The organism is Caballeronia sp. GAFFF2 (assembly GCF_023631485.1).
Lineage (GTDB): Bacteria > Pseudomonadota > Gammaproteobacteria > Burkholderiales > Burkholderiaceae > Caballeronia.
Window position 1 is genome coordinate 1 of sequence record NZ_JALQDA010000015.1, and the last position, 57,671, is coordinate 57,671.

Sequence of the window (57,671 nt, forward strand, 5' to 3'; positions counted from 1 at the left end):
CAACGTCGCGGCCTTGATGGACGCGTTGTCGTGTTCCGCAATTACCAGAATCGTCATCAGATCACCTTCGCTTCGTTCTGCAACTTCCCGACCAGCGTCTTGACATCGGGCACCACCACACCCGCCGAACGCTTGGGCGGCTCGACGACCTTCAGCGTCTTCAGTCGCGGCGCGACATCCACGCCGAGGTCGGCCGGCTTCACGACCGTCAGCGGCTTCTTCTTCGCCTTCATGATGTTGGGCAGCGTCACATAACGCGGCTCGTTCAAGCGCAGGTCGGTGGTGATGACAGCGGGCAGCGTCAACGACAGCGTTTCCGCGCCGCCGTCGACTTCGCGCGACACGGTGGCTTTGCCGTCGGCCACGACGACCTTCGATGCAAACGTCGCTTGCGGCAAGCCTGCCAGCGCGGCGAGCATCTGTCCGGTCTGGTTCGAGTCGTCGTCGATTGCTTGTTTGCCGAGGATGACGAGTTCGGGCTTTTCCTGATCGACCAATGCCTTGAGCAGTTTGGCGACGGCAAGCGGCTGCAACTCATCCGCGGACTCGACGAGAATGGCGCGATCCGCGCCGATTGCAAGCGCCGTGCGCAGCGTTTCCTGGCATTGCGTGACGCCGCACGACACGGCGATCACTTCGGTTGCCACGCCCGCTTCTTTCAGACGCACCGCCTCTTCCACGGCGATCTCGTCGAACGGGTTCATGGACATCTTCACGTTGGCGATATCGACACCCGTGTTGTCCGACTTCACCCGGACCTTCACGTTGTAGTCGACCACGCGCTTGACTGGCACCAGAATTTTCATCCACACGCTCCAAAAGGGTCTCTCCGCGCTGGCGGAGGAAGCTTGTTCTTCCGATTCCTTGCGGATTCGGCGATCGATTGAGTCAACCCAGCCTCACATTATACGAGCGCTGCGTGTGCGCTTCCCCCGCCGAAACGGGTGGGCGAGGCGACGCGCGATCGGCATACGCCGAATAATATCGAACGACCGTTCTATTCACTATCCCAAAAAACCCGCAGCCCGCTTTTCGCTGGGTTACCAAGCGGCAATCACCGCGCCCGAGTATTTGCCGGCGATGAACTGCTTCACTTCCGGCGAGTGATACGCGGCCACCAGCTTCGCAACCCAAGGCTTGTCCTTGTCCACCGCGCGAATGGCGATGATGTTGGCGTACGGACCATGCGGATCTTCGATCGCGATGGCATCCGCGTTCGGCTTGAGACCCGCTTCCATCGCGAAGTTCGTGTTGATCGCGGCGGCGTCCACGTCGGCGAGCGAGCGCGGAATCTGCGCGGCATCGAGTTCGACGATCTTCAGCTTCTTCGGATTTTCGACGATATCGATGGGCGTCGCCTTCAATCCGGCATCGGCGCGTAGCTTGAGTAAGCCTTGCTTTTGCAGCAGCAGCAATGCGCGGCCGCCGTTGGTAGGATCGTTCGGAACCGCAACGCGCGCGCCGTTCTGCAACTCGCCAAGCGACTTGATCTTCTTCGAGTAGATGCCCATGGGGAACGTCACCGTGTCGGCGACCTTGATGAGCTTGTAGCCGCGATCCTTCACCTGTGCATCGAGATACGGCAAGTGCTGATAGCTGTTCGCGTCGAGGTCGCCCGCGGACAATGCGGCGTTCGGCTGCACATAGTCCGAGAACTCGATGACCGTGATCTTCAGGCCGTTCTTCGCCGCGACCTGCTTCACGACATCCATGATCTGCGCGTGCGGCCCGCCCGTCACACCGACCTTGATCGCGTCTTCGGCATGCGCGACGCCGCTGACCAGCATGACCGCGGACAACGCGGCGGCGAACTTCAGAATGAATCGACGTTGCATGAACTGACCTTTCGTTATGAGGTTGATGCGAACTTCACTTGTGACTGAGACGGCGCACGAGCCAGTCGCCGAACGACTGAACGAGCTGCACGAACACGATGAGGATGATGACCACCGTGAGCATCACTTCGGGCAAGAAGCGCTGATAACCGTAGCGGATGCCGAGGTCGCCCAGCCCGCCGCCGCCGATTGCACCGGCCATCGCCGAATAACCGACAAGCGAAACGAACGTGATGGTCAGCCCCGCCACCACGCCCGGCAACGATTCCGGCAGCAGCACCTTGAAGACGATCTGTCGCGTGGTCGCGCCCATGGCCTGAGCGGCTTCGATGAGCCCGCGATCCACCTCGCGCAACGCGGTTTCGACGAGCCGCGCGATGAACGGCGCGGCCGCGATGGTCAGCGGCACGACAGCCGCCGCCGTACCGATGGACGAGCCCACGACGAGCCGCGTAAAGGGAATGACCGCGACGAGCAGAATGATGAACGGCGTCGAGCGCACGGCATTGACGATGCCGCCGAGCACGCGATTCACGGCGAGGTTGGGCAGCACGCCGTCGCGATCCGTCAGATACAGGAGCACGCCGAGCGGAAGCCCAAGCGCCGCGCCGATCAGCCCGGAGATGCCGACCATGATCAGCGTCTCCCAGAACGACTGCACGAACATGTCGAACATTTCACTCAACATGGGAAAGCTCCTCCACCACGACGCCTTGCGAGCGCAAATAAGTAATCGCCTCGGCGACCTTCACCGGCTGACCGCCCGCGAGCACCGCGAGCGAGCCGAACGCCTGGCCCTGAATCTCGTCGATCTGGCCATGCAGGATATTGAAGTCGAGCTCATAGCGGCGGATGGTCTCGGAGAGAATGGGCTGATCGACGCCCGAGCCCGTGAACGCGAGCCGCAGCAAATGGCCGCTGCCGGTCTTGAGACGCTCGGCCACGCGCACCTTGAGCGCGGGCGGCAACTCGTGCGCGATGACATCGCCGATCAGCGCGCGCGTGACTTCGTGATGCGGTTGCATGAAGACATCGACCACCTTGCCCTCTTCGACCACGCGCCCGGCATCGAGCACGGCGACGCGATCGCACACTTGCTTGATGACGTCCATCTGATGCGTGATGAGCACGATCGTGAGCCCGAGCTCGCGATTGATTTTGCGCAGCAGGTCGAGAATGGAACGCGTGGTTTCGGGATCGAGCGCGGAGGTGGCTTCATCGGAGAGCAGCACTTTTGGCTTGCTCGCAAGCGCGCGCGCGATGCCCACGCGCTGCTTCTGCCCGCCGCTGATTTGCGCGGGATATTTGTCCTTGTGCGTGGTGAGGCCGACGAGTTCGAGCAGCGGCAACACCACGGCCTCGATCTCCGCGCGCTTGTTGCCCGCGAGTTCGAGCGGCAGCGCCACGTTGTCGAACACCGTGCGCGACGACAGCAGGTTGAAATGCTGAAAGATCATGCCGATGTCACGGCGCGCGGCGCGCAAGTCGTGCTTGCCGAGCGTCATGAGATCGCGGCCATCGACCACGACGCTGCCTTCGCTCGGTCGCGTCAGCAGGTTGATGGTGCGCACCAGCGTGCTCTTACCGGCGCCGCTGCGCCCGATGATGCCGAACACTTCGCCGGCGGGAATCGTCAGATTGACGTTGTGTAGCGCTTCGACCCAGCCTCGTGGGCTCGCGAAACGCTGTGAGAGATTGCGGATTTCGATCATTCGACCAGGACGTGATTCATGCGTGGTCCGGAAAATACAAACGGCGGGAGGCTTTCGCGGACACTGTAGCGTCCGCGCAGCCAGCCGCCGCTCGTTCTAACTTCGTTGCTGTTCAGCCCTAACTTCGTTGCTGTTCAGCCGCAGGATTTTACCGGAGCATCAACATTCTGTTTAATAATGAATTTCGATGATTTAATTACTGAATCGAATTTGCTTGATGCCTGGCCGCAGCCGATCACTTCGAAGCTCACCGCATGCCAACCAACGTCTACTCCACCAGCACCGTCACCACACGCCAGGGCGTCGAACTCTTTCTGCACCGCTGGCAGCCGAAGCCTCCACTGGAGCCGACAGCGCGCATCGCGCTCGTGCATGGCCTTGCCGAACACGCCGGCCGCTACGACGCGCTGGCGCTAGTGCTCAACGCGGCGGGCATCGAACTGTTCGCAATCGATCTGCGGGGTCACGGCAAGTCGTCGGGCGAGCGTGCGTGGGTGCGCGTCTTCACCGACTATCTGCTCGATGCCGAAGTGCTTCTCGAAGCCTGCGCCACGACACCGCCCGCGGACACGCCGCTCTTTCTGATGGGCCACAGCATGGGCGGCGCGATTGCCGCGCTCCATGCCGCCGAACGCGGGAGCGAGAAGAAGTTGGCTGGATTGATTTTGTCGAGCCCGGCATTGCGCATTGGCAGCGGCACGCCGCGCTGGAAGACGACGCTCAACCGCATCGTCGGCACGCTGATGCCGCGCTGGCCCGCGTTCTCGATCGATCCCGCGCTGCTCTCGCGCGCGCCCGGCGTCGTCGAGGCGAACCGGCGCGATCCGCTCGTGCATCACGGTCCGGTTCCGGCTCGCACGGGCGCGCAGATTCTCGCGGCGATGGAGCGCATCGCGGCAAAGCGCGATCTCATCAAGTTGCCGCTTCTGGTGTTTCATGGCACGGCGGATGTCATCTGCGATCCGGCCGGCAGCCGTGAATTCGAAGCCAACGCGGGCTCGACCGACAGCACGCTCGAAATGGTCGACGGCAGCTATCACGAGACGCTCAACGACCTGGACCGCGATCGCGTGATTCGCGCGCTCATCGACTGGACGCTCGTGCGCGCCGACTATGCGCGCACGCATCCGTGACAGGCTAGATTTCGGCCAGCGCTCGCAGATGCGCGACGACGCTGCGCCCGAGCGCCGAGAGGTTGTAGCCGCCTTCGAGACAACTGACGATGCGCCCTTGTGCATGACGCTCGGCCACCGCGCGAATCTTTTCGGTGATCCACGCGTAATCGTCCTCGACGAGTCCCATGTTGCCGAGATCGTCTTCGCGGTGCGCATCGAAGCCCGCCGAGACGAACAGCATCTGCGGCTTGAATTCCTCGAGGCGCGGCAGCCACATCAGGTCGACCACTTCGCGTACTGCCATGCCCTTGGTGCGCGCGGGCAGCGGCACGTTGACCATGTTCGACGCGTGATTGTCCGCGCCCGTGAACGGATAGAACGGATGCTGGAAGAAGCTGCACATCATGACGCGCGAGTCGCCCGTGAACGCAGCTTCGGTGCCGTTGCCGTGATGCACGTCGAAATCGATCACGGCGACGCGCTGCAGACCGTGCACTTCGAGCGCGTGCCGCGCCGCGATGGCCACGTTATTGAAGAGACAAAAGCCCATCGCGCGCGCGGGCTCGGCATGATGACCCGGCGGACGCACGCTGCAAAACGCGTTTTCGTATCGGCCTTCGATGACGGCATCGGTCGCCGCGATCGCCGCGCCCGCCGCACGCAAGGCCGCGCGATACGACTGCGGACACATCGACGTATCCGGGTCGAGTTCGCTTCTGCCATGCTCGGGTGTGCGGCTCTTGATGTAATCGATATGCGACTGCGTGTGCACGCGCGCTAGGTCGGTTTCGCCGGCGAGCGGCGCTTCCTCGCGCTCGACGAGCATGTCGATGCGGCTTGCGATCAGTTGATCTTCAATCGCCTGCAAACGCGCCGGGCATTCGGGATGCCACTCGCCGTTGTCATGCTTGAGGCAGTCGGGGTGGGAGTAAAAGCCGGTGGCCATGATGTCTCGCAGTGCCGTCGGGGTCGGCTCTCGTCTCGTGTTTTTTCGTCATACGCGTATCCCGCACCGCGCATTTGACGTTAAGTTACCACACCGTTCGAAACGGCCGCCTTCTCGCTCTCCACGGCAGTCCGGGCTCCATGCGTCGGTTATACTGCCCCGAGCCGAAGGCAGCCTTGCATGCGTGCACGGCATGTCGCCGGCCGCTGCGTTCCGTTGAGAAACGTTGCGGATCGTTGCACCGTTCAGCAGGCGTCTGACCGTTCGAACATCCGGCTACGCCCCTTATCGCACAACCACGCAGACTATGACTTTTCAGTTCGCCCCGTTCGTCTCTCCTGTCTCGCTCAAGCGCGCCCTTCTCGCCTCGTTCGTTTGCGCGATCGCCACGTTTGGCGGCAACAGCGCGTGGGCGCAGTCGCAGCAACCGCAAACCGCAACGCCGCAAGGACAGGATTTCGAGGAAGAGATCGTTCCGCAGCGCTACGCGAATAACCCGAATGTCGATGCGTTCATCAACGACATGGTCGCGCGCTACGATTTCGACTCCGCCGCGCTGCACGACCTCTTCAATCACGTCAGTTATTCGGCGACGGCAGTCAAGCTAGTGCTGCCTTCGCCCACGCCGTCCGCCAAGAACTGGCGCGCGTATCAGGCGCGCTTCATCGAGCCGGTGCGCATCAACGCAGGCGTGAAATTCTGGCGCGCGAATCAGGCGACGCTGCAGCGCGCCTCCGAGCAGTTCGGAGTGCCGCCGGAAGTGATCGTCGGGATCATCGGCGTGGAGACGATCTACGGCAAATACATGGGCAACTTCCGCGCGCTCGACGCGCTGACCACGCTCACGTTCGACTACCCCAATGTGCCGAATCGCGTGGACCGTCAGGCGACCTTCCGCAAGAATCTCGAAGACCTGCTGGTCTGGACGCGCGACGCGCAAATCGACCCGACCACCGTGCTCGGCTCGTACACGGGCGCGATCGGCATTCCGCAGTTTCTGCCAAGCAGCATCGTGCAATACGCAGTGGATTACGACGGCAACAGCCGTATCGATCTGCGCACGAGTCCGGCGGATGCCATCGGCAGTGTCGCGAATTATCTGAAGCAGAACGGTTGGGAACCCGGGCGCCCGGTGGTGTGGAAAATCGCGGGCGATGTCGGCAGTCAGGGTATCGCGGAAGCGGCCGCGAACGGTCAGCCGGAGCCGCGCTGGTCGCTCGCGCAACTGACGAAAGCGGGCATGATAATCGACCAGCCGGGCCTTAATGTCGATGCCGAAGCCGGCACGCCGCTTACGGTCGTCGATTTGCCCACGCCGGGCCGCGCCACCGAATACACGCTCGGGCTCAGGAACTTCTATGCATTGACGCGCTATAACCGCAGCTTCTTTTATGCGCTCGCGGTGTATCAGCTTGGCGAGGCCGTGAAGGCGCGCATGGCAACAGGCGCGCAGTAAGGGCTTCTCTGGCACCAAGCAAAAACCCCGACGCGCCGGGGTTTTTTCATTGCGGCCGCGGAAGGACTCACGCGGGAAACACGCCTGTAGACAAATAGCGGTCGCCGCGATCGCACACCACGAACACGATGGTCGCGTTCTCGACCTGACGCGCCACGCGCAGCGCGACTTCGCACGCGCCGCCCGACGAAATGCCCGCGAAGATGCCTTCGACCGATGCCAGCCGGCGCGCCATCGCTTCCGACGCTGCCTGACTCACGTTCTCGACGCGATCCACGCGGCTACGATCGAAAATTTTCGGCAGATACGCTTCCGGCCATTTGCGGATGCCCGGAATGCGCGAGCCTTCCTCCGGCTGCGCTCCGACGATCTCGATCTGCTCGTTCTTCTCTTTCAGAAACTGCGACACGCCCATGATCGTGCCCGTGGTGCCCATCGACGAGACGAAGTGCGTGATGCGTCCTTCCGTCTGCTTCCACAGTTCCGGCCCGGTGGTTTCGTAGTGCGCGAGCGGATTGTCCGGATTGGCGAATTGATCGAGGATGATGCCGCGGCCATCGCGCTGCATCTGGTCGGCCAAATCGCGTGCGTATTCCATGCCGCCCGTGACCGGCGTGAGGATGATCTGCGCGCCATACGCGCCCATGCTCTGCCGGCGCTCGATGGACAAGTCCTCCGGCATGATCAGCACCATCTTGTAGCCGCGCACTGCCGCAGCCATGGCAAGCGCGATACCGGTGTTGCCGCTCGTCGATTCGATCAGCGTGTCGCCCGGCTTGATGCGGCCGCGTTCCTCAGCTTTCCTGATCATCGACAGTGCCGGACGGTCTTTCACCGATCCCGCCGGGTTATTGCCTTCCAGCTTGCCGAGAACGACGTTGTTGCGGCTGCGGATTTCATCGTCCACGACGCGGACGAGTTGCACGAGCGGCGTGTTGCCGATCGTGTCTTCGATAGTCATGTAAGCCATAAGCGGACCGGATTCATATCCCGCCGAAAAGGTCACACCGCGTGCGATCTTCGTGGGGATTTGGTATGGGAATCCGTCGATTGTAGCCCAGCGGTCCTTTCCATGTTCTTCACCCCTCTTGCACGGATGGAATGCCGGGCGCATCGGCGTTCATGCAAAAACCCCGCGACGAGACAGACCGCGGGGAGCCCAAACCATCCGAGGCTGAAGGAGCTTTTTTGATGCGAGGAAAGAGCCGCCGGCTATTTCTTGGCGACCACGGGCTTCGCCGCCGTCGATGCCGAGACCGGCGTCGCGTTCACGGAATTGGGCGCTGCCGCTTTCGGCGCCGCGCCAATGCTCAGTCCTTCGGCCTCCAGGCGCGATACGGTCTTGCCGCCCATGCCCTTCACGCGCGAGCCGAGATCGGACGCGTCCTTGAAGGGGCCGTGCGCCTGACGTTCATCGAGGATGGCTTTCGCCTTGGCCGGGCCGATGCCCTTGATGCCGCGCAGGGCGTCGGCGTTGGCGGTGTTGACATCGACCGCCGCGAGCGCGGAACCGATGGAAAAGGTGAGCGCGAGCGCGACGATCGTTGAGAATGCTTGCTTGAACATGACTGAGTCTCCAGAAGAACCGGCCGGCGAACAGTGCCGACCGCGAGACCCAGTGTAGAGAGACTTCGATTGCCTTTATAGCTGGCCGAATAGCCAACGCACGTAGCGATCGACACCCTCTTGCACCGTCAGAAACGGCGCGTCGTAACCGGCCGCGCGCAGATGCGACTGGTCCGCCTGCGTGAAGCATTGATACTTGCCGCGCAGCGCATCCGGGAACGGCACGTATTCGATCAAGCCGCGCTGCACGAGCTCCGCCAGCGAGAGCGCGGCCTCGCCATTCAGTGCGCGCAACGAGTTGACGACCGTCGAGGCGATGTCGTTGAACGGCTGCGCGCGGCCCGTGCCGAGATTGAAGATGCCCGACTTCTCCGGATGATCGAGAAAGTACAGATTCACCTTGACCACGTCTTCGACGGAGACGAAATCGCGCGTCTGCTCGCCTGCGGCATAACCGTTGTATTCGCCAAAGAGCTTGACCTTGCCTTCCGAGCGGAACTGATTGAAATTGTGGAACGCCACGGACGCCATGCGCCCCTTATGCGTTTCGCGCTGACCGTAGACATTGAAGTAGCGAAAGCCGACGATCTGGCTGCCCGCCTTCGGCAACACCTGACGCACGATCTGGTCAAACAGCAGCTTCGAATAACCGTAGACGTTGAGCGGCTTTTCGTATTCGCGCTCTTCGACGAAGCGGCTCGAACCGCCATACGTCGCAGCCGAGGACGCGTAGAGAAACTGCGCGCCCTGTGCGAGACAGATATCCATCACGTCGCGGCTGTAACGGAAGTTGTTCTCCATCATGTAGCGGCCGTCGGTTTCCATCGTGTCCGAACAGGCGCCTTCATGGAACACCGCGCGCACCTGACCGAAGTCGCCGCGCCTGAAGCGCTCGACGAATTCGGTCTTGTCGAGGTAATCGTCTATCTCGCAATCGACGAGATTCTTGAACTTGTCGGCACGCGTGAGGTTGTCCACCGCGATCACGCGATGCTCGCCGCGCTCGTTGAGCGCCTTGACGATATTGCTGCCGATGAAGCCAGCCGCTCCGGTAACGATGAAGGTCATGATGGAGTTGCCCGAGTTGCCCGAAGAGTCAGGCGAAGAGTTCGTTGTAATCGACGGTCGCGGTGCCGAGCTTGCCAACCACGATACCCGCCGCGCGGTTCGCATAAGCCACGGAATCGACGAGCGGCACACCCGCGCCGAGCATGGTCGCGACGGTCGCGATGACGGTGTCGCCCGCGCCCGAGACATCATACACTTCGCGTGCTTCGGCCGAAGTGTGCAGCACCTGGTTCTCGGTGAAGAGTGTCATGCCCTCTTCCGAACGCGTGAGCAAGAGCGCGCTCAGGTCGAGTTCCGCGCGCAGCTTGCTCACGCGCTCGTGCAAATCTTCTTCCGACTTCCACTGCCCGATCACCTCGCGCAACTCCGCGCGATTCGGCGTGATGAGTGTCGCGCCGCGATAGCGGTCCCAGTCGTCGCCTTTTGGGTCGACCAGAACCGGCTTGCCTGCTTGCCGCGCTTCGCTGATCATCTGCGTGACGTGCGTGAGCCCGCCCTTCGCATAGTCCGACATGAGGATGACGTCGTGCTGCGGCAGCAGTTCCGCGAAGCGCGCGAGGCACGCGGCCAGCACTTCGTGATTCGGCGTGTTTTCGAAATCGACACGCAGCAGTTGCTGCTGCCGCGACAGCACGCGCAGCTTGATGGTCGTCAGCAGTTCGGGATCGCGTTCGAGATGGCCCGCGACCCGGCTCTCGCCCAGCAATTCGACGATGCGCTCGCCCGGTTCGTCATGCCCGACCACACACAAGAGGCCAGCCTGCGCGCCGAGCGCCGCCGCATTGCGCGCGACGTTGGCTGCGCCGCCCAAGCGGTCTTCCTTGCGCTGCACGTGCACGACAGGCACGGGCGCTTCCGGCGAGATGCGATTCACGTCGCCGAACCAGTAGCGGTCGAGCATCACGTCGCCCACTACGAGCACGCGCGCCGCCGAAATGCGCGCGCGCGGCACCACCGGAATGTCGGCGGAATCAGCTGCGCTTGCCGTTACTGTCGAGAGCGACATGAGGACGTCCTATTGCGTAGTAATCGATGCCCATCTCGGACATCGCTTCCGGTTCATACAGATTGCGGCCGTCGAAGATCACCGGCATTTTCAACGCGCTCTTCAGATGCGCGAAGTCCGGGCTCTTGAACTCCTTCCATTCGGTCACGATGACGAGCGCATCCGCATCCGTCAGCGCTTCCTGCTGCGAGCGCACGAAGTGCAGACGCCTGATGTCGTCGGGCCGCTCGGCCAGATCGAGCGCGAGTACGCGTTCGGCTTCCTGCAATGCGACGGGATCGTAAGCGCGCACGGTCGCGCCGCGCGCGAGCAGCGCCTCGACGATGCGCCGGCTCGACGCCTCGCGCATGTCGTCGGTATTGGGCTTGAACGCGAGCCCCCACACGGCGAACGTGCGCCCGCGCAGATCCTCGCCCATGCGCCTGACGATCTTGTTGACGAGCACTTCCTTTTGCGCGTCGTTGACTTCCTCGACCGCTTCGAGAATGCGCAGCCGATGGCCGTTCTCACGCGCGGTCTGAACGAGCGCCTGCACATCCTTCGGGAAACACGAGCCGCCGTAGCCGCAGCCCGCATACAAAAAGTGATAGCCGATGCGCGGGTCCGAACCGATCCCGCGTCGCACCGCTTCGATATCCGCGCCGACCATGTCCGCGAGATTCGACAGGTCGTTCATGAAAGAGATGCGCGTGGCCAGCATGGCGTTGGCCGCGTACTTGGTGAACTCGGCGGAATGCACGTCCATGTAAAGCGTGCGCTCGTGATTTCGGTTGAACGGCGCGTAGAGCCGCTTCATCTTCTCGCGCGCGAGCTTGCCGTTCTCGTCGTCGTCGATACCGATCACGATGCGATCCGGCCGCATGAAGTCGTCCACGGCGGCGCCTTCCTTGAGGAACTCCGGATTCGACACGACCGAGAAGCCGTGTTCGTCCGAACCTTCCAGTCCGCGCGCCTTTAGTTCGGCTTCGACCACGTTGCTGACCTGCAGCGCCGTGCCGACTGGCACCGTGGATTTATCGACGATCACCTTGAAGCCGTTCGAATAGCGGCCGATATTGCGCGCCGCCGCGAGCACGTACTGCAAGTCGGCGGAACCATCCTCGTCGGGCGGCGTGCCGACCGCGATGAACTGAATCTCGCCATGCTCGACACTTGCCTGCACGTCGGTGGAAAACTGAATACGACCCGCCGCGCGCGTGCGCCGGAGCATTTCCTGCAAGCCCGGCTCGTGGATCGGCACGCCGCCGTTGTTGAGAATATCGATCTTGCGCGGATCGACATCCACGCAAAACACGTCATTGCCGATTTCGGCGAGACACGCGCCGGTAACCAGACCGACGTAACCCGTGCCGACGATGGTGATTTTCATACGCTTTTAACTGATTCCTGAAATGCCGGTGGCGGAGACGACGCCTCGCGCTCTCGAGCGCGTCCGCCCTCAGGCGGAACTGGTGATCGGCTCCACGCGGCGCGGCGCGTAGGTTTCCCAGCCGCTGCAGCCGGGGCATTGCCAATAAAATAGACGCGCGCGGAAGCCGCAGGTCTGACATGTGTAGCGCGGCAGATTCTTCGTGCGCTGTTTGACGAGCGTGCGCATGAGTTCGAGCTCGCCGCGGCGCGGCTCCTCGGCGGTCGCTTCCTGCGCTTCGAGCAGACGCGTCATGCCCGCGAGGTTCGGCGCGCTTTCCATTTGCTTCCTCGCAAGCGCGTGCGCCGCGTCGAGTCCGCGCAACTCCTGAACATGCTTGTACGCGACATCGAGCAAATCGTTCGATGGATAACGGCTCGCGTAATCGATCAACAAATCGACGCCCTCTTCCTTGCGGCCAAGCGTGCTGTACGCCTTCATCAGCTTTTCGGCGACGAGCGGCAGATACGCTTCGTTCTGCGCCTCCACGCGCTTCCAGCTTTCGATGGCCGTTTCGACATTGCCGGCGGCGGCTTCGACATCGCCCGAGAGAATGGTCGCGCGCACGTTATCCGGATTCGACGCCAGCGCGAGCTTCAACTCGTCGCGCGCGCCTTCCGGATTCTTGCGCTGCAAAGCCTCCTGCGCAAGCTCGCAATGGAAATGCGCGATCTCCATATGCAGCGACGGCGCGCCCATCTTTTCGATGCGCTCGGCGGTCGCGATCGACTTCGGCCAATCTTTTTCGATTTCGTAGATGGTCAGAAGCGCACGTTGCGCGCCGAGCGAGTATTCGCCGGCTTCGAGCGAGCGGAAAGTTTCCTCGGCGCGATCGAGCAGCCCAGCCTTCAGAAAGTCCTGACCGAGTTCATAGAGCGCGTGATCGCGCTCGGCCACGGGAAGATCGGCACGGCTCAAGAGGTTCTGATGCACGCGGATCGCGCGATCGGTTTCGCCGCGCCGCCGAAAAAGGTTGCCGAGCGCAAAGTGCAGTTCGATGGTTTCGGGATCGAGCTTGGCCACCTCGATGAACGCGTCGATCGCCTTGTCGTGTTGCTCGTTGAGCAGGAAATTCAGGCCGCGAAAATACGAGCGCGGCAGGTTCGCATTTTCGGATAGCAGCGTTTTCAGGTCATAGCGGGACGCCATCCAGCCGAGAGCGAAGGCAACGGGAATGACGAGCAGCCACCAGAAGTCTAGATCCATGCGCTTTTGTCGAAGAGTCGGTTAGGTGTCTGCTTTTTAACAACCCTCACGGCGCTCGCCGGGACAGTTGCGAATGATTTCTTTAGATGAGTGGCGGCATGGGCGGCTCTTCCTTCACCACCGGCGTCTCGCGTGCGACACGCAACTCGCGCTTGAGGCGCCCGTTTTCCATGCGCAAACGCAGCATCTTCGGCACAGCCGAAACCAGTCCCGCCAGCAAGCCCACGAGGAAGAATGCAAGGCCGATCAGGATCAACGGCGCTTGCCATTGAAATCCTCCGGGCGCGTTCAGCGTGACGGGGTCGCGATTCGCAAGCGCCAGCACGAGCAGAAGCACGAATACCAGGACACGGATCAGCCAGACGATGAATTTCATGTACGGTTTTCCAGGAGCGGTCGCGCGTGTCAGTGGTTGGCATGATGCCAAGCCCGCGCGGATGATAACCAGGTCAAAGTGACCGGTATTGTAATGGATGCCTTCGCGCGCCAGCACCTGCGGCGCGCCGACCCTCAATTGGAACGCATCGGGCGCGAAAGGGCTATCACCAATCGTTGAAATTGATCAGCAGGCGATGGTCGAGCAAATGCCGCACCCGTAACGTGCCGCTTTAAGGCCGCGCAAGTTCGGCCGGCAATAAAAAAAGCACCCCGCAGGGTGCTTTTCTGGTCGATTGCCTCGTGGCCGGACGCCGCGAACCTGAGATCAAGTTGATCACGGGGACGATGGGCGCCGATCAGAGATCGTCCGCATCGTCGTCATTCGACTCCTTCAGCGGCTCACCCGCACGACCATCCACGCGTTCACGCAACTCCTTGCCCGGCTTGAAGTGCGGCACGAATTTCTCCGGTACCAGCACTTTCTCACCCGACTTTGGATTGCGCCCGACGCGCGACGGACGGCGATTGAGCCCGAAGCTGCCGAAGCCGCGAATTTCGATACGATGACCGTTGGCCAAAGCCTCCGACATCGCATCGAGCATCGTCTTCACCGCGAAATCCGCATCCTTGAGGACAAGTTGCGGAAATCGCGACGCCAACTGGGCGACCAATTCCGATTTGGTCATACTGCAGCAGTACCGTTAAGGCTTAGCTGTTCTGGCCGTCAAGCTTGGCCTTGAGCAGCGCGCCGAGGTTGGTCGTGCCGGTGGCGGCGGCGTTCGAGTCCGAAGTCTGCAGACCACGAATGGCTTCCTGCTGTTCGGCCGAATCCTTCGCCTTGATCGACAGGTTGATGCCACGCGACTTGCGATCGATGTTGATGATCATCGCGTTGACCTTGTCGCCTTCCTTCAGCACGTTGCGAGCATCTTCCACGCGATCTTGCGCGATTTCCGAAGCACGCAGGTAACCTTCGACGTCCGCCGTCAGGGTGATAACCGCACCCTTCGCGTCCACCGACTTCACCGTACCGTCGACGATAGCGCCCTTGTCGTTGATCGCGACAAAGTTGTTGAACGGATCGCCTTCGAGCTGCTTGATGCCGAGCGAAATGCGTTCCTTGTCCACGTCGATGCCCAGAACCACGGCTTCGACTTCGTCGCCCTTCTTGTACTTGCGCACGGCTTCTTCGCCGGTTTCGCTCCACGACAAGTCGGAGAGGTGAACCAGGCCGTCGATGCCGCCCGGCAGACCGATGAACACGCCGAAGTCGGTGATCGACTTGATGGCGCCGCTGATCTTGTCGCCCTTCTTGAAGTTGCGGCTGAAGTCATCCCACGGATTCGGCTTGCATTGCTTCATGCCGAGCGAGATACGGCGGCGGTCTTCGTCGATTTCCAGAACCATGACTTCGACTTCGTCGCCCAGCTGCACGACCTTCGACGGTGCAACGTTCTTGTTCGTCCAGTCCATTTCCGACACGTGAACCAGGCCTTCGATGCCCGATTCCACTTCGACGAATGCGCCGTAGTCGGTGATGTTGGTGACCTTGCCGAACAGGCGCGTGCCCGACGGGTAACGGCGCGAGATGCCTTCCCACGGATCGTCGCCCAGTTGCTTGATGCCGAGCGAAACGCGGTTCTTCTCTTGGTCGAACTTGAGGATCTTGGCGGTGACTTCCTGGCCAACCGACAGAACTTCGCTCGGGTGACGCACACGACGCCATGCGATGTCGGTGATGTGCAGCAGGCCGTCGATACCGCCGAGGTCAACGAACGCGCCGTAGTCGGTGATGTTCTTGACCACGCCTTCCACGATCGCGCCTTCCTTCAGCGTTTCGAGCAGCTTTGCGCGCTCTTCGCCTTGCGTCGCTTCGATGACAGCGCGGCGCGACAGCACGACGTTGTTACGCTTGCGGTCGAGCTTGATGACGCGGAATTCGAGCGTCTTGCCTTCGTACGGCGTCGTGTCCTTGACCGGACGCGTGTCGACCAGCGAACCCGGCAGGAATGCGCGGATGCCGTTGACCATCACGGTCATGCCGCCCTTGACCTTGCCCGTGATTGTGCCGGTCACGAGTTCGTTGTTGTCGAGGGCCTTTTCCAGCGACAGCCACGAAGCCAGACGCTTCGCCTTGTCGCGCGACAGGATGGTGTCGCCATAGCCGTTTTCCAGCGCGTCGATTGCGACGGAAACGAAGTCGCCCGCCTGCACTTCAACCTCGCCCGCGTCGTTCAGGAATTCTTCGAGCGGAATGTAGGCTTCGGACTTGAGACCAGCGTTCACGACCACGAAGTTGTGGTCGACGCGCACGACTTCGGCGGAGATCACTTCGCCGGCGCGCATGTCCTGCTTGGTCAGCGACTCTTCGAACAGAGCCGCGAAAGATTCGGTATTCGGGGTAGAGGTTTGCAGGTCGGACATAAAAATCGATATTTGCACGGCTTTTGCGCGATGGCCTTTGAAGTTTCCGAAGAGCCGGAATACGGCCGGATAAGTGCGCGAGGCGATGCGGGGTTAAGGGGTTGAAACACGCTCCGCCACATGGAAGAGCACCTTGCGTCTACAGCTGACTACTGTTCTTCACAACTCGCTAAAAACGAACCGCTATACACGAACCGCGCTGTACCAACCGATGATTTGTTCCACCGTCTGATCGACCGACAAACCGGAGGTGTCCAGCGTCTTCGCGTCCGCCGCGGCTTTGAGCGGTGCGGTGGCCCGGTTGGAGTCCCGGGCGTCGCGCTCACGCAAATCTCGCAGCAAGTCATCCATATTAGCAGAAAAACCTTTTTGCATCAATTGCTTATGCCGGCGTGCCGCGCGTGCTTCGACGCTTGCGGTCAGAAACACTTTCAACGTGGCATCGGGAAAGATGACGGTGCCCATGTCGCGGCCATCGGCGACCAAGCCCGGACGCTTGCGGAACGCCCGCTGCCGCGCGACGAGCGCCTGCCGCACTTGCGGATGCACGGCGATCGCCGACGCGCGGTTGCCGACTTCCTCGGCGCGAATCTCGCTCGATACATCCACGCCGTCGAGCTGCGCGCAGCCCTCGCGGAAGGTGATGTGAAGCGCGCCGATGAGCTTTGCGAGCGCGGCTGCGTCGTCCGTGTCGATGTCGTAGCTCAGGCTTGCCAAGGCCGTTAGCCGATAAAGCGCGCCGCTGTCGAGCAGGTGGAAGCCGAGCGTGGCCGCGACGAGCGCCGCAACCGTGCCCTTGCCCGAAGCGGTCGGCCCGTCGATGGTGATTACTGGTGTGGGGTCGAATGGACGGGTCGGTTTCATTGCTCTCGGCCTTTCTGGCCCGTTATTACTGCTTTCGTTGAAGTCGAAATGGTCGCGTTTCATATTGCGGCGTTCGTTGGCGTTTGAGTCTTGGGCGTCTCTTTCAGGCGTGGGCGAGCGTCGCGAAGCGATCGAAATAATCGGGGAACGTCTTGTTCACGCACTTCGGATCGTTGATGCGCACCGGCACGCCGCTCAGACTCACGAGCGAAAAACACATGGCCATGCGGTGATCGTCGTAAGTATCGATCGCGGCGTTCGGCGTGAGTTCGGCGGGTGGCGTGACGACGAGATAATCCGCGCCCTCTTCCACCGTCGCGCCGACCTTGCGCAACTCGGTTGCCATCGCGGCGATGCGGTCCGTTTCCTTCACGCGCCAGCTAGCGATATTGCGCAGCGTGGTCGTGCCGTTGGCAAAGAGCGCGGCGACGGCAATGGTCATCGCCGCGTCGGGAATCAGGTTGAAGTCCATGTCGATGGGCGCGAGTTTGCCGTCGTCGGACTCGACGCCGCGCACTTCGATCCAGTCTTCGCCCATCATCACGTTCGCGCCCATGCGATCGAGCGCGTCGGCGAACCCGACATCGCCCTGGATGCTCGCCCGGCCCACGCCTTCCACGCGCACCGGACCGCCGCCGATCGCGCCCGCCGCCAGGAAATACGACGCGGACGATGCATCGCCTTCGACCATGATCGCGCCTGGCGACCGGTAGCCCGCGCCGGCCGGCACGGTAAAGCGCGCCCAGCCGTCGCGCTCGACCTGCACGCCGAAACGCTCCATCAGCCGGATGGTGATGTCGATGTACGGCTTCGAAATCAGCTCGCCTTCGACTTCGATGGTCACCGGCGCGTCACGCCCCTCGATCACCGGAAGGCTCATCAAAAGCGCGGTCAGAAACTGACTCGATACATCGCCGCGTACGCGGATGGGTTGGTCGATGGCGATTTTCGCCGCATGAATCTTGAGCGGCGGGAAGCCCTCGTTGAGCTCGTAGTCGATTTTCGCGCCGATCTGACGCAAGCCATCGACCAGATCGCCGATTGGCCGTTCGTGCATGCGCGGCACGCCATGCACGCGATATTCGCCGCCGTTGACCGCGAGCGCCGCCGTGAGCGGCCGCACCGCCGTGCCCGCGTTGCCGAGAAACAGCTCCGCCTTCTTCGACGGAAACGCGCCGCCCGTGCCGTTCACGATGACGCGTGCGCCGTCGTTTAGAAGCGTAACGCCGAGCGTTTGCAGCGCGGCGAGCATCACGCGTGTGTCGTCGGAATCGAGCAGATTCGTGATCTGCGTTTCGCCGCTCGCGAGCGCGGCGAGCAAAAGCACGCGGTTCGAGATGCTCTTCGAGCCGGGCAGCCGCACCGTGCCGGACGCGCGGGAGAAGGGTCCGAGATCGAGATGTTCCATGGTCTTTCCTTATTTCGCGGCGGGATCGCCGGACGTCTTGATGCTGCCGCGTTCCTGCCATTCTTTTCTGGCGACACGCGAACGCGCGAACGCCGCTTCGAGCGCCGCGCCGTCCGACGCATCGATGGCCGCGCGAAACCGTGCGAGCACGGCGGCGTAATCGTCGAGTTCGGCGAGCAGCGCGGCGCGATTCGCCACGCAGATGTCGCGCCACATTTCCGGACTCGATGCCGCGATGCGCGTGAAATCGCGAAATCCGCCCGCGGCGAAAGAGAACTTCAGCTCGGCGTCGGGCGCTTGCAAAATCTGCTCGACGAGCGCGAACGAGAGCACGTGCGGCAGATGGCTCACCGACGCGAACACGCGATCATGCTGCGTCTCGCTCATGCGATGCACCGCCGCGCCGGTCGCGCGCCACATCGCGGCGATGCGGTCGACATCGGCCGGCGCGTTTTCGGCGAGCGGACAAAGCACGACGTTGCGATCCACGTAAAGGTCGGGCAAGGCGGCATCGACGCCGCTCGATTCGCGCCCGGCGATCGGATGCCCGGGCACGAACTGCGCAAGCTTTACGCCGAGCGCCGCGCGCGCCGCCGCGACGACGTCGCTCTTGGTGCTGCCTGCGTCCGTGACGATGGTCCGCGCTTCGAGCAAGGGCGCGATGCGCGCGAGCAGCGGTTCGGTCTGCGCGACGGGCGCCGCGATCAAGACGAGATCCGCGCCGTGCAACGCGCGTGCGAGCGCCGCGTCGTCGTCGAGCGCGACGGCTTCGTCGATCACGCCGAGTTCGAGCGCGCGTTCGACCGAGCGCAGCGAGCGTCCGACGCCGACCACGCGGCCTTCGATTCCCGCGCGCTCGCGCAACGCGCGCGCAAGCGATCCGCCGATCAGGCCGACGCCGAAAATAACCAGTTTATTGAAAGAGAATGCGTCCACGGAACATCGATAAGTGCGCGCCGTTCGACGCTGGAAAAATCGGCCGCTGCCCAATCGAGCGGCGGCCGGCGAAAACTCGGGTCAACGCGCGCGCGGATAGGACCCGAGAATCTTCAGAAACGCGGCCTTGCGTCCGAGTTCATCGAGCGCGGCGGCGACGAACGCATCGTCGCGATGCCCTTCGATATCGATATAGAAGTAATACTCCCACGTGCCGGCGCGCGCGGGCCGCGATTCGAAGCGCGTCATGGAAACGCCGTGCTTTGCGAGCGGCTCCAGGAGCTTGAACATTGCGCCCGATTCATTGGTCACCGTCACGATGAGCGACGTTTGATCGTGACCGCTCGGCCCCGTCGGTTCGCGACCGATGATCACGAAGCGCGTGCGATTGTGCGGGTCGTCCTGAATCTGCGAATAAACGACGCCCAAGCCGTAATGCGTGGCCGCGCGGTCGCCAGCGATGGCCGCGACGGCCGGGTCGCCCACCGCGATACGCGCCGCTTCCGCGTTGCTCGAAACCGCCTGCCGTTCGAGCTGCGGCGCGTTCGCGGTCAGCCAGTGCTGGCACTGCGCGAGCGCTTGCGGATGCGCATAGACGCGCTTCACGCCTTCGAGCGTGCCGGACGCGGTCAAGAGATTGTGGTGAATCGGCAGCGCGAGTTCGCCGCCAATTAAGAGCGACGTTTCCAGCAGCAAGTCCAGCGTGCGCGACACCGCGCCTTCCGCCGAATTCTCGACCGGCACGACGCCATATTGCGCGGCGCCCGCTTCGACCGAGCGAAACACTTCGTCGATGGACGGACACGCGAGGCCCTCGATCGAATGACCGAAGTATTCGAACATCGCCTGTTCGCTATACGTGCCGACCGGGCCCAGGAACGCTGAACGGATAGTCTGTTCGAGCGCGCGGCTCGCGGCCATGATCTCGCGCCAGATCGCGGCGATGTGCGCGTCGGCGAGCGGGCCGTCGCTCATTTCCTGCAGACGCGCGATGACTTGCAGTTCGCGCTCCGGCCGAAACACGGGCGCGTTGAAATGCTTCTTCACTTCGCCGACTTCGAGCGCGACGGAAGCGCGCTGATTCAAAAGCGCGATGAGTTGCGCGTCGAGCGCGTCGATGCGTTCACGCAGCGGTTTGAGTCTTAAATTGAGATCGTCGTCCATGCGGTGCTTGGGGCAGATGCAGTTAAAGGAGCGATGAGGCTTACGCGCTGGTCCGCTCGAATTCCTTCATGTACTCGACGAGCGCTTTCACGCCCTCGACCGGCACCGCGTTGTAGATCGATGCCCGCATGCCGCCGACGGACTTGTGGCCCTTCAGTTGCAACAGACCGCGCGCCTTGGCGCCGGTCAGGAAATCGGTATTGCGCGATTCGTCGGCGAGGAAGAACGGCACGTTCATGCGCGAGCGCGCGTTCCGGTCGACCTTGTTGACGTAGAAATCGCTGGAATCGATGGTGTCGTAAAGCAACGTCGCCTTTTCGAGATTGCGCGCTTCCATGGCTTCCAGGCCGCCCTGTTTCTTCAGCCACTTGAAGACGAGGCCAGCGACGTAGATCGCGTAAGTGGGCGGCGTGTTGTACATCGAATTGTTCTCCGCGACGATCTTCCACTCGAACGCGGACGGGCAGATCGACAGCGCGCGGTCGAGCAGATCCTCGCGCACGATCACGACCGTCACGCCCGCCATGCCGATGTTCTTCTGCGCGCCGCCGAAGAGCACGCCGTACTTGGCGACGTCCATGGGACGCGAAAGAATGTGCGACGACGCGTCCGCCACGAGCGGAATGTCGCCGAGATCGGGAATTTCGAAGGCCTCGACGCCGTCGATGGTTTCGTTCGTGCACAGATGCACGTAGGCGGGATCGTCCGAAAGCTGCCACTCGCTCAACACAGGCACGCGCGTGAAGCCCTGCTCGGTCTTGCCAGTCGCCGCGAGATGCGGCGTGCAGTACTTCTGCGCTTCCTTGAGCGACTTGGTCGACCATGAACCGGTGACGACGAAATCGGCGGTCTTCTTCGTACCGAGCATGTTCATCGGCACGATGGCGTTTTCGCCAATGCCACCGCCCTGCAGAAACAATATGCGATGCGACGCCGGCACCTTGAGCAATTCCCGCAGATCGGTCAGCGCCGCTTCATGGATCGACGTGAACTCCGCGCCGCGGTGACTCATCTCCATCACGCTCATGCCGCTGCCTTGCCAATCGAGCATTTCATCGGCGGCTTGCTTCAACACTTCTTCTGGCAAGGCGGCCGGGCCGGCGGAGAAATTGAACACGCGCATCTGGAGATCCCGATTTGTCTCGTTCGACAGACGCGGAGCCTGAAACGATGAGCCGAAAAGCTCGTTGTCCGCGCCTAAAAAAGAAATGGCTGCTTGCGCTTGCGCGCAAACAGCCATTATCGCACTGTCCTGAAAACCCGCCAATGCGCGAGCCTTCCAGACTATGCCACCGTGCTTACTTGCCCGGCTTGACGCTTGCCACTTCCTGGTCGGCTTGCGTGCGCGTTGCCTTGATGGCTTGCGGCATGTACTTCTGCATCAAACCATTGACCACGTCGCGACCAACTTGGTCTTGAACCTGAATGAACTTGCGGCCCGTCGTGCTCTTGTAGAACGAGGTCAGGTCCTTGATTTCATCGGTCGTGTAGTACTTCGCGTATGCGTCGTACTGAGCTTTCATCGCGTCTTGACGGAAGCTGTCAGTTGCGAACACCTGCCCTGCCGAGTCAACCAGCTTCGGCACTGCGTTCTTTTGCAGCGTCGGAACGGCAGCTTGCTTCTGCTTGTCGTTCAGCGACTTGTTTTCCGACAGCGCGTCCGACAGGATTGCCGGGACGAGTTGCTTCGACTGCATTTGCGCGCTGTTGCCGATCGCGCCGACCAGCTTCTGCGCGTCGATCGCGTCGAGCAGGTCCTTGATCGCGGCTTGCTTGGCCGGATCAACCGGGGCTGCTGCGGCCGGTGCCGGAGCTGCCGCCTGGTTCGGCGCCTGGTTCTGAAGCGACTGAGCCATCGCGAAAGTCGGCACGAAAGCGGCCAGCAACATCCACTGCTTGAAACGTCCTTGCATCATTACTCCCTGTAAAAAATATCCAGTTCTGCACCGGCGACGAGCCTTCAGATTTTCGACGCTGGCTTCGCACATAACGAAGCACAGCGCCGACAACAGGCCCGAGTCGCGCAGCTTAACCAATTCAGGCTTTCAAAAGCGAATACGAGAAGCTTGCGTCACAAAAAATATCAGGCGTCTTCGCCGTTTTCATCATTTTCTGAGTCGCCCGGCGCGGCGGCGGAGCCGTTCGTGCCGGTGTCGCCTTCGTCGAGTGCTTCAGCTTCTGCTTCCACTTCGGCTTCCGCCTCCGCGATATGCTGCAGTCCCGACAACTTGGTGCCCTCGTCAAGGCTGATGAGTGTAACACCTTGAGTTGCACGCCCCATTTCGCGGATTTCGGACACGCGCGTGCGAATGAGCACGCCCGATGTCGTAATGAGCATGATCTCGCTTTCCGGCTCGACGAGCGTCGCGGCGACCACGCGGCCGTTGCGCTCGGAAGTCTGGATCGCGATCATGCCCTTCGTGCCGCGGCCATGGCGTGTGTATTCGTTGATCGGCGTGCGCTTGCCGTAGCCGTTTTCCGTCGCGGTGAGCACCGACTGGATTTCGTCGCCGGCCACGAGCATGGCGATGACCTGCTGACCGTCTTCCAGTTGCATGCCACGCACGCCGCGCGCTTCGCGGCCCATGGCGCGCACGTCGTTCTCGTCGAAACGTACCGCCTTGCCTGAATCGGAGAACAGCATGACGTCATGCGCGCCGTCGGTAATGGCCGCGCCGATGAGAAAGTCGCCGTCATCCAGACCGACCGCGATGATGCCCTTCTTGAGCGGACGGCTGAACGCTTCGAGCGGCGTCTTCTTGACGGTGCCGAGCGAAGTGGCCATGAAGACGAACTTGTCGGCCGAGAAGTCCTTGATAGGCAGCACGACGTTGATCTTCTCGCCTTCCTGCAGCGGGAACATGTTGACGATTGGCCGGCCGCGCGAATTGCGCGAGCCTTGCGGCACTTCGTAGACCTTGATCCAGTACACGCGACCGCGGTTCGAGAAGCACAGCATGTGATCGTGCGTGTTCGCGATGAAAAGCGTGTCGATCCAGTCGTCTTCCTTCATTTGCGTGGCCTGCTTGCCACGCCCGCCACGCTTTTGCGCGCGATACTCGGAAAGCGGCTGCGACTTCACGTAGCCGGTATGCGACATGGTCACGACCATTTCCTGCGGCGTGATCAGGTCTTCGGTGTTCAGCTCGGTTGCATTCAACTCGATACGCGAACGACGCTCGTCACCGAACTCGGCGCGTACCTGGCCCAGTTCTTCGACGATGATCTGACGGATACGCTCCGGCCGCGCGAGGATGTCGAGCAAGTCGGCGATCTGCGCCATCACGTCGCGATACTCGGCGACGATCTTGTCTTGTTCGAGACCCGTCAGGCGTTGCAGGCGCATCTGCAGAATTTCCTGCGCCTGAACGTCCGACAGCTTGTACAGCCCATCTTCCTGCAGCCCGTAGGCCGGATTCAGTCCTTCCGGACGATACGCAATACGCCCGCCCGTCGCCTCGGTCTCGGTGCGCGTGAGCATTTCGCGCACGAGCGAAGAATCCCACGGACGGTTCATCAACTCTTGCTTCGCCACAGGCGGAGTCGGCGCGGCCTTGATGATCGCGATGAATTCGTCGATATTCGCGAGCGCCACCGCGAGGCCTTCGAGCACGTGTCCGCGATCGCGCGCCTTGCGCAGTTCGTAGACCGTGCGCCGCGTGAGCACTTCCCGCCGATGCGACAGGAAGCATTCCAGCATTTCCTTCAGGTTCAGCAGCTTGGGCTGGCCGTCGACGAGCGCGACCAGATTCATGCCGAAAGTGTCCTGAAGCTGCGTCTGCTTATACAGATTATTCAGAATGACTTCCGGCACTTCTCCGCGCTTGAGTTCGATCACGACACGCATGCCGCTCTTGTCGGACTCGTCGCGAATGTCGGAGATGCCCTCGATCTTTTTCTCGTTGACGAGTTCGGCGATGCGCTCGAGCAGCGTGCGCTTGTTCACCTGATACGGAATCTCGTCGACGATGATGGCCATGCGCTGGCCGCGGTCGATCTCTTCGAAGTGCGTGGTCGCACGCATGACGACGCGACCGCGCCCCGTGCGATAACCGTCGCGCACGCCCGCGACGCCGTAGATGATGCCGGCCGTCGGGAAGTCCGGCGCCGGCACGATCTCGATGAGTTCGTCGACCGTCGCCTCAGGCGTGTTGAGCAGATGCAGACAGGCGTCGACGATTTCGCGCAAATTGTGCGGCGGAATGTTCGTTGCCATGCCGACCGCGATACCGGCTGAGCCGTTGATCAGCAGATTCGGGATGCGCGCCGGAAGTACGAGCGGTTCGCTTTCGCTGCCGTCGTAGTTCGGGCCGAAGTCGACGGTTTCCTTGTCGATGTCGGCCAGCAGTTCGTGACCGATCTTCGCCATGCGGATTTCGGTGTAACGCATGGCGGCGGCGTTGTCGCCGTCGACCGAACCGAAGTTGCCCTGGCCGTCCACCAGCATGTAGCGCAGCGAAAACGGCTGAGCCATGCGAACGATCGTCTCGTACACCGATGCGTCGCCGTGCGGATGGTACTTACCGATCACGTCGCCGACGATACGCGCCGACTTTTTATACGCGCGATTCCAGTCGTTGTTCAGCTCGTGCATGGAATAAAGCGCGCGACGGTGTACGGGCTTCAGTCCATCGCGGACATCGGGAAGCGCTCGCCCGACGATCACGCTCATCGCGTAATCGAGATATGAGCGGCGCATTTCCTCCTCTAGGGAGATTGGCAGAGTCTCTTTGGCGAATTGATCCATTATCCGTGTCTTGAACTGTGCAGCAGCGACACAGCAGCGCGATCCGACGATTCGAAAACATTACCTCGAGTTTCGCCCTCGCCCGCCGGCCGCGCGACCCGCGCCGGCCAGGCGCGTAAGCCATACGCTGCGGCGCTGCGAACGCAGCGCATCCAAAGATTCTAACATGCGCGACATCCGCGTCCGGAGGCTCGGCGTATACATAGTGTATGGGACGCTCAACCGCCGTTCCCGATCTTGAGGAATGAGGGATAGATGCACTTGTTCCAATTACTTACAAAAACCAGGGAACGTTTCACTGATTTCGTCACTTAGGCGGGCTATGATGCCGCCTCGTCGTTTTGCTAAAGCAGTACAAACCCGACGATAAAGATACGCAGATATTGGCTCGCGGGCACATAAAGTGCGCACGTTTCGCGCCTTCCGCGGCCAAGACCGGCTCCTGTCCCTTTCTTGTTGCGCATGCACCACATAAGGTTGCGGGCGCAGAGGGTGCGGGGATATTTTTATCGTTGCAAGGGAACGATATGGCAAAATGCCAACGCACAAAGTTAGACACTGCTCGAAGTCTACACAGCCGCGTTTTGTTCCGTAGGGAATGTTATACTCCGAGCAATGTATGACTTGTCTTTGTCTACAGGCTCGCAGTAAACCTGCGGTAATCTCAATTTCGAGAGGAGAAATATGAATAAACTTTCAAAGCTCGCGTTCATTGCAGCTACCGCAGTTATGGCTGCATCGGCCTCGGCGCAATCGGTGCCGGCCTCGCGACAAGCCGTGAACGACAACTGGGTGAACGGCACGGGCGAGTATGTGTGGATGAACGGCACGAACGAACTCTGCTGGCGCGACGCATTCTGGACCCCGGCCACGGCCAACGCAAAGTGCGATGGCGCTCTGGTCGCAGTCGCGCCGACGCCGCCCGCACCGGTCGCTCCGCCGCCCCCGGTTATCCAAAGCCAGAAGGTCACCTATCAAGCTGACGCTCTGTTCGACTTCGACAAGGCAGTTCTGAAGCCGGCTGGCAAGACCGCGCTTGACGATCTCGCATCGAAGATCGGCGCGCTGAACCTGGAAGTCGTGGTCGCTACCGGCTACACCGACCGCATTGGTTCGGACAAGTACAACGACCGTCTGTCGCTGCGCCGTGCGCAAGCTGTCAAGGCTTACCTGGTCAGCAAGGGCATCGAAGCCAACCGTATCTATACGGAAGGCAAGGGCAAGCGCAACCCGGTCACCACGGGCTGCAACCAGAAGAACCGCAAGCAACTCATCGCCTGCCTCGCACCGGATCGTCGCGTGGAAGTCGAAGTTGTCGGCACGACGCGTCAGCCGCAGTAATTGCGCTGATTGCCGCAGGATCGAACCCCCGCTTCGGCGGGGGTTTTTTTATGCCTGCGGCTTTCGTGAATCTCGGCGAGATGCGCGCATCGAATAAACGCAATAACCGTGGCCCCGGCGCAGGCGGCTTCGACGGCTATGGCACGGAACGAGCGAAGTTGTCGGCGACGCGTCACTTCAGCTTTTTGCCGCCCTTTTCCCGCGCCTATATACTCGATCCTTAACGATTCACGACTTAGAAGGGCAATTGAGAATATGACCAACGTCGATCCCCACGAACTGCAGAAATTTAGCGAGCTTGCGCATCGCTGGTGGGACCCGAACGCCGAGTTCAAACCGCTTCACGAATTGAACCCGGTGCGGCTCGACTGGATCGATGCGCACGCGCATCTGATGAGCAAGCAAGTGCTCGACATCGGCTGCGGCGGCGGCATTCTGTCGGAATCGATGGCGGCGCGTGGCGCGAAAGTCAAGGGCATCGACTTGTCGTCGAGTGCGCTTGGCGTCGCGGATCTGCATAGTCTGGAAAGCGGCGTGGAGGTGGCGTACGAGGAGATCGCAGCCGAAGCGCTGGCCGCGCGCGAACCCGCTTCCTACGACGTCGTGACCTGCATGGAAATGCTCGAGCACGTGCCGAATCCGGCGGGCACCGTTGCCGGGTGCGCCGCGCTGGTCAAACCAGGCGGCTGGGTCTTCTTCTCTACGCTGAATCGCAACGCAAAGGCGTATATGTTCGCCGTGATCGGCGCGGAGTACATCGCGCGCATGTTGCCGCGCGGCACGCATGACTATGCGCGCTTCATCAAGCCGTCCGAACTCGCCACCTTCGCGCGCACGGCGTCGCTCTTGCCGGTCGACATCAAGGGCATCACCTACCGTCCGTTCTCGCGCCACTTCGGGCTGTCTACTGACACGAGCATCAACTACATGATGGCCTGCCGCCGGGAAGCCTGACGCCATGACCCAAGAAGACCAGAACGGTGTTGTCCAGACGACGCCCCTGCCCGACGATCCCACCCCGCTGCCCCAGCGCGCCGCCGACGGCGATTCGCTCGGGCTTTGCCAGGCCGTACTGTTCGATCTCGACGGCACCATCGCCGATACTGCGCCCGATCTCGTCGCGGCCGTCAACAAGATGCGGCACGATCGCGGACTCGAAATGCGCCCCCTCGAAACTCTGCGGCCTTACGCATCGGCGGGTGCGCGCGGGTTGTTGGGCGGCGCGTTCGAGATCAGCCCCGAGCATCCCGATTTCGCGGCGATGCGCGATGAGTTTCTCGCCAACTACGAAGCGGATTTGTGTATCGAAACGACGCTGTTTCCCGGTATCACCGAGTTGCTCGATCAGCTCGATGCACGCGGCGTGCGCTGGGGCATCGTGACGAATAAGGTGACGCGCTTCGCCGAACCGCTCGTCGCCCTGCTCGGACTGGATAAGCGGGCCGGTTGTCTCGTCTGTGGCGATACGACGGCGCATTCGAAGCCGCATCCCGCGCCGCTGCTGCACGCGGCCGAATTACTGGATGTGGCGCCGGAGCGAATCGTCTATGTCGGCGACGACTTGCGCGACGTTCAGGCAGGCTTTGCAGCCGGCATGATCACTGTGGCGGCGGCCTATGGCTATTGCGGCGACGACATTCCGCCGCACCGCTGGCACGCGACTCACGTAGTGGACACGCCAGAAGAACTGCAGCAATTGCTGCGCGACATCGCTTGAAAGTGGCCGCGGTTCGCCTCACATGGCTTTTCATGGGATAATCCCCGTTCTGCTTGGGGGCGACCTGGTTTCGACAGGGGTTGCGAAGCGGTCAGGGCATACCGAGGACCCGTCACCTCGTTAATCAATGGGAAAAACGTAACTGCAAACGACGAAACGTTCGCACTGGCAGCCTAAGGGCCGCCGTCCTCTCACTAACTTACTGACGGGTTAGGGTAGCAATACCACGAGAGGTCATATACGTCAGTTAAGCTTTGTCGGCGTCACGACGCCAAAGTCGAAAATTTAGTGGATCGCTGTAGCGAAGCGTGTTCGTCCGCGTTGCTACGGTTAAATCAAAAGATAGAACTAAGTATGTAGAACTGTTCGTAGAGTGCTTCTGGACGCGGGTTCGATTCCCGCCGCCTCCACCACCCCATTTGAAACCCGCGCATGCGAAAGCACCGCGGGTTTTTTCTTGCCACGGCTCGCCAACCCGCGCGAATAAGCGAATCCGCGAAACCCGTAGGCAAAAAAAAGCCCCGCGCGGGGCGGGGCAAACATCCTTGAGAGACGTAGCTCTGGCAGAGACAACCTCGGCTACGGACGAGAGAATAGTCGGCGGCCAGTACTGTTCGTATCAGAGCGGTCCTAAAACGCTGCTTTACAGCAGTTATCTTGATGCACGTAAGCCCGGCGCAAGGCGATGCCTTTCTGTGCCGCAAGATTGGACGCGTCAGCCCCATTCATGTTCGCTCGGCCACTGACCGATTTCTCGTTCGCACGGCAATCTTCTGCTTTATTCTGTCGACGATCGGCGCGTCGATAAGCGCTTACGGGGAAAGCATGCGCAGAAGCATAGCGAGACGGTGGATCGGCAATCTGATTCTTTCTTTGATGTGGGCGCTATGCGGCGCGCTCCTGCCGGCTGGCGCCCGCGCGGCCCCGCCCGTCGCCGATTGCCACGCGGGCACACTCATCACGGTAGTCGCCCACCTGGACGACGATCTCCTCTTCGTGAATCCCGGCATCAGCGACAAGCTCGACGCCGGCTGGTGCGTGACGACGGTTCACCTGATCGGCGGCGCAAACGGTGCGAAGTTCGATTACGTCGTGCTTCGCGAGACCGGCACGAAGCTCGCCTATGCGCGCATGGCAGGCGTGCCGGACAAATGGCAAGAATCCACAGTGATGCTCGCGGGGAAGCCCGTGCATCAGCTCGTGCTGACGCAACAGCCGCGCGTGAAGCTGCTCGAATTGCGGTTGCCTGGCGGCGGGGTGCGCGGCGGCAAGGTGCCGCTCGGTTTGCTGTGGGATCGCGGGCAGACGCTCAATACCTATCCGCTGCAAGCGGACGGCACCGGTTCGACCACTTACGACCGCGCCGCCCTTTCCGCGACGCTGCGCGCGATCCTATTGCAAGCTACGGAAATCTACACGCTCAATCCGGATACGGTCGCCTTCATGGAGCATCCAGATCACATTCTCGCGGCGCGCATCACGCGTGTGGTTGCGCAGAGCCTGAAGCGCGATGTGCCGATCGGCTATCACGTCACCTATCCGACGGGCGGCTTGCCGAAGAATCTCGACGCCGCGCAAACGCTGCGAAAGCGCGATGTCGTCGGCAGCTATTTCGCGATCGATGGCAACGACGCCGGTCACGTCTTCGGCGAGTACATGTGGGACGGCAACTGGGTCGCGCGCCGCTACTGGAGCATGGCCCATGCGAACGACGCCGGTCCGGAGTTCCAGTTGCGCCCGTTCCAGCTCGTCAACGAATACTCGAACCGCTGCCTGACATCGGCCGGTGCGGATAAGGCACCGACGCTCGCCGCATGCACAGGCGCCGCGACGCAAAACTGGTTCTGGCAACAGTTGCCCGCCGCGCCGGGCGCTAAAAACGATGCGCTCTTCGTGAGCGCGGCGACGCGCGGGTGTATCGCGGAACGGGAAAACGGGCTTGTCGAGGAAAGCTGCAAGCCGGAAAGCGCGGTACAGCACTGGACGCCGTGGGACTTCGGCTTCGTGTACACGCCGCTCGATCACTGTCTCGGCGAGAAAAACGACTTACTGACGGCAAGCCGCTGTTCGATGCTGACGGCGCAGTATCGATGGTCGCCGTCATCGCAAACGGTGTGGACGGACACGCGGCAGGAAGGCGCCCTCTTCGGCGACGTTCGTGGCGAAGGCCGCGACAGCACCGTGTATGTGCAGCGGCGCAAGGACGGGCCCGGCTTCAACGTCTGGGTGGCGGAGATGTCGCGCTTCGACCGGGCGTCGCCGTGGTTTCTGAACGCCGTGCCGTTCGACCCGCAAGCCACCGCGCCGACCTGCAATGCCGATTCGCTTTGCTTCGACAGCGCGCGCTTTCTGTTGGGCGATTTCGATGGCGACGGCCGCGCCGATCTGATGGCGATTACGCCGCGCAACGGCGGCACCGCATTCTGGCTCCTCAAAAGCGCCGGCACGCATTTCGAGGCGCCGCGTCTGTGGTTTCAGACGAGCGCGGCATGGACGCCCGAAATCGCGCAGCAATACGTGGCAGGCGATTTCAACGGCGACGGCCGAGCCGACGTGATGATCGCGCAGAAAAGCAAGGACGCGGGGCTCGACCTCTGGGTGCTGACGTCGGACGGCGCGACGGCGAACGGGCCTGCGCTGTGGTTAAAGGCGAGCCAGTTGAGTCAGAGCGCGCGTTTCATGCCGGCTCGCGTGGCGCAATCGAAGCACGTGGGGCTTCTCGCGATCGAGAATATCGACGGCGCGCTCGCGCTCTCGCAATTCGCGAGTGACGGAAGCGCCTTCGCGCCGAGCTATCGCACGAACGTCTATGCGCAGTTGCGCGCGCCGTTCGCCAAGGTCGTGGCGGGCGATATCGATGGCGACGGCATCGACGATCTGGCCGTGCTCGAACCGCGTGGGGACAGCGCGAGCACGCGCGTCTTCACGATGAAAGGCGGCAAGGCGTTCGGCCCGGCCATCGAGACGACGACGCTCGCCGATACGTCCTACGCGGATTCAATGCCCGCAATCGCGCGCGTCACCGAACACGACGATCACGCCACGCTGGTGCTGTTCAAGCGCGCGAACGCGTTGCTCGGCGAGTTCTATTACACGGGCGGCGCGCCGAGTCTCTACGGCTACGAATTCGATACGGCGTTCAAGCTCGGGCCGGTGAAAATTTGGGGCGAATTGCCAGGGCTGTTTTCCGAGTCGCTGTGGCTCAAGACGCTGGCTTACTGGGGGCAGTGAAAGCGCGTTCGCCGTCACCAAATCAAACGCGCCGACCGGGCAACCGATGCGGCGCGTACTTGTTCAAACAAGCCGACGCTCAACTTAGGCCCACGCGCAAGTTCAGAACGTCCCGCGCGATCGCCAGATACTTGTCCGCCGTGCTCTGCAAGGTCAGGCCGTTGAGCGGGCGCGTCGCGCGCGGCTGATTGAGCGCATCGAGCAAGGCGTGGCCGTAGGCGTCGCTGTCGGCGGTATCGAGTAATTGCACGCCGGGAAAACCACCCGCGAAGGCGAACGATGCAATCGCGCTCGCGACCACCGGAATGCCCGACGCCAGCGCCTCCAGAAAGCCGATGCTATGCGCCTCGAAGCTCGAAGGCATGGCGAACACGCTCGACGCCTTCAGAATCTGCGCGACGTTCATCTGCGGCCCTTCGATCTTCACGCGATCGCCAAGTCCGAGCTTCGCGACCAGATCGACGACCGCCTTGTGATAGTCGAGATTTTCGATGACGCCGCACAGCAGCAGTCGCGCATCCGGCTCGGCGCGCGCGACGCGCGCGAACGCTTCGACCGTCTGCAACTGATTCTTCTCGGGAATGTAGCGGCCCACCTGCACGATCTGCTTGGCGGCCACGGGAATGGACGGTTGCGCGTCGTCGGCGAAACGGGAGACATCGACGCCGTTGGGCACGACGATCATCGAAGGATGCAGCCCGATTTCCTGCACGTAGTTGTCGATATTCTTCTGCGACACGCCAATCACCGCCTTCGCCCGGCTCGACAGCAATCGCTCGGCGCGCAAAAGCGCCCGGTTCGCGAAGTCGTTCGCGCCGGAGTGCATGACCCAGACGATCGGCACCCGCGTCGGCAAGGCGCGAACGTAGAGCGCGGGAATGGTGGCGTGCGCGAAGATGATGTCGGGCTTGAACTGACGGATCGCGCGATGCAAGAACAGCAAGCGTCCGAGCTTGCCAGGGTTTTTCGTCGGGAAAAGGCAGATCACGCCGTGCGAACCGAGTTCCGCGCTGATGTGTTTGAAGTCGTCGTGTTCCGGCATCAGCGATGCGATGCAGACGTCGTGGCCCGATCGCTGATGCCCGATCGCGACGCCTTTGGCAAGCACTTCGGCCCCGGATAGTCGGGGCGCCAGTATGACCTGGAGAATACGCATTTTGCAGTCCCTCGGCTGATCCGAAGTGCGCTCAGTGGCCACACGCTTTGCCCAAAGTATCGTGGTCCCCGTCGCCGCCCGCCGGTTCGCATCATCCGGCGGCCAGCGCACTTCCTGTTTTTTGTGTTTTATGACTAATGAGCCATGCCCACGCAAAACAGCACACGGGAGCACGCCGTCATAAGGTACTCCGGAGGTCATACCAAACGCCCGCCATCACATAGCGTTTTTCAGTCGATGCGTAAGACGTTGAAAGTGCATGTGTGACTGCGCGCACACGTCCTGCCGCGTCGCGTCAGTGCAAAGCGGTTTTGGCACGAAGTAAGAGGAAGATTTTGCTGCAACCGCACACGCTGTTCGGCATTCGGCAATGCGGTCGCAAAAGTGAAACGGCGATCAGTTGGTGCCGTCCTTCGGGCACTTCAGATTGCAGCCGTCCGGGTCGCCGAGGTCGCCGCGACGGCGCATGGGCGAGCTGCCCTTTTGATACTTATCGGTTGGCGCGGAAGCCGCAAACTGCATTTGCGGATGCTCGTTGAGGCGGAACTGGTCTTGCAGCACGCCGCCCGGCACGCCAGGCGAATTCTGGGCAAACGCAACGGGAATCAGATAGAACGCACCGGCGACGAGCGCAGCGGTGGTGGAAGCGAGCAACGAAAGTTTCATGGCGGAATTTCGCGCGGGACAGCCGCGTCTGGAACAGGGTTGAGTCGACAGCAAAGCGTTAGGTTAACCCAATTCACCGCCGCCAGCAGTTTCTTCCGGGCCGCCATCTTCTTACCGTTCGTTTCTCCCGCGCGCGTCGGCGCGTGTCTCAACCGCGCAAACCTTCTTCGATATCGACGAGCGAGCCGCAACGCGCCGGGTCGTAACCTTCCAGATGCGCCACGCTGTCGTTGAACGCGTCGCTGCGTAACACGCGCAATACGGTGGCAAGCCGCGCCTCGTTGAGCCGCGCGCGTTCGCATGCGAAGAAGTAGTCCTCGTCGATGATCGGAATGAAGTCGAGCGCGAAGTGCTGCGCGGCGGGCTGCACGCCAAAGCCCAAGTCGGCCATGCCGCTCGCGACGAACGCGGCGATGGCCGAATGCGTGAGTTCGGTGGTCGCGTAACCGTTGATCTGATCGGGATCGACACCGACGCCGCGCAAGGACAAATCGAGCAGCATGCGCGTGCCCGAGCCCGGCTGACGATTCACGAAGCGCACGTCGCTGCGCGCGAGATCGCGCAGTCCCGTCACGCGCTTTGGGTTGCCCTTCGGCACGAAGAGGCCCTGCGTGCGCCGCGTGAGCCGAATGAGTTGATGCTTGCCCGCATCGAGATAAGGACGATAGCTCTCCGCACACGTCGCGCGAAACGGGCCGATCGGCAGATGAAAGCCCGCCAGTTCGCACTCGCCGCGAGCCAGCGCACTCACGGCTTCGTAACTTTCGCGGTATTTGATGTCCACCGGCACGCGCTGTTCGCCGAGCGCGTGCACGAGCGTCGCGACCGCGTAGCCGTGCGATGCATGAATGCGCACTTGCGCGAGACCACTGGCGAGTTTGCGATTGAGTTCATTGGCGACATCGCTTGCGACGGACTGCAACGGCGTTTCGAGCCGGTCGCCGCAAACGCGCTGCGCACGCAACACGGACTCGCCAAGTTCCGACAAGACCGACCCGCGTCCGCGCGATTTTCGGATCAGCGCGCCACCCAGCCGCGCCTCGATTTCGCGCAACAAACCCCACGCATGCCGATAGGACAAACCCTTAGCGCTCGCGGCATTCGCGATGCTGCCAGTCTGAGAGACGAGCTTCAAAAGCGGCACAACCGCACTCAGGCTGGTCTCCCGGCCATCGGCGTCGCGAAGGATGAGTTCGGCGCGGCATTCGACATCGACCATATGCATTGCCCCTTCCTATTGCCAAGATATATCACGACGCCTATTGTTCTTTTACCTGCTCGGTGCTTACGATTATATGATCGAAATATGCACTAATAAAACATATACCGAGCGTTGGAGGAGCCCCATGACACACACGCAGCCGTTGTCCGCCGCTGCCGCTGAAGACCTCGTGCGCCGCCATGCCGTGCACGACGCCACCTTGATGACCATCCTGCATGCCATCCAGGACGAAACCGGCTTCGTGCCGGAGGAAATCGTCGCGCCGCTGGCGCGCGTCCTGTCGCTGTCGCGTGCGGAGGTTCACGGCACGATCACGTACTACCATCACTTTCGAAGCGCGCCGCCCGCGCGCGTGACCGTGCAGTTGTGCCGCGCGGAAGCGTGCCGCAGCATGGGCACCGAAGCGCTGAAGGATCACATCGAAGGGCATACCGGATGCCGTTTCGACAGCGGTCATGCCGAAGGCACCGAGCTCGAATCGGTGTATTGCCTCGGCCAATGCGCGCTGTCGCCGTCGATGATGATCAACGGCGAGATTCACGCGCGCGTCACGCCGCAGAAGTTCGACCGTCTATACAAGGCAGCGAGCGAACAAAGCCAGAAGACAGAGGTGACGGCATGACGCGCATCTACGTTCCCTGCGATTCCGCCGCGCTCGCATTGGGCGCGGACGGCATCGCGAAGGCCATCGAAAGCGAAGCGGACAAGCGCGGCATCGACGTGCAGATCGTGCGCAACGGTTCGCGCGGCCTCTTCTATCTCGAACCGCTCGTCGAAGTGGAAACGCCGCAAGGGCGTATCGGTTATTCGAATGTCGATGAAGACGATATCGCCGCCCTCTTCGATGCCTCTTTCCACGAAGGCGGCGTCCACGCGAAGAACGTCGGCCTGGTCGACGACATTCCGTACCTCAAGAAGCAGCAGCGGCTGACGTTCGCGCGCATCGGTATCACGGACCCGCTTTCCGTCGACGATTACACCGCGCTCGGCGGACTCGCGGGCCTTCGCCAAGTGCTCGAAATGAACGGCGACGCGGTGTGCGAAGCGCTCGTCGATTCCGGCCTGCGCGGACGCGGCGGCGCGGCATTCCCCGCCGGCATCAAATGGAAGACCGTGCGCGGCGCGTATGCGGACCAGAAGTACATCGTCTGCAATGCGGATGAAGGCGACTCCGGCACCTTCTCCGACCGCCTCGTCATGGAGAGCGATCCGTTCATGCTGATCGAAGGCATGATCATCGCGGGCGTGGCGACGGGCGCGACCAAGGGCTACATCTACGTGCGCAGCGAGTATCCGCATGCCATCGCCACCCTGAATCGGGCGATCGAGCGCGCGCGCGATGCCGGCTGGCTAGGCGCGAGCGTGCTCGGCGCCTCGCATGCGTTCGACCTGTACGTGGCGAAAGGCGCGGGCGCGTATGTCTGCGGCGAGGAAACGGCGTTGCTCGAATCGCTCGAAGGCAAGCGCGGCATCGTGCGCGCGAAGCCGCCGGTGCCCGCGCTCGTCGGTTTGTACGGCAGGCCGACTGTCATCAACAACGTCATCACGCTCGCCACCGTACCAATCATCTTTGCGAAAGGCGCGGCGTTTTATCGCGACTTCGGCATGGGACGCTCGCGCGGCACGCTGCCCTTCCAGCTTGCGGGCAACGTCAAGCAAGGCGGACTCGTCGAACTCGCGTTCGGTGTGAGCCTGCGCGAACTGATCGATGAATACGGCGGCGGCACGGCGAGCGGCCGTCCGGCGCGCGCGGTGCAGGTGGGCGGTCCGCTCGGCACTTATCTGCCGGAAAGCCAGTGGGATATTCCGCTCGACTACGAGGAATACGCAAAGGTCGGCGCAGTGGTCGGCCACGGCGGTCTCGTGATCCACGACGACACCTCGAACCTCGCCGAACTGGCGCAATACGCGATGCACTTCTGCGCGCTCGAATCGTGCGGCAAGTGCACGCCGTGCCGGATCGGCTCGACGCGCGGCGAGGAAGTCATCGGCAAGATTCGCGACGGCGATACGTCGGTGAAACAGATCACGCTGCTGCGCGAACTGTGCGACACCATGGTCGCCGGCTCGCTCTGCGCAATGGGCGGCATGACGCCGTTCCCGGTGCTGTCCGCGCTCGATCACTTTCCCGAAGATTTCGGGCTGCCCCGCACGCCCGCCCGAAAAGCGGCCTAAAGCAAGGGAGACAAGAACATGTCCAACACCATCAACGGCTGCGGTTCGGGCAATTGCGCATGCAAGAGCGCGGCCTCGGTACAGCGCCGCGACCCGTTCGACGAAACCGATTACGGCACGCCGCTGCGTCACGCGGATATCGACGTGACGCTGGAAATCGATGGCCAGGCGGTCACGGTGCCGGCGGGAACGTCGGTGATGCGCGCGTCCATCGAAGCGGGCATCAACGTGCCCAAGCTCTGCGCCACGGATTCGCTCGAACCGTGGGGTTCGTGCCGCCTGTGTCTCGTCGAGATCGAGGGCAAGCGAGGCTATCCGGCTTCGTGCACGACGCCCGTGGAAGCGGGCATGAAGGTCCGCACGCAGACCGACCGGCTGCAGTCGCTGCGCCGCAACGTGATGGAACTCTACATTTCCGATCACCCGCTCGATTGCCTCACCTGTCCCGCCAACGGCGATTGCGAACTGCAGGACATGGCGGGCGTGGTCGGCTTGCGCGAAGTGCGTTACGGCTACGAAGGCGCGAACCATCTGAAGGACAAGAAGGACGAATCGAATCCGTACTTCACTTACGATCCGTCGAAGTGCATCGTCTGCAATCGCTGCGTGCGCGCGTGCGAGGAAACGCAAGGGACGTTCGCGCTGACCATCGCCGGGCGCGGTTTCGAATCGCGCGTGGCGGCAAGCGAAAACGTGCCGTTCATGGAGTCGGAGTGCGTGTCGTGCGGCGCATGCGTCGCCGCGTGCCCGACCGCGACCTTGCAGGAAAAGACCGTCATCATGCTCGGTCAGGCGGAGCATTCGGCCATCACGACGTGTGCGTATTGCGGCGTCGGCTGCTCGCTCAAGGCCGAGATGAAAGGCAACACCGTCGTGCGCATGACGCCGAACAAGAACGGCCAGGCCAACGAAGGCCACGCGTGCGTGAAGGGCCGCTTCGCGTGGGGCTATGCCACGCACAAGGATCGCATCAAGAAGCCGATGATCCGCGCGAAGATCACCGACCCGTGGCGCGAAGTGTCGTGGGACGAAGCGATCAACTACGCGGCAAGCGAATTCCGCCGCATTCAGGACAAGTACGGGCGCGATTCCATCGGCGGCATCACCTCGTCGCGCTGTACCAACGAGGAAACCTATCTCGTGCAGAAGCTCGTGCGCGCGGCGTTCGGCAACAACAACGTCGATACCTGCGCGCGCGTCTGCCATTCGCCGACCGGCTACGGCCTCAAGTCCACGCTCGGCGAATCGGCGGGTACGCAGACGTTCGCGTCGGTCGAGAAATCCGATGTCATCGTCGTGATCGGCGCAAATCCCACGGACGGCCATCCGGTCTTCGGCTCACGGCTGAAGCGGCGCGTGCGTGAAGGCGCGCAACTGATCGTGATCGACCCGCGCCGCATCGATATCGTCGATACGCCGCATGTGAAGGCGTCGCATCATCTGCAATTGCGGCCGGGCACCAACGTCGCGATGGTCAACTCGCTCGCGCATACCATCGTGACCGAAGGACTGGTCGATGAACCCTTCGTCGCCGCACGCTGCGAAACGCGCGCGTTCCAGCAATGGCGCGATTTCGTCTCGCTCGAAGAGAACTCGCCCGAAGCGATGGAAGCCGTCACGGGCGTGCCCGCGAAGCTCGTGCGCGAAGCCGCGCGCGCCTATGCGAACTGCGGCAACGGCGCGATCTATTACGGTCTCGGCGTGACCGAACACGCGCAAGGCTCGACCACGGTCATGGGCATCGCCAACTTGGCGATGGTCACGGGCAACGTGGGCCGCGAAGGCGTCGGCGTGAATCCGTTGCGCGGACAGAACAACGTGCAGGGTTCGTGCGACATGGGCTCGTTCCCGCACGAGTTGCCGGGCTATCGGCATATCAGCGATGCCGCGACGCGCGCCCTCTTCGAGGAAGCCTGGGACGTGAAGCTGCAGCCGGAACCGGGTCTGCGCATTCCGAACATGTTCGATGCCGCCGCGCACGGCACCTTCATGGGCCTCTATTGTCAGGGCGAGGATATCGTCCAGTCGGACCCGAACACGCAGCACGTCGCCGACGCGCTCTCGGCGATGGAATGCATCGTCGTGCAGGACATCTTCCTGAACGAAACGGCGAAGTACGCGCACGTTCTGCTGCCAGGCTCGACCTTCCTCGAAAAGGACGGCACGTTCACCAACGCCGAACGCCGCATCTCGCGCGTGCGCAAGGTCATGCCGCCGTTGCCCGGCCTTGGCGATTGGGAAGTGACCATCAAGCTCGCGCGCGCACTTGGCTACGAGATGAACTACACGCATCCGTCCGAGATCATGGACGAGATCGCGCGACTCACGCCCACGTTTCACGGCGTGTCCTACGAGAAACTCGACGAGCTCGGCAGCATTCAGTGGCCGTGCAACGAGCGTGCGCCGGGAGGTACGCCGACCATGCATATCGACGAATTCGTGCGCGGCAAGGGACGCTTCGTCATCACCAAGTTCGTGGCGACGCCGGAGAAGGTCACGCGCAAATATCCGTTGCTGCTGACGACCGGGCGCATTCTGTCGCAGTACAACGTCGGCGCGCAGACGCGTCGCACCGAGAACTCGCAGTGGCATGACGAGGACCGTCTGGAAATTCATCCGGTCGATGCGGAAGATCGCGGCATCAACACGGGCGACTGGGTTGGTATCGAATCGCGTGCGGGACAAACCGTGCTGCGCGCGAAGATCACCGAGCGCATGCAGCCGGGCGTCGTCTACACGACCTTCCACTTCCCGGAATCCGGCGCGAACGTGATCACCACGGACTCGTCGGACTGGGCCACCAACTGTCCTGAATACAAGGTCACGGCGGTGCAGGTCATGCCGGTGGAACAACCGTCGCAATGGCAAAAGGAATATTCGCGCTTCAACACGCAGCAGCTCGAACTGCTCAACATGCGCGATGTCGCGGCGACTACGGGGAAATGACGCATGGACGTGGATAACCTGATCGACATGGCGAACCGCATCGGCGAGTTTTTCGATTCGATGCCGGATCGCCCCGAGGCCGTCGATGGCGTGGCGGATCACATACGCCGCTTCTGGGAACCGCGCATGCGGCTCGCGATTCTTGCCGCACTCGACAATCCGGAGGCGAGCGCGTCGATGCTGCCAATTTTGCGCGAGGCATTGACGGCGCATAAGGACGATCTTCAGCCGAAAGTGGCGGCTTAACCTAAGCGATGGTGCCGTGCCGACGCCCTGCCCGCTTTCACGAGCGGCAGGGCGTTTTTCGTTTTACTCGCGATACTCGTGCGCGGGCGGCTCGTTGTTATCCGCGCCCTGTGCGCTGAACCACGTCTCGCAGTGGCGCAGCAACGAGTGGACGTCCGAAGGCGCCCGCCCGCGCGCCGCGATATAACCATCCGGCCGCACGAGATAGAACGCGGGACGCGTGCGCCCGTAATTGTCGGTGAGCGAAGTCGCACCTTCGCCTTGCGTATCGGTGATACGCCATACGCGCACGGCATTCGGCATGAGCGCTTCGATGGAGCGCACGAGGCCGTCGAGGTCGGGATCGCGCATCGCGTGCGCCACGGTGATGGTCGCGGGCGCCAGCGCGATGTCGTCCTCGCCCGACGGGTTCAGCAGCAGGAACAGCGAGAAGCAGCCCGGATCGTGCAGGTCGTAGAGACAGCCGACGCCGGGCAAGCGGCCGAGCGGGCCATCGACGACATGCACGCGTGCATCGGGCGCGCGTTCGCCGGCGCGCGGACCGCCATCGAGCAGACGCTCCAGCGTGAGCGGGCTCTTGCGATAGTTGATCGAAAGCTCGCTCACCGTGCGCCGCATGGCATCGCGCAACGGGCCGATGGCGGCGAGCATCGGCATGACGTGATCGCGCATGAGCTTCATCGGGCCGTGTTCCGCGCCCGCCATCTGCAACAGCATGTTCGACTGACGCAGCACGTCGCGCTCGATCGGATGCCGTTCCGCGTGATAGCTGTCGAGCAGGCGTTCGGGTGCACCGCCCGCGAGCATGCGCGCGAGTTTCCAGCCGAGATTGAACGCTTCCTGAATGCCCGTGTTCATGCCTTGCGCGCCTGCGGGGCTATGAACGTGAGCGGCGTCGCCCGCAAGGAAGATGCGCTCCACGCGCAGACGATCCACCATGCGGCTATTGACATGAAAGTACGCCGACCACGTGAGATTCGACAGCGTGACGCGATGATGCACGCGCCGCTCGACGATCGCGCGACATTCCTCGATAGTGGGCCCTGCCTTCTCCTTGTCGTCGACGGGCGCGGGCAAGTCGGCGATGAGACGCGCGCGGCCATCGCTCATCGGAAAGAGCGCGGCGAGGCCTTCGCCCGACGCGAAGATATGGAGTTCGTCGTCGGGCCAGTCGGAATCGGCTTGCAGGTCGGCGAGCAGGAAGGTCTGGTCGAACGTCTTGCCGTCGAAACCGATTTCCAGCCGATGCCGCACGAAGCTATGCGCGCCATCGGCGGCGATCATGTAGGACGGGCGCAGAATCTCATCGCGGCCATTGGCGTGTCGCAAGGTGGCTTGCACGCCCGCCGCGCCCTGATTGAAATCGACGAGTTCGACGCCGCGCTCGATCGTCACGCCCTGGCGTTCGAGATGCCCGGCAAGCAGGCGTTCGGTTTCGGATTGATCGAGAAACAGCAGATAGGGATAGCGCGTCTGCAGCGGATCGAAGTCGAGCCTCGCGAGGCGCTGACCGTTCGAATAGAGGTTCGCCACCCGCGAGCGGTGCCCGAGTTCGAGAAACGGCTCGACGACGCGATGCTGTTCCAGCAGTTCGAGCGTGCGCGCCTGAATGCCGATGGCGCGTGAATACGGCGAGCGCTCGTGCGCGCGGTCGATGAGCCGCACGGGAATATGCGCACGCGAAAGGCTCATGGCGGCGGCGAGTCCCGTGGGACCGGCACCGACGATCAGAACGGGCGCGACATCCAGCTTGTCGTTCGGATTCAGCTTTGGCGCAAACATGCGGTCCTCCCTGAAACGTCACGTTGTCGAGTGTACGCCGGGGCCGCGCCTCGGCGGATCTGGGCGCCGACCTCGGCGCACACGCGCGGTCGTGCCTTCAATGCGCGTGCGCGCGTTCCTGCTGCAGTACGCACTCGTGGCAGCTCATGCCGAGTTCCACTTGCAAGGTCGAATGATGCATCGAGTAGTCGCTTCGCAAGGTGGTCACGACGCCCTGCACGAAGGCATCGCCGGGATGGCCTTGCGGCATCACGAGATGCACGGTGAGCGCGTTCTCCGTGGTGGACAGCGCCCACACGTGCAGGTCGTGCACGTTACGCACGCCGGGCAAGCGCGTCAGATAGCCTTCGATACGCGCCAGATCCACGCTCGGCGGCACGGCGGCCATGGCAAGGCGCATCGCGTCGCGCCCGAGGCCCCACGTGCCGTAGACGATCACCGCGACCACGACGATGCTCATCACCGGATCGAGCCAGCTCATGCCCGTGAAGAGGATGACGAGGCCGCTCACGGCGACGGCGGCGGAGATCGCGGCATCGGCGGCCATGTGCAGGAAGGCGCCGCGCACGTTGAGGTCCTCCTTGCTGCCGCGCATGAAGAGCCACGCCGAGAAGCCGTTGACGACCATGCCGAGCGTCGCGACGATGAACACGTCGAGTCCCGCGACGGGCGCCGGATTCAACAGACGCTGGACGGCCTCGAGCACGATCGCGCCGCACGCGAAAAGCAAAAGCGCGGCATTGGCAAGCGAGGCGAGAATCGACGAACTTCCGAGGCCGAAGGTATAGCGCGCGCTCGGCCGGCGCGTGCCGAGCCATACCGCGCCCCACGCAAGCAAGAGACCGAGCACGTCGGAGAGATTGTGACCGGCGTCGGCGAGCAGCGCGGTGGAATGCGCGAGAAAGCCGTAGACGGCCTGCACGATCACGATCAGCACGTTCAGGCCGACTGCCAGCGCGAACGTGCGCCCTTGTCCGGCCTGCGGCGCGTGATGGTGATGATGTCCGCCCGCGCCGTGGTCGTGACCTTTGTGGTCGTGACCTTTGTGGTCGTGACCTTTGTGGTCGTGACCTTTGTGGTCGTGACCTTTGTGGTCGTGACCGGCGTGGTCGTCGCCGGCATGCTCATGACCGGCGTGGTCATGTCCCGCGTGATCGTGGTCTTCGTGGTCGTGCTGCGTTTGCTTGTTCATCGTGGTGCCCGTGATTCGTTCGATCAGTCGATATCGGTCGCGTCCTGCGGCTGCGGCTCGGCAATGTGTTCCAGCAATTCGCCGAGCATCCCGCTGATATGGCGATCCGCCGCCACGTAAAAAACCTGCTTGCCCTGCCGCTCGGCCCGCACGATCCGCGCCGCGCGCAGGAGCCGCAAGTGATGGCTCACGAGCGAACCCGACAACCCGAGCCCCTCCGCGATCGCGCCCACCGCGCGCCTTTCAGCGACACACGCGAGCACGATGCGCAAGCGCGTCGGGTCGCCAAGCAAGCGAAACAGGTCGGCAAGCGGTACGACGCGGTCATCCGAAGTGATGCCGCCAGCAGGATTCAGTGGAGTCGAAGCCACGACTTGATCGTCAACATATGAATAGGTGTTCACATGTTAAGGACCATCGACGCGACATGTCAACCGTACAGGCGGAAATCGCTCGGGCCAGTGTGGGAAAATACGCGTGTTTTGCACAAACTTCCCGTCATGGACACCGTATTTGCCCGCGGCTTCGCGGCCCATCGTGACGGCCGCCTGACCGAGGCGGAGCGCGACTATCAGGCCGCGCTCGCCGCCGAACCCCTTCACGTCGACGCGCTCCACTACCTCGGCGTGCTGCGCCATCAACAAGGCCAGCACGAGGAAGCGGCTTCTCTCGTGCGCCGCGCGGTAGACCTGCGTCCGACCGATGCCGGTCTGCAACTCAACTTGGGCAACGCGCTCAAGGCGCTCGGCCGTATCGACGACGCCATCGAGCGTTTTCGTAACGCGCTCACGCTCGAACCGGGCTTTCCACTCGCGCAGTACAACCTCGGCAACGCGTACACGGCGGTCGGCCGCCATGAAGACGCCGCCGATGCCTTCGAGAAAGCGCTGCGTCTGCAGCCACGAGACGCCGCCGCGTGGAACAACTTCGGCAACGCGCTGGCGTCGCTTGATCGTCATGCGGATGCCGCGCGCGCGTTTCGCCGCGCGCTCGATTTACGGCCGCGCCACGCGGGCGCGCACAACAATCTCGGCATGGCGCTCAACGCACTCGGCGACTCGGTCGGCGCGGTCGCGCATTTTCGCGCGGCCATCGACGCGGAGCCGAATTACGTCGCCGCGCATTTCAACCTGGGCAATCTGCTCGACAAGACCGGGCACCCCGAAGAAGCGCTGCCCGCGCTGCACAAGACGCTCAGCTTGCAGCCGCGCTTTGCCCCGGCGCACTTCGGACTTGGCCACGTGCTTGCCAAGCTCAATCGCCACCACGAAGCGGTCGTGAGTTACGAGCGCGCGGTCGGGCTGGACCCGAAGTACGGCGTGGCGTGGCTGTGTCTCGGTAATTCGCAGCTCGCGCTCGCATCGCCCGCCGCGGCGATCCGCGCATTCGATCAGGCGTTGCGGCTCGACCCGCACATGCCCGCCGCGCATCTGAACCGTGGTCTCGCGCTACTCGCGCTCGGCGATTACGAGCGCGGCCTGCCCGCTTACGAATGGCGGCTCAAGACGCCGGGCGCCGACGACGCCCCGCCGCTGCCGCGCTGGAACGGCGAGCCGCTGCCGCAGCAGACCCTGCTCGTGCGCTCCGAACAAGGCTTCGGCGACACCCTGCAATTCGTGCGCCTCGTGGCGTTTGCGGCCAAGCGCGTCGGCAAGCTCGTGCTCGAAGTACAAGCGTCGCTGGTGCCGCTGATCGCGCCGGCGGCACACGCGGCGCGCATAGAGCTCGTCGGCAGGACGGAAGGCGTGCGCATCGTCGCCGATGCGTTCTGTCCGCTCCTCAGCCTGCCGCTCGCGCTCGGCATGACGACGCCCGAGGCGATCCCGGCGCGCACGCCCTATCTCGTGATTCCGGCCGACTATCGCCGGAAGTGGCGCGGGTCGATCGGCGGACAGGCGAAGCGCAAGATCGGCATCGCGTGGTCGGGAAGGCTGCAGCCGGGCGAAACGCGCTCCATGCCGGTCGAAGCGCTCGCGCCGCTGTTGGCGCTCGAAGGCATCGACTGGGTCGTGCTGCAGCCGTTTCTCACCGAGCACGAGCGCGACACATTGCAAAAGCATCCGAACGCAAAGTCGGCGCATCGCTTCGAGGGCAAGCTGGAGAATTTCGCGGATACCGCCGCCATCGTCGACCGACTCGACGCCGTGGTGTCGATCGATACCTCGATCGCGCATCTGGCCGGCGCACTCGGCAAACCGGTCATCGTCATGCTGCCGTTCGCGGCCGACTGGCGCTGGGGTATCAGCGGCGCGACATGCGTGTGGTATCCGCGCGCGCGGCTCGTGCGGCAGCACGTGCCCGGCGACTGGCACGGCGTGGTCGAAAAGGTCGTGGCGGCACTGCGCGAGTGATGCCCGCAGGTTTCGTCGATGCAAAAAAAATCCCTCGCCGCGACGAGGGATTTTTATTTCAGCCAGCTACGGACGTCAGGCTGTCTTGTACTGATTGCGTGCTTCCGGCGAGCGATACAGCACGAGCGTGGCGATCAGACCGCAGATGGCCGCGAGACCCATCCACAAGCCCGGCGCGGCCTTGTTGCCGGTCGAGTGAATCAGATAGGTCGAGATGGCAGGCGTAAAGCCGCCGATGGTCGTCGCGAGACTGTAGGCCATCGAGAAGCCGGTGGTGCGCACGTCGACCGGCATGACTTCCGTGAGCGCCACGACCATCGCGCCGTTGTAGCTACCGTAGAGGAACGACAACCACAGTTCGACGATCAGGAGCCGCCCGAACGATGGATCGGCGACGAGCCATTGCACGGCCGGATACGACGTGAGAATGGTCAGAATGGTGAAGAACAGCAACACCGGACGACGCCCGATGCGGTCCGACAACGCGCCCATGACAGGCAGCCAGACGAGGTTGGAGAGCCCGACGCATACGGTGACGACGAGTGCATCGATGGAAGACAGCTTCAGCACTTCCTTGCCGAAGGTCGGCGTGTAGGCGGTGATCATGTAAAACGACACGGTCGTCATGATGACCATGCCCATGCCCGCGAGCACGATCGGCCAGCTTGTTGCGATCGAGCGCGCGATCTCGGCCATGCCGGGACGATGCTTGCGCGCCAGGAACTCGTCCGTCTCACGCAGCGAACGGCGGATGATGAAGAGGAACGGCACGATCAGGCAGCCGATCAAAAACGGCACGCGCCAGCCCCACGCGGTCATTTGGTCGGCGGGCAGCAACTGGTTCATGACCACGCCGATGAGCGCGGCGAACACGACAGCCACTTGCTGGCTGCCCGACTGCCATGAACAATAGAAGCCCTTGTTGCCCTTGGTCGCGATCTCGGACAGATACACCGACACGCCGCCGAGCTCGACGCCCGCCGAGAAGCCCTGCAGAAGCCGCCCGAGAAGCACGATGATCGGTGCAATCGCGCCGATGGTGGCGTAGCCCGGCACTAGCGCGACGCAGGCGGTGCCGATAGCCATCAGCATCAGCGTGAGGATGAGGCCCTTGCGCCGCCCGTGATGGTCGATGTACGCGCCGAGTACGATCGCCCCGACCGGACGCATGAGGAAGCCTGCGCCGAATACGGACAGCGCGAGCATCAACGAGGCGAACTCGTTGCCGCTCGGGAAGTAGGTTTTGGCGATGGCGGAGGCGTAATAGCCATAAACCATGAAGTCGTACATTTCAAGGAAGTTGCCGCTGACGACGCGGAAAACCGTCTTGAACTTCGATTCATTGGCGGGTGCAACGTGAGTCGTGGACATGGACTTTCTCGAATCAGGCTGAACGACGCATCGCGGTTCGCGAACCGCTTCTGGCCGGTGGCGAAGGGTTTTCGCTTGATTAGGGTTTACCCGTAATTCTTTTGTAAATTCACGAGTGCCTCAATCTTAACGCCTGCGGACGTTTCTCTGCACGCAACTTCGGTCAACATCACTCAAAAGAAGATTAACAATAGCTTACATATGCCTATCTCCAAGCCTACAAATTTAGCGATCGTTTTCAGGACCGCAACGCCGGCCGACACCGCTCTGATCGTGTCGATGCACACGCGCAGTTGGGTGGCCACCTATCGCGGCATCGTGCCGGATGTCTATCTCGATCGGGATATTCACGCCGAGCGCGCCGCGCACTGGCAAACCCGTATGCGGGAAATCGAGGCCGGCGCGGGTCGCGTGCTGATCGCCGAACATGCGGGTGAGCCGGTGGGTTTCGTATGTCTCGTCGAACCGGACGACACGGGCAGCGTGCTCGTCGACAATCTGCATGCGCTGCCGGGGCACAAAGGCCTTGGCGCCGGGACCGCGATGCTCGCCGAAGCCGCACGCTGGGCGCGCACACGTGGCGCGCGCGAATTGCATCTTTACGTGCTGGAAGACAACGCGGCGGCTATCGGCTTTTACGAGTCGCGCGGATGGAGGCTCACTTCGCGTCAAGCCGACAACATGGCGGGCCTCGATTTGTTCTCGTTGCGCTACACGCTCTCTCTGAATTAAATGCGGCTCACAAGCAATGCTTCCGACATAAAAGCGGCCTTCTGTCAATAAGCATTCCTTTTAAGATCGAATCATTAGGATAAGTCTGGTCGTTTAGTTCAGTGCTGTTTCGTATGATCGCGAGTCAATCTAGCTGACCTCGGGCCGATGCCCGCACGTCCCAATCGTGCGCGCATCGGCGCATCCACCTGGAACACTCATGAACGAGCCTCTGATCGTCGTGGAAGGCAATCTACGCCTGCCAACGGTGCGCCCGCTCGCTGATCCATCGCTGAAATTCGGCCGCGAGTGGTCGCCCGCGCGCGCTCGGCCGAGTACGTCGCGCTCCGAGATTCCGCTCTACGGCGCACGGTTCAATACCAAGTACTCGCGCATGTCCGACTCGTCGGACTCGTTGCATGCGCGTTCTCCGTATCAAGCGACGAGTATCTGGGGAAAGCTCGCCAAGAACGCCACGCGTTCTTCTACGTCGCGTATGAAAGAGCCTGCCGCACCGGTCGATGCGGCTGCGGAAAGAAAGCCCATGCGAATCGATCTGCGCACTCCGTCGCCGTTACGCAAGCGGCCTTACCGCATCGGCAGCTTTGAAAGATCCACTATTGCCATCGCGGTTTCGGCGTTGTTCGTCTGGGTGCTGTTCGCGCATGAACAGTGGCTGGAACGAAGCGGGTCGAAGCCCGCGGTTGATGACGCAGAACAGATGCAGATTGGACAAGCGGTGTCGCGCGACAGACCGGCGGATGCGACGCGCGTGCCCACGGTAAGTCAACCGGCGGACCCGCGCCCGGTCGACCCAACGCAGCCTGTCGCGCCGCGCGTTCTCATGGCAAGTCGGCCCGCGCATGCGCGTGAGACAAAACCAGCGCCAGTTTCCGTACATGCCGAAGCGTCCCACACACGAACTCCTCGATACGTGAACGCGGGCGCACATCGCGCGAAGCGGGCAGCCACGAAACCGGTTATTCGATACGCGGCATCGACACATCGCGGCGCGAGCACGAAGCCCACGCAACTCACTGCGGCGCCGCGCACCACTGAGCCGCTGAACGTCGCCGCCCTCTACTCCATGCTCCAGCATTCGCCCACGCTCGACAGCAATGTCGCTTCACGTCCCGACAATGCATCGGCCAATCAGGCCCGGTGATGAATCGCTTAACTTTATCGGCATGAAGCCAACATGATGCACTTACGTTTCATTCGTCACGCAGTACTTGTCCTCGCTTTGTTCCTCTCCGGATTGCTAGCTTCTTTCGCCGATGCATCGGCTGCCACGAGCCCGGCTCCGGCTCCAAAAGCCGATCGAACAAACAGCGCACCGGCGCTATCGCCTGAAGACCTCTCCGATCTTCAGAGCGATGGCGCGTCGCCCTCCGCGAGCAACCTCGCCGAACTGCAGGACATGGTGCAGGCGGGCCGACTGACCGAGCTGCGCGTCACGCGCAATGGCAGCTACGGCGCGAGGCTCTATTTTCTGCCGCAAGAGATGCTTTATTACGTGGCGTTGTCGCAGGACTCGCATTCGTGGCGCGTCGTGAAGACGCAGGAGGAAAATCGCGCCGAATCGGTCTACGCGCAGTTCGCGCGCAAGACACATGATCTTGCCGATGGCGAGATTCGCCGTGTGCAGTTGCAGGCGCAAAAAGCGCTGCTCGACCGCGTGATCGCCGTGTCGGCGAATCGCGCGAACCGGTTATCCGCCGATCTCGCGCTCGCGCAGCAGCAGGACACGCAGGTGTCGGAACGTCAGCAGCAATTGCAGGCGGAATCGGCGGCGCTGCAGAGCGACAAGCTCGAATCGGAACGCAAGCTGCGCGCGTTGCAGATGCAGGTCGATCAGTTGCAGCGTGCGAGCGAAGCCGGGCTGGCTCCGGTGGGTTCGGCGCGGTGACTTTCTGATTCGGTGAATTTGCGCGCGTGAGCGTATTTCACGGCCGCGGTACATCATTCCGACATGCATTCTCGGTTTCGCTTAGAACCAAGGTCGGTCGTCGACGACTATCACCCAAATCCGCGCTTCAACCCCAATCATGCAAAACAAAAAGGCCCGCTCATTACGAAGCGGGCCCCGATACCAACGCACGTCAAAACCAACACTCTAGAACCGCGTCTCCCGCGCCACGCGCAAAAACGTATCGAGCAGCGGCGTGCAATCGAGCAATTCCGATCCGCCCGCGCGATGAAACTCCGGGTGCCACTGCACGCCCACCACGAACGGCGCCTTGCGATACCGCACCGCTTCGATGATTCCATCCTGCGCCGAGACCGCCTCGACGTTGAGATCCCGCCCAAGCGACTTCACCGCTTGATGGTGAATCGAGTTGACGATTGCATCGCGCTGATTCGGAAACATGTTGGCGAGCGTCGAGCCATCGGGAAAGCGCAGCGAGTGCCGATGCTGATCGTAGTGCTCGTTCACGTGGATGCCCGCAGTCGGCACTTCGGTGGCGATATCGCCGTAGAGCGTGCCGCCGAATGCCACGTTGATGAGCTGACAGCCGCGACACACGCCGAGCACCGGCTTGCCTGACTCGATGAATTCGTGCAGCAGTTCCAGCTCATACATGTCGCGCACGCGATCGCCCGGCCACTCGGGGCGCGTCACGACCTCCTCGTAAGATTGCGGCGACACGTCCGCGCCACCCTGAAGCAGCAGCCCGTCGAGATTCTTCGCATAGTCGCGCAGGCGGATATTGCTTGGATGCAGCATGCCTTGCGTGCCGACCGTCGGAATCATGAACACGAGCACATCGCGCGACATGACCCAATGCGCGATGGATTCCTCCAGATATTGCAGCGTCTTGCCACGCAAACCCTTTGCGCCCGGCTCCGGATGAAAAATGCGCGCCGACACGCCGATCCTCAACGTGCGTTGCGTGATGCGCTGCCCTGCCCGGTCGAAAATTTGTCGCGCACGCGCGGCGATCACGCGCCCGAACACGGACCACGCCGAATCCGATTGCTTGAGATACGCAGGCGGCGCTTGCGTCGCGCTCGCTGTCTGCTGAGCGGGCGGCGGCAAGGGCGGCGGATTGAGCGTGCCGAAATCCGGCGCGGCGGTGAACTCGGGCGGCAGAACGCTGGCCTTCACCGGTTCGGGTTCGGGTTCGGCTTCCGTGCCCGCGATGATGCTTTCGATATCGCTGCCCGCTTGCGCCTCGGTCGCGGCTTCGAGACTCTCGGCCAAGTTCGCTTTTGCATCGAGAGGCTTCGCGCGCACGACCGGTTCCGGCGCGACCTTGGCGTTTGCTTCGAGTGCCTCGGCCCGTCGCGCCGCTGCCTTATCGACGGGCTCAACGGTCGAAGCGCTCGAAGGCGCATCCGTCGATGCCCGCTCGGTCGCGCTCGGGTCCAAACCCGGCGTGGTTGAAGTTTGAGGTGCCTGAGGTGCTTGCGGTGCGTGAGGTGCGCCATCTCGCGCCACGCCCGCCGCCGATGCATCCGCCCCACTTCGGCGGGCGTCGGGCGCCGCGCCGTTTGCGATGGAGCCTGAGTCGTTCGAGGTTTTGTTTTCGCTCATTCCGTTGTCCGGCGCGCGAACGCCAGGGAAAGAATCAACACGTTTCGATTATCCGCCTCTCGAACAGACGGGGCAAACCAGCACACATTTGCTCACATTATCGCGGCAATCGTAATGAATGGATGATTCCTTCAGTGATCGCGCGGCTCCTCGAAGGTTTCGCGCAACGCGATCTGCATGGTCGCGTGAATCTTTACGCACCAGCGCCAGAGTACCGTCAAGAGCAACGCCGCGCAGACGAGCACGGCCACCATCAATCCGAAAGGCGGCAAGATGCCGCCCGAAAGCGCGGCCACGAGCAGAAAGACGCCGAACATGGCGACGATGGGAATCAGCCCCGAGATGGCCGAACGAATCGCGCTCGTGAAGCGTCCGGCCTTCGCGGGTTGCACGCTGACTTCGGCGAGCAGGAGCGCAAGCGAATCCAGCTTGCGATACACCGCCACCAGAAACGGCAGCGCGATCAACAACGCCGCGCTCCACAACACGACGCGCTGCGCATTGTCCGATTCGAGCCAGCGCGCGAGGTAGCCGGAAGCGAACGGCGCCGAATACGACGCGCCCAGAAAAATCGCAGCCACGAGCGCCAGGTTCACCGCGATCTGCAGAACGATGCGCCGGGTCATCGAAAAGAGCGTCGGGCCGCCGGTCGCGGGCGTGAGACTCGCGAGCCACTGCGAGTAGAGGCCGAAGGTGTTGGCGAGCGGCGCGGGCATCGCGCGGGCAAGACGCATGGTGATGGGATCGGCGGCGCGAATCAGATACGGCGTGAAGAGCGTGGTGAGCGCGGAGACGGCGACCGCGATCGGATAGAGAAACGCGCTCGTCACCTTGAGCGACAACCCGAGCGACGCGATGATGAACGAGAACTCGCCGATCTGCGCGACGCTCATGCCGACGCGCATCGCCGTGCGCCCGTCCTTACCGGCGAGAAAAGTGCCCAGCCCGCACGATACGATCTTGCCGAACACGACCGCCACGGTGATGACCGCGATCGGCCACGCGTAATCGACGAGCACGGACGGATTCAGCAGCAAGCCGATGGTCACGAAGAAGATGGCCGAAAACATGTCGCGTACCGGCGCGATGAGATGCTCGATGCGCGCGAGATTCTTCGACTCCGCCATGATCGCGCCGATCAGAAAGGCGCCGAGCGCGATGCTGTAATCGAGCTTCACGACCAGCAGACAAAAGCCGAAGCAGAAGCCGAGCACGGTGACGAGCAGCATCTCGTCGCTTTTCGCGCGCGCCACGTAATCCAGCGCGCGCGGCACGATGAGAATGCCGACCACGAGCGACACGGTCATGAAAAGCAGCAACTTGCCGAGCGTGATGGCCGCGACGCCCGCCGTGACGGAACCTGTCTGCGCGATGCCGGAAAGCAGCACGAGCATTGCGATGGCGAGAATGTCCTCGACAATCAAGATGCCGAACACAAGTTGCGCGAACGGCTCGCCTTTCATCTTGAGTTCGGACAGCGCCTTTACGATGATCGTCGTCGACGAAATCGCCAGCACCGCGCCGAGAAAGAGCGAATCCATCGAATTCCAGCCGAACCAGCGGCCTATCTCGTATCCGATCCAGATCATCAGCACGATCTCGGACAGCGCCGCGACGAACGCCGTCGCGCCCACCTTGAAGAGTTTGCGCAGACTGAATTCGAGGCCGAGCGAGAACATCAGGAAGACCACGCCTAGTTCGCCGAGCGTCTGGATGGTGGCTTCGTCGTGAATCAGCTGAAACGGCGGCGTGTATGGCCCGATGATGACGCCCGCAACGATATAACCGAGCACGACCGGCTGACGCATGCGATGAAACAACACCGTCACGACGCCCGCGATGGCCATGATTACCGCGAGATCCTGAATGAAGCCGATCGCGTGATGCATCCAAAAAATCCTTACAAATTGGTAAACGGGATTCGATGTTACCGCACGGCAGCGAAATCGCGCCGAGTTCGGCACTGAGTCAAGCGGATTGGAGATCAAGCAGGAGTTAAGCGGACGAGCGACGCGCATCGTGCTGGTGCATGCGATGCGGAAAAAGACGAGCCCGCGTGAGAAACGCGGGCTCGATGGGACAGGGAAAACCTCGAAGCGCTCAGACCGCCGCTTCGTTTTCCTCGCCGGTACGAATGCGAATGACGCGCTCAACTTCGGCCACGAAGATTTTTCCGTCGCCGATCTTGCCGGTGCGCGCCGCACCGATGATCGCGTCGATGACCTGATCGGTTTGATCGTTGGCGACGACTACTTCGATCTTCACCTTCGGCAGAAAATCGACGACATACTCTGCACCACGATAGAGCTCGGTATGTCCTTTCTGACGGCCGAAGCCTTTGACTTCAGTAACCGTCAGCCCGGTCAGGCCTACTTCGGCGAGCGCCTCACGGACTTCATCGAGCTTGAACGGTTTGATGATGGCGGTGATACGTTTCATGGCGTGCCTCGCTTGAGTTCAAGAATCTTCGGAATGGGTCGTGTCCGCGAAGGACAGATGCTTTTGATTCTAGCAGGCTGCCGGTTATCGATTCAGCGCTTATGCGGCTGTTTTTCAGGCGTTTTTGGTGCATTCGACGCGAAGGGCTGCGTCGTGGCCGATACGTCGGCGATATCGCAAGTCCGCATTGCAGGCGCGCCGGTTGATTTTATGATGTGGATCGACCCGACGGCGCTTCGGAACGCGAGCAACGTCGAACTAAAACCAAGGAGGAGGCACAGCATGACCCGAACTCGAATCGCCGTGGCCGGAGCCGGATATATCGGACAGGCGCATATCGGCGTCCTGGAAAACAGCGCGACGTGCATGCTGTCGGCCATTGTCGATCCGTCGCCGGCTGCGCGCGCCATCGCGGAACGGGCGGACGTGCCGATCTACGCGACGCTCGACGAGCTCTTCGCACAGGACAAACCGGACGGCGTGGTGCTCGCAACGCCGAATCAGCTGCATGTGCCGCAAGCACTGCAATGCCTCGACGCGCGCGTACCGACGCTGCTCGAAAAGCCGATTGCGCCGACCGTCGCCGAAGCCGAAGCGCTCGTGCGCTCAGCGGATGAAGCGGGCGTGCCTATTCTCATCGGCCATCATCGCGCGCATAGTCCGATCATGGCGAAGGCCCGTGAGGTGATCGTATCCGGCGTGCTGGGGCGCCTTGTCGCCGTGACCGGCAGCGCGATGTTTCTGAAGCCCGATCATTACTTCACGGATGCGCCCTGGCGTCGCGAGCCTGGCGGCGGCCCGATCCTGCTCAACATGATCCACGAGGTTCACAACCTGCGCATGCTTTGCGGCGAGATCGTCGCGGTGCAGGCGTTTCTATCGCATGCGGCGCGCGGCTTTGCCGTCGAGGATACGGTCGCGATCAATCTGCGCTTCGAAAGCGGCGCGCTCGGCACGTTCCTGCTTTCGGATTCGGCGGCGAGCGCGCGCAGTTGGGAGCAGACCTCCGAAGAGAACAAGGCTTACGCGAGTTACGCCGACGAGGATTGCTATCTCGTCGCGGGAACCAACGGCAGCCTCGCCATTCCGACCATGCGTCTGAAAACCTATCCGCGCGATGAAGACCGTTCGTGGTGGAAGCCGTTCGAAGCGGGTGTCGTCGGCATGGTGCGGGACGACCCCATCAAGCATCAGATGGAGCACTTCGGCGCGGTTACGCGCGGCGAGGCGGCGCCGCTGGTATCGGCCCGCGACGGGCTCAGGAACCTGCGCGTGACGGAAGCTATCGTGGCCGCGGCGAAGTCGGGCGCGGTGATCGAGTTGCCACGGGATTGAAGGTTTCGAAGGCGTCGTGTGCATTCATCGCGCATACGACGCCCTTTCTGCGTGCAACGAACGTCACGACGCGTCCGGAATATTTTCCAGGTCATCGAGCCAGACCGTAGCTTCCGAATCGCTCGGCGCGCGCCAGTCTCCACGCGGCGAGAGCGAACCGCCCGTTCCCACCTTCGGCGCATTCGGAATACACGACCGTTTGAACTGACTCAGCTTGAAGAAGCGATACAGGAAGATGCGCAGGTTCTTCTTGATCTGCGTGAGGTCGTATTCGTGATGAACGAGGTCGACATCGGCAGGCCACGCGCCCGCGTCCTTGTCGCCCCACGCCGTCGATGAAAGAAATGCCACCTTCGACGGCCGGAAACCGAAGCGCAGGATGTAGTAAAGGTTGAAGTCCTGAAGCTCGTACGGCCCGATCACGCTCTCGGTTTTCTGTTCGAGCGCGCCTTTCACCTTGCCCGGAATGAGTTCGGGGCTGATCTCGGTAGCGAGAATATCGTTGAGCACATCGGCGCCGTCGTTGCCGATCTGCGCCGTCTCGGCCACCCATCGCACGAGATGCGTGATGAGCGTCTTCGGCACGCTGGCGTTCACGCTGTAGTGCGACATGTGATCGCCGACGCCGTAGGTGCACCAGCCGAGCGCCAGTTCGCTCAGGTCGCCCGTGCCGATCACAATGCCATTGCTGTAGTTCGCGAGCCTGAACAGATGGTTCGTGCGCTCGCCCGCCTGCACGTTCTCGAAGGTGATGTCGTACTGTTCCTCGCCCGTCGAATACGGATGACCGAGGTCCTTCAGCATCTGGATGCAGCTCGGCCGGATATCCACTTCGGATGCCGAACAACCAACCACGTCCATCAGCCGGCGCGCCTGGGTAAGCGTGCGCTCGCTGGTCGCGAAACCGGGCATGGTCACGCCGAGAATGTTGGTGCGCGGCAGGCCGAGCCGGTCCAAGGCCTTGGCGCAGACGAGCAAGGCATGAGTCGAATCGAGCCCGCCGGAGACGCCGATCACGACCTTCGAAATATTGCTCGAAGCGAGCCGTTGCACCAGCGCCTGAACCTGAATGTTGTAGACCTCCATGCAGCGCTCGTCGCGTCTGCTCGCGTCGATCGGCACGTAAGGGAAGCGCGGCACCGCACGTTGCAGAGGCAACACGGACGCCGCGGGCACGGCCACTTCACATCGCACGATACGGAACTTGCGCGCCTCTTCCTGATGTCTGCGCGCCGACTGAGCGAAGGTCGTCTGATGCATGCGTTCGCGCGACAACCGCTCGACATCGACATCGCCGAAAATGACGTGCGATGCGTCGCTGAAGCGCTCCGACTCGGCGAGCTGCTCGCCGTTCTCGTAGATGAGCGCCTGCCCGTCCCACGCGAGATCCGTGGTGGATTCGCCCTTGCCCGCCGACGAATAGAGATACGCCGCGATGCATCGCGCCGATTGCTGCCCGACCAGTTGATGCCGGTACGACGATTTCCCGACGACGATATTCGATGCCGACAGATTGATGAGCACCGTCGCACCCGCGAGCGCGGCGAACGACGATGGCGGAATGGGCACCCAGACGTCCTCGCAGATTTCCACGTGGAAGCGGAAATACGGAATCGACGGAATATCGAACAGCAGCGATGAACCGAAGGGAACCTCCGCGCCGAGCAGATGGATCTCGTCGACCAACGCGCAGTCGGCGGCACTGAACTGGCGCGCCTCGTAAAACTCCGCGTAATTCGGCAGGAAGCTCTTGGGAACCACGCCCTGCACGCGCCCGGACGACACCACGGCCGCGCAGTTGTACAACGCGTGATCGACGCGCAACGGCAAGCCAACCACCATGACGATATCGAGCGAGCGGGATTCTTCCACCAGCGCGGCCAGCGCGCGCTCGCACGCGACGAGCAACGCGTCCTGATGGAACAGGTCCTCGCACGAATAAGCGGACAACCCCAGCTCGGGAAACGCGACCAGCACGGCGCCGTTTTGCGCGGCCTGCCGGGCGAGCGCGATGGTCTCTCCGACATTGAACGATGGATCGGCCACCTTGCATTCCGGCACCGCGACGGCAACCCGCGCGAAACCATGGCTGTAGAGGTTCAGGAATTCGGTTTTCATTGTTTGCGTATCCTTTGGATACTCGTCATCATGCCGCACGCTTCAATCCGTCGCCATCTTCCTGAATGGCGTATGCGCTTCGAGTTCCTCGATATGCTGCGTCATCGCGGCGATTTCTTCATCGAGAAACTCGCTGATCGCATGAGCAAAGCGCTGGTCGGCGATCCAGTGCGCGGACCATGTCGGCGTGGGTAACATGCCGCGCGACATCTTGTGCACGCCCTGCGCGCCGCCTTCGAAGCGCGCCAGCCCGTGCTCGATGCAATACGCGATGCCCTGCATGTAGCAGGTTTCGAAATGCAGCCCCGAAACGAACTCGCGCGTGCCCCAGTAGCGGCCATACATGGTGTCGCCGCCGATCATGTTGAGCGCGCAGGCGAGCCGCTCGCCGTCCGCTTCGGCGATGACGAGCAGCATGTTGTCGGGCGCATCGGCGTGAATTTGACCGAAGAACTCGCGCGTCAGATACGGCGCGTTCCAGTGCTCCTTGTACGTGTTCTCGTAGCAGCCATAGAAGAAGTCGAGCGCGCTTTTGTCGATCTGACGGCCGCGTAGCCACTTGTAAGTCACGCCCGCTTCGGTCACGCGGCGGCGATCCTGCTTCACCTTCTTGCGCTTGTCGTGGCTCATGGTGGCGAGAAACGCGTCGAAGTGCTCGTAGCCCGCGCCCGGCAGATTCTCCCAATGAAACTGCACGCCTTCTCTCAACATGTAGCCCGCGTCCTTCAGCGCCTCGATGTCCTGTGCATGCGGAAACAGCACGTGCAGCGACGAGATGTCGAGTTGCCGCGTGAGCTCGATCGCACCGCGCGCGAGCAGCACGCGATCTGCGTGTTCGGCCGCGATGAGACGCGGACCCGTCACCGGCGAGAACGGCACGGCCGAGAGCGCCTTG

The 57,671-nt window shown here is 62.3% G+C and carries 48 protein-coding genes and 1 other RNA gene (1 of these 49 running past the window's edge); 16 read left to right on the forward strand and 33 right to left on the reverse strand.

What is annotated here, in order from left to right; genetic code table 11:
* Positions 1-56: 56 nt before the first annotated feature.
* From NCT04_RS10680 to NCT04_RS10695, 4 genes are all read right to left on the reverse strand, one after another.
* Positions 57-806: an electron transfer flavoprotein subunit beta/FixA family protein gene (locus NCT04_RS10680; RefSeq protein ID WP_250465311.1), complete on the reverse strand. Its 750-nt coding sequence runs from the start codon at positions 804-806 to the stop codon at positions 57-59.
* 234 nt (positions 807-1,040) lie between these two features.
* A complete protein-coding gene (locus NCT04_RS10685) occupies positions 1,041-1,835 on the reverse strand; it encodes a MetQ/NlpA family ABC transporter substrate-binding protein (RefSeq protein WP_250465312.1) in 795 nt (264 codons plus the stop codon).
* A 34-nt stretch (positions 1,836-1,869) separates the two neighbouring features.
* Complete coding sequence (locus NCT04_RS10690; RefSeq protein WP_244825900.1) at positions 1,870-2,523, reverse strand: methionine ABC transporter permease; 654 nt, start codon at positions 2,521-2,523, stop codon at positions 1,870-1,872.
* A complete protein-coding gene (locus NCT04_RS10695) occupies positions 2,513-3,547 on the reverse strand; it encodes a methionine ABC transporter ATP-binding protein (protein WP_250465313.1) in 1,035 nt (344 codons plus the stop codon). The genes NCT04_RS10690 and NCT04_RS10695 overlap by 11 nt, the downstream gene beginning before the upstream one ends.
* Before the next feature lie 254 nt (positions 3,548-3,801).
* Here NCT04_RS10695 and NCT04_RS10700 point away from each other — a divergent pair, with 254 nt between their 5' ends.
* Positions 3,802-4,680 carry an alpha/beta hydrolase gene (locus NCT04_RS10700; protein WP_250465314.1) on the forward strand — a complete coding sequence of 293 codons (879 nt, stop codon included), beginning with the start codon at positions 3,802-3,804 and terminating at the stop codon, positions 4,678-4,680.
* Between the two features lie 4 nt (positions 4,681-4,684).
* On the opposite strand, the gene NCT04_RS10705 is transcribed toward NCT04_RS10700, so the two are convergent.
* Positions 4,685-5,608 (reverse strand): histone deacetylase family protein, encoded by a 924-nt coding sequence (locus tag NCT04_RS10705; protein WP_250465315.1) that lies wholly within the window; start codon positions 5,606-5,608, stop codon positions 4,685-4,687.
* Between the two features lie 307 nt (positions 5,609-5,915).
* Here NCT04_RS10705 and mltB point away from each other — a divergent pair, with 307 nt between their 5' ends.
* Positions 5,916-7,064, forward strand: a complete 1,149-nt coding sequence (gene mltB / locus NCT04_RS10710; protein ID WP_244825905.1) for a lytic murein transglycosylase B — start codon at positions 5,916-5,918, stop codon at positions 7,062-7,064.
* Positions 7,065-7,131: 67 nt separating this feature from the next.
* Here mltB and cysM read toward each other — a convergent pair whose 3' ends face one another.
* The 16 genes from cysM to gyrA form a co-directional block, all read right to left on the reverse strand.
* Positions 7,132-8,034 (reverse strand): cysteine synthase CysM, encoded by a 903-nt coding sequence (cysM, locus tag NCT04_RS10715; RefSeq protein WP_250465316.1) that lies wholly within the window; start codon positions 8,032-8,034, stop codon positions 7,132-7,134.
* 242 nt (positions 8,035-8,276) lie between these two features.
* Positions 8,277-8,630: a ComEA family DNA-binding protein gene (locus NCT04_RS10720; RefSeq protein WP_250465317.1), complete on the reverse strand. Its 354-nt coding sequence runs from the start codon at positions 8,628-8,630 to the stop codon at positions 8,277-8,279.
* 75 nt (positions 8,631-8,705) lie between these two features.
* Positions 8,706-9,698, reverse strand: coding sequence for an ADP-glyceromanno-heptose 6-epimerase (gene rfaD, locus NCT04_RS10725; protein ID WP_250465318.1), 993 nt, complete (start codon positions 9,696-9,698; stop codon positions 8,706-8,708).
* Positions 9,699-9,726: 28 nt separating this feature from the next.
* Positions 9,727-10,704, reverse strand: a complete 978-nt coding sequence (rfaE1, locus tag NCT04_RS10730; RefSeq protein WP_244825909.1) for a D-glycero-beta-D-manno-heptose-7-phosphate kinase — start codon at positions 10,702-10,704, stop codon at positions 9,727-9,729.
* Positions 10,670-12,073, reverse strand: a complete 1,404-nt coding sequence (locus NCT04_RS10735) for a UDP-glucose dehydrogenase family protein (protein WP_250465319.1) — start codon at positions 12,071-12,073, stop codon at positions 10,670-10,672. The genes rfaE1 and NCT04_RS10735 overlap by 35 nt, the downstream gene beginning before the upstream one ends.
* Positions 12,074-12,142: 69 nt before the next feature.
* Positions 12,143-13,318: a lipopolysaccharide assembly protein LapB gene (gene lapB, locus NCT04_RS10740; protein ID WP_244825912.1), complete on the reverse strand. Its 1,176-nt coding sequence runs from the start codon at positions 13,316-13,318 to the stop codon at positions 12,143-12,145.
* Between the two features lie 82 nt (positions 13,319-13,400).
* Positions 13,401-13,694, reverse strand: coding sequence for a LapA family protein (locus NCT04_RS10745; RefSeq protein ID WP_244825914.1), 294 nt, complete (start codon positions 13,692-13,694; stop codon positions 13,401-13,403).
* Positions 13,695-14,052: 358 nt separating this feature from the next.
* Entirely contained in the window at positions 14,053-14,382 is a 330-nt protein-coding gene (locus NCT04_RS10750) for an integration host factor subunit beta (RefSeq protein ID WP_244825916.1), read from the reverse strand.
* 22 nt (positions 14,383-14,404) lie between these two features.
* Entirely contained in the window at positions 14,405-16,138 is a 1,734-nt protein-coding gene (gene rpsA, locus NCT04_RS10755; protein WP_244825917.1) for a 30S ribosomal protein S1, read from the reverse strand.
* 165 nt (positions 16,139-16,303) lie between these two features.
* Complete coding sequence (cmk, locus tag NCT04_RS10760) at positions 16,304-16,984, reverse strand: (d)CMP kinase (RefSeq protein ID WP_244825918.1); 681 nt, start codon at positions 16,982-16,984, stop codon at positions 16,304-16,306.
* Positions 16,985-17,087: 103 nt separating this feature from the next.
* On the reverse strand, positions 17,088-18,392 hold the full coding sequence (gene aroA / locus NCT04_RS10765) for a 3-phosphoshikimate 1-carboxyvinyltransferase (RefSeq protein ID WP_250465320.1): 1,305 nt from the start codon (positions 18,390-18,392) through the stop codon (positions 17,088-17,090).
* A gap of 9 nt (positions 18,393-18,401) precedes the next feature.
* Positions 18,402-19,328 carry a prephenate dehydrogenase gene (locus NCT04_RS10770; RefSeq protein ID WP_250465321.1) on the reverse strand — a complete coding sequence of 309 codons (927 nt, stop codon included), beginning with the start codon at positions 19,326-19,328 and terminating at the stop codon, positions 18,402-18,404.
* An 81-nt stretch (positions 19,329-19,409) separates the two neighbouring features.
* Positions 19,410-20,492, reverse strand: coding sequence for a prephenate dehydratase (gene pheA, locus NCT04_RS10775; protein WP_250465322.1), 1,083 nt, complete (start codon positions 20,490-20,492; stop codon positions 19,410-19,412).
* Between the two features lie 40 nt (positions 20,493-20,532).
* Positions 20,533-21,615, reverse strand: coding sequence for a 3-phosphoserine/phosphohydroxythreonine transaminase (gene serC / locus NCT04_RS10780; protein ID WP_250465323.1), 1,083 nt, complete (start codon positions 21,613-21,615; stop codon positions 20,533-20,535).
* A 175-nt stretch (positions 21,616-21,790) separates the two neighbouring features.
* Positions 21,791-22,405, reverse strand: a complete 615-nt coding sequence (locus tag NCT04_RS10785) for a DUF2059 domain-containing protein (protein ID WP_244828095.1) — start codon at positions 22,403-22,405, stop codon at positions 21,791-21,793.
* 170 nt (positions 22,406-22,575) lie between these two features.
* Complete coding sequence (gene gyrA, locus NCT04_RS10790) at positions 22,576-25,239, reverse strand: DNA gyrase subunit A (RefSeq protein ID WP_244825926.1); 2,664 nt, start codon at positions 25,237-25,239, stop codon at positions 22,576-22,578.
* Positions 25,240-25,923: 684 nt separating this feature from the next.
* Between gyrA and ompA the strand changes: the two genes are divergently transcribed.
* The 5 genes from ompA to NCT04_RS10815 all read left to right on the forward strand — a co-directional run bounded on the left by ompA (position 25,924) and on the right by NCT04_RS10815 (position 31,528).
* Positions 25,924-26,580, forward strand: coding sequence for an outer membrane protein OmpA (ompA, locus tag NCT04_RS10795; protein WP_244825927.1), 657 nt, complete (start codon positions 25,924-25,926; stop codon positions 26,578-26,580).
* Between the two features lie 255 nt (positions 26,581-26,835).
* Complete coding sequence (gene ubiG / locus NCT04_RS10800; RefSeq protein WP_250465324.1) at positions 26,836-27,534, forward strand: bifunctional 2-polyprenyl-6-hydroxyphenol methylase/3-demethylubiquinol 3-O-methyltransferase UbiG; 699 nt, start codon at positions 26,836-26,838, stop codon at positions 27,532-27,534.
* A gap of 4 nt (positions 27,535-27,538) precedes the next feature.
* Positions 27,539-28,297: a phosphoglycolate phosphatase gene (gene gph / locus NCT04_RS10805; RefSeq protein WP_250465325.1), complete on the forward strand. Its 759-nt coding sequence runs from the start codon at positions 27,539-27,541 to the stop codon at positions 28,295-28,297.
* A gap of 55 nt (positions 28,298-28,352) precedes the next feature.
* Positions 28,353-28,710, forward strand: a transfer-messenger RNA (tmRNA) gene (gene ssrA, locus NCT04_RS10810).
* Positions 28,711-29,122: 412 nt separating this feature from the next.
* Complete coding sequence (locus NCT04_RS10815; RefSeq protein WP_250465327.1) at positions 29,123-31,528, forward strand: FG-GAP repeat domain-containing protein; 2,406 nt, start codon at positions 29,123-29,125, stop codon at positions 31,526-31,528.
* A gap of 79 nt (positions 31,529-31,607) precedes the next feature.
* On the opposite strand, the gene NCT04_RS10820 is transcribed toward NCT04_RS10815, so the two are convergent.
* From NCT04_RS10820 to NCT04_RS10830, 3 genes are all read right to left on the reverse strand, one after another.
* Positions 31,608-32,684, reverse strand: coding sequence for a glycosyltransferase family 4 protein (locus tag NCT04_RS10820; RefSeq protein ID WP_244825931.1), 1,077 nt, complete (start codon positions 32,682-32,684; stop codon positions 31,608-31,610).
* 396 nt (positions 32,685-33,080) lie between these two features.
* Positions 33,081-33,350 carry a hypothetical protein gene (locus tag NCT04_RS10825; protein WP_250465329.1) on the reverse strand — a complete coding sequence of 90 codons (270 nt, stop codon included), beginning with the start codon at positions 33,348-33,350 and terminating at the stop codon, positions 33,081-33,083.
* Positions 33,351-33,498: 148 nt separating this feature from the next.
* Complete coding sequence (locus NCT04_RS10830; RefSeq protein WP_250465493.1) at positions 33,499-34,569, reverse strand: substrate-binding domain-containing protein; 1,071 nt, start codon at positions 34,567-34,569, stop codon at positions 33,499-33,501.
* Between the two features lie 127 nt (positions 34,570-34,696).
* Between NCT04_RS10830 and NCT04_RS10835 the strand changes: the two genes are divergently transcribed.
* The 4 genes from NCT04_RS10835 to NCT04_RS10850 are packed head-to-tail and all read left to right on the forward strand — an operon-like array spanning position 34,697 to position 39,939.
* A complete protein-coding gene (locus NCT04_RS10835; protein ID WP_250465330.1) occupies positions 34,697-35,194 on the forward strand; it encodes an NAD(P)H-dependent oxidoreductase subunit E in 498 nt (165 codons plus the stop codon).
* Positions 35,191-36,747: a formate dehydrogenase beta subunit gene (locus NCT04_RS10840; protein ID WP_250465331.1), complete on the forward strand. Its 1,557-nt coding sequence runs from the start codon at positions 35,191-35,193 to the stop codon at positions 36,745-36,747. The genes NCT04_RS10835 and NCT04_RS10840 overlap by 4 nt, the downstream gene beginning before the upstream one ends.
* Before the next feature lie 18 nt (positions 36,748-36,765).
* Positions 36,766-39,693 carry a formate dehydrogenase subunit alpha gene (gene fdhF, locus NCT04_RS10845; RefSeq protein ID WP_250465332.1) on the forward strand — a complete coding sequence of 976 codons (2,928 nt, stop codon included), beginning with the start codon at positions 36,766-36,768 and terminating at the stop codon, positions 39,691-39,693.
* Between the two features lie 3 nt (positions 39,694-39,696).
* Positions 39,697-39,939 carry a formate dehydrogenase subunit delta gene (locus tag NCT04_RS10850; protein ID WP_244825940.1) on the forward strand — a complete coding sequence of 81 codons (243 nt, stop codon included), beginning with the start codon at positions 39,697-39,699 and terminating at the stop codon, positions 39,937-39,939.
* A 63-nt stretch (positions 39,940-40,002) separates the two neighbouring features.
* Here the strand turns inward: NCT04_RS10850 and NCT04_RS10855 are convergent, their stop codons facing one another.
* The 3 genes from NCT04_RS10855 to NCT04_RS10865 form a co-directional block, all read right to left on the reverse strand.
* A complete protein-coding gene (locus NCT04_RS10855; RefSeq protein ID WP_250465333.1) occupies positions 40,003-41,721 on the reverse strand; it encodes an FAD-dependent monooxygenase in 1,719 nt (572 codons plus the stop codon).
* 97 nt (positions 41,722-41,818) lie between these two features.
* Positions 41,819-42,913 carry a cation diffusion facilitator family transporter gene (locus NCT04_RS10860; RefSeq protein WP_250465335.1) on the reverse strand — a complete coding sequence of 365 codons (1,095 nt, stop codon included), beginning with the start codon at positions 42,911-42,913 and terminating at the stop codon, positions 41,819-41,821.
* A gap of 23 nt (positions 42,914-42,936) precedes the next feature.
* Positions 42,937-43,284 (reverse strand): ArsR/SmtB family transcription factor, encoded by a 348-nt coding sequence (locus tag NCT04_RS10865; protein WP_244825944.1) that lies wholly within the window; start codon positions 43,282-43,284, stop codon positions 42,937-42,939.
* A 129-nt stretch (positions 43,285-43,413) separates the two neighbouring features.
* On the opposite strand from NCT04_RS10865, the gene NCT04_RS10870 reads away from it, so the two are divergent.
* Positions 43,414-45,264 (forward strand): tetratricopeptide repeat protein, encoded by a 1,851-nt coding sequence (locus NCT04_RS10870; protein ID WP_244825946.1) that lies wholly within the window; start codon positions 43,414-43,416, stop codon positions 45,262-45,264.
* Positions 45,265-45,339: 75 nt separating this feature from the next.
* On the opposite strand, the gene NCT04_RS10875 is transcribed toward NCT04_RS10870, so the two are convergent.
* The gene (locus tag NCT04_RS10875; RefSeq protein ID WP_244825947.1) at positions 45,340-46,635 is read right to left on the reverse strand and encodes an MFS transporter; all 1,296 of its coding nucleotides are present in this window, start codon (positions 46,633-46,635) and stop codon (positions 45,340-45,342) included.
* A 201-nt stretch (positions 46,636-46,836) separates the two neighbouring features.
* Between NCT04_RS10875 and NCT04_RS10880 the strand changes: the two genes are divergently transcribed.
* The 3 genes from NCT04_RS10880 (at position 46,837) to NCT04_RS10890 (ending at position 49,255) form a co-directional block, all read left to right on the forward strand.
* Positions 46,837-47,367, forward strand: coding sequence for a GNAT family N-acetyltransferase (locus tag NCT04_RS10880; protein WP_284503165.1), 531 nt, complete (start codon positions 46,837-46,839; stop codon positions 47,365-47,367).
* 199 nt (positions 47,368-47,566) lie between these two features.
* Positions 47,567-48,511, forward strand: coding sequence for a hypothetical protein (locus tag NCT04_RS10885; protein ID WP_250465337.1), 945 nt, complete (start codon positions 47,567-47,569; stop codon positions 48,509-48,511).
* Positions 48,512-48,544: 33 nt separating this feature from the next.
* On the forward strand, positions 48,545-49,255 hold the full coding sequence (locus tag NCT04_RS10890; RefSeq protein WP_250465339.1) for a DUF2968 domain-containing protein: 711 nt from the start codon (positions 48,545-48,547) through the stop codon (positions 49,253-49,255).
* Between the two features lie 207 nt (positions 49,256-49,462).
* Here NCT04_RS10890 and NCT04_RS10895 read toward each other — a convergent pair whose 3' ends face one another.
* The 3 genes from NCT04_RS10895 to glnK form a co-directional block, all read right to left on the reverse strand.
* On the reverse strand, positions 49,463-50,884 hold the full coding sequence (locus NCT04_RS10895) for a gamma-glutamyl-gamma-aminobutyrate hydrolase family protein (RefSeq protein ID WP_250465340.1): 1,422 nt from the start codon (positions 50,882-50,884) through the stop codon (positions 49,463-49,465).
* A 131-nt stretch (positions 50,885-51,015) separates the two neighbouring features.
* Positions 51,016-52,773 carry a cation:proton antiporter gene (locus NCT04_RS10900; protein ID WP_250465342.1) on the reverse strand — a complete coding sequence of 586 codons (1,758 nt, stop codon included), beginning with the start codon at positions 52,771-52,773 and terminating at the stop codon, positions 51,016-51,018.
* Positions 52,774-52,984: 211 nt separating this feature from the next.
* Positions 52,985-53,323 carry a P-II family nitrogen regulator gene (glnK, locus tag NCT04_RS10905; protein WP_086969848.1) on the reverse strand — a complete coding sequence of 113 codons (339 nt, stop codon included), beginning with the start codon at positions 53,321-53,323 and terminating at the stop codon, positions 52,985-52,987.
* 282 nt (positions 53,324-53,605) lie between these two features.
* Here glnK and NCT04_RS10910 point away from each other — a divergent pair, with 282 nt between their 5' ends.
* Positions 53,606-54,658, forward strand: a complete 1,053-nt coding sequence (locus NCT04_RS10910; protein ID WP_250465343.1) for a Gfo/Idh/MocA family protein — start codon at positions 53,606-53,608, stop codon at positions 54,656-54,658.
* A gap of 63 nt (positions 54,659-54,721) precedes the next feature.
* Here the strand turns inward: NCT04_RS10910 and NCT04_RS10915 are convergent, their stop codons facing one another.
* Both NCT04_RS10915 and NCT04_RS10920 read right to left on the reverse strand, forming a co-directional pair.
* Positions 54,722-56,776, reverse strand: coding sequence for an NAD(+) synthase (locus NCT04_RS10915; RefSeq protein WP_250465345.1), 2,055 nt, complete (start codon positions 56,774-56,776; stop codon positions 54,722-54,724).
* A gap of 42 nt (positions 56,777-56,818) precedes the next feature.
* Positions 56,819-57,671, reverse strand: the 3' portion of a protein-coding gene (locus NCT04_RS10920) for a GNAT family N-acetyltransferase (RefSeq protein ID WP_250465347.1). 296 nt of this gene lie beyond the right edge of the window; the window shows 853 of its 1,149 coding nt (coding positions 297-1,149); its start codon lies beyond the right edge, outside the window — the gene reads right to left on this strand; it ends in the stop codon at positions 56,819-56,821.

What these genes read in the sequence shown, in the direction of transcription:
- ubiG (WP_250465324.1), top strand. Translation starts at nt 26,836, where the DNA reads ATGACCAACGTCGATCCCCACGAACTGCAGAAATTTAGCGAGCTTGCG.
- rfaD (WP_250465318.1), bottom strand. Translation starts at nt 9,698, where the DNA reads ATGACCTTCATCGTTACCGGAGCGGCTGGCTTCATCGGCAGCAATATC.
- NCT04_RS10870 (WP_244825946.1), top strand. Translation starts at nt 43,414, where the DNA reads ATGGACACCGTATTTGCCCGCGGCTTCGCGGCCCATCGTGACGGCCGC.
- gph (WP_250465325.1), top strand. Translation starts at nt 27,539, where the DNA reads ATGACCCAAGAAGACCAGAACGGTGTTGTCCAGACGACGCCCCTGCCC.
- NCT04_RS10895 (WP_250465340.1), bottom strand. Translation starts at nt 50,884, where the DNA reads ATGAGCGAAAACAAAACCTCGAACGACTCAGGCTCCATCGCAAACGGC.
- cmk (WP_244825918.1), bottom strand. Translation starts at nt 16,984, where the DNA reads ATGAAACCGACCCGTCCATTCGACCCCACACCAGTAATCACCATCGAC.
- NCT04_RS10875 (WP_244825947.1), bottom strand. Translation starts at nt 46,635, where the DNA reads ATGTCCACGACTCACGTTGCACCCGCCAATGAATCGAAGTTCAAGACG.
- NCT04_RS10705 (WP_250465315.1), bottom strand. Translation starts at nt 5,608, where the DNA reads ATGGCCACCGGCTTTTACTCCCACCCCGACTGCCTCAAGCATGACAAC.
- NCT04_RS10885 (WP_250465337.1), top strand. Translation starts at nt 47,567, where the DNA reads ATGAACGAGCCTCTGATCGTCGTGGAAGGCAATCTACGCCTGCCAACG.
- glnK (WP_086969848.1), bottom strand. Translation starts at nt 53,323, where the DNA reads ATGAAACGTATCACCGCCATCATCAAACCGTTCAAGCTCGATGAAGTC.
- NCT04_RS10685 (WP_250465312.1), bottom strand. Translation starts at nt 1,835, where the DNA reads ATGCAACGTCGATTCATTCTGAAGTTCGCCGCCGCGTTGTCCGCGGTC.
- NCT04_RS10835 (WP_250465330.1), top strand. Translation starts at nt 34,697, where the DNA reads ATGACACACACGCAGCCGTTGTCCGCCGCTGCCGCTGAAGACCTCGTG.
- NCT04_RS10735 (WP_250465319.1), bottom strand. Translation starts at nt 12,073, where the DNA reads ATGAAAATCACCATCGTCGGCACGGGTTACGTCGGTCTGGTTACCGGC.
- NCT04_RS10720 (WP_250465317.1), bottom strand. Translation starts at nt 8,630, where the DNA reads ATGTTCAAGCAAGCATTCTCAACGATCGTCGCGCTCGCGCTCACCTTT.
- NCT04_RS10900 (WP_250465342.1), bottom strand. Translation starts at nt 52,773, where the DNA reads ATGCATCACGCGATCGGCTTCATTCAGGATCTCGCGGTAATCATGGCC.
- NCT04_RS10850 (WP_244825940.1), top strand. Translation starts at nt 39,697, where the DNA reads ATGGACGTGGATAACCTGATCGACATGGCGAACCGCATCGGCGAGTTT.
- NCT04_RS10910 (WP_250465343.1), top strand. Translation starts at nt 53,606, where the DNA reads ATGACCCGAACTCGAATCGCCGTGGCCGGAGCCGGATATATCGGACAG.
- NCT04_RS10820 (WP_244825931.1), bottom strand. Translation starts at nt 32,684, where the DNA reads ATGCGTATTCTCCAGGTCATACTGGCGCCCCGACTATCCGGGGCCGAA.
- NCT04_RS10700 (WP_250465314.1), top strand. Translation starts at nt 3,802, where the DNA reads ATGCCAACCAACGTCTACTCCACCAGCACCGTCACCACACGCCAGGGC.
- gyrA (WP_244825926.1), bottom strand. Translation starts at nt 25,239, where the DNA reads ATGGATCAATTCGCCAAAGAGACTCTGCCAATCTCCCTAGAGGAGGAA.
- lapB (WP_244825912.1), bottom strand. Translation starts at nt 13,318, where the DNA reads ATGGATCTAGACTTCTGGTGGCTGCTCGTCATTCCCGTTGCCTTCGCT.
- NCT04_RS10825 (WP_250465329.1), bottom strand. Translation starts at nt 33,350, where the DNA reads ATGAAACTTTCGTTGCTCGCTTCCACCACCGCTGCGCTCGTCGCCGGT.
- NCT04_RS10860 (WP_250465335.1), bottom strand. Translation starts at nt 42,913, where the DNA reads ATGAACAAGCAAACGCAGCACGACCACGAAGACCACGATCACGCGGGA.
- NCT04_RS10690 (WP_244825900.1), bottom strand. Translation starts at nt 2,523, where the DNA reads ATGTTGAGTGAAATGTTCGACATGTTCGTGCAGTCGTTCTGGGAGACG.
- NCT04_RS10680 (WP_250465311.1), bottom strand. Translation starts at nt 806, where the DNA reads ATGAAAATTCTGGTGCCAGTCAAGCGCGTGGTCGACTACAACGTGAAG.
- NCT04_RS10890 (WP_250465339.1), top strand. Translation starts at nt 48,545, where the DNA reads ATGATGCACTTACGTTTCATTCGTCACGCAGTACTTGTCCTCGCTTTG.
- NCT04_RS10745 (WP_244825914.1), bottom strand. Translation starts at nt 13,694, where the DNA reads ATGAAATTCATCGTCTGGCTGATCCGTGTCCTGGTATTCGTGCTTCTG.
- aroA (WP_250465320.1), bottom strand. Translation starts at nt 18,392, where the DNA reads ATGGAACATCTCGATCTCGGACCCTTCTCCCGCGCGTCCGGCACGGTG.
- NCT04_RS10750 (WP_244825916.1), bottom strand. Translation starts at nt 14,382, where the DNA reads ATGACCAAATCGGAATTGGTCGCCCAGTTGGCGTCGCGATTTCCGCAA.
- ompA (WP_244825927.1), top strand. Translation starts at nt 25,924, where the DNA reads ATGAATAAACTTTCAAAGCTCGCGTTCATTGCAGCTACCGCAGTTATG.
- pheA (WP_250465322.1), bottom strand. Translation starts at nt 20,492, where the DNA reads ATGGACGACGATCTCAATTTAAGACTCAAACCGCTGCGTGAACGCATC.
- NCT04_RS10695 (WP_250465313.1), bottom strand. Translation starts at nt 3,547, where the DNA reads ATGATCGAAATCCGCAATCTCTCACAGCGTTTCGCGAGCCCACGAGGC.
- cysM (WP_250465316.1), bottom strand. Translation starts at nt 8,034, where the DNA reads ATGGCTTACATGACTATCGAAGACACGATCGGCAACACGCCGCTCGTG.
- fdhF (WP_250465332.1), top strand. Translation starts at nt 36,766, where the DNA reads ATGTCCAACACCATCAACGGCTGCGGTTCGGGCAATTGCGCATGCAAG.
- NCT04_RS10915 (WP_250465345.1), bottom strand. Translation starts at nt 56,776, where the DNA reads ATGAAAACCGAATTCCTGAACCTCTACAGCCATGGTTTCGCGCGGGTT.
- serC (WP_250465323.1), bottom strand. Translation starts at nt 21,615, where the DNA reads ATGCGCGTGTTCAATTTCTCCGCCGGCCCGGCCGCCTTGCCAGAAGAA.
- NCT04_RS10855 (WP_250465333.1), bottom strand. Translation starts at nt 41,721, where the DNA reads ATGTTTGCGCCAAAGCTGAATCCGAACGACAAGCTGGATGTCGCGCCC.
- NCT04_RS10830 (WP_250465493.1), bottom strand. Translation starts at nt 34,569, where the DNA reads ATGGTCGATGTCGAATGCCGCGCCGAACTCATCCTTCGCGACGCCGAT.
- NCT04_RS10840 (WP_250465331.1), top strand. Translation starts at nt 35,191, where the DNA reads ATGACGCGCATCTACGTTCCCTGCGATTCCGCCGCGCTCGCATTGGGC.
- mltB (WP_244825905.1), top strand. Translation starts at nt 5,916, where the DNA reads ATGACTTTTCAGTTCGCCCCGTTCGTCTCTCCTGTCTCGCTCAAGCGC.
- rfaE1 (WP_244825909.1), bottom strand. Translation starts at nt 10,704, where the DNA reads ATGTCGCTCTCGACAGTAACGGCAAGCGCAGCTGATTCCGCCGACATT.
- NCT04_RS10880 (WP_284503165.1), top strand. Translation starts at nt 46,837, where the DNA reads ATGCCTATCTCCAAGCCTACAAATTTAGCGATCGTTTTCAGGACCGCA.
- NCT04_RS10785 (WP_244828095.1), bottom strand. Translation starts at nt 22,405, where the DNA reads ATGCAAGGACGTTTCAAGCAGTGGATGTTGCTGGCCGCTTTCGTGCCG.
- NCT04_RS10815 (WP_250465327.1), top strand. Translation starts at nt 29,123, where the DNA reads ATGCGCAGAAGCATAGCGAGACGGTGGATCGGCAATCTGATTCTTTCT.